48 protein-coding genes (1 of these 48 only partly in view) are annotated in these 56,369 nt (G+C 73.1%); 31 read left to right on the top strand and 17 right to left on the bottom strand.

Going from position 1 to position 56,369, the window contains the following annotated elements; all coding sequences use genetic code 11:
• Positions 1-663, top strand: the 3' portion of a protein-coding gene (locus Cba03nite_RS02050; RefSeq protein WP_203741043.1) for an SUKH-3 domain-containing protein. The gene continues 591 nt to the left of window position 1, outside the view; 663 of the gene's 1,254 nt are visible here — the last part of the coding sequence; the start codon falls outside the window, past its left edge; the stop codon is at positions 661-663.
• A gap of 95 nt (positions 664-758) precedes the next feature.
• Here the strand turns inward: Cba03nite_RS02050 and Cba03nite_RS02055 are convergent, their stop codons facing one another.
• Positions 759-2,090: an SUKH-4 family immunity protein gene (locus Cba03nite_RS02055; protein WP_203741045.1), complete on the bottom strand. Its 1,332-nt coding sequence runs from the start codon at positions 2,088-2,090 to the stop codon at positions 759-761.
• 122 nt (positions 2,091-2,212) lie between these two features.
• Between Cba03nite_RS02055 and Cba03nite_RS02060 the strand changes: the two genes are divergently transcribed.
• Positions 2,213-2,893 carry a DUF2567 domain-containing protein gene (locus Cba03nite_RS02060; protein WP_203741047.1) on the top strand — a complete coding sequence of 227 codons (681 nt, stop codon included), beginning with the start codon at positions 2,213-2,215 and terminating at the stop codon, positions 2,891-2,893.
• Between the two features lie 5 nt (positions 2,894-2,898).
• Here the strand turns inward: Cba03nite_RS02060 and Cba03nite_RS02065 are convergent, their stop codons facing one another.
• Entirely contained in the window at positions 2,899-3,582 is a 684-nt protein-coding gene (locus Cba03nite_RS02065; RefSeq protein ID WP_203741049.1) for an LON peptidase substrate-binding domain-containing protein, read from the bottom strand.
• 143 nt (positions 3,583-3,725) lie between these two features.
• On the opposite strand from Cba03nite_RS02065, the gene hisD reads away from it, so the two are divergent.
• From hisD to priA, 6 genes are all read left to right on the top strand, one after another.
• The gene (hisD, locus tag Cba03nite_RS02070; protein WP_203741051.1) at positions 3,726-5,066 is read left to right on the top strand and encodes a histidinol dehydrogenase; all 1,341 of its coding nucleotides are present in this window, start codon (positions 3,726-3,728) and stop codon (positions 5,064-5,066) included.
• On the top strand, positions 5,063-6,145 hold the full coding sequence (locus tag Cba03nite_RS02075; protein ID WP_203741053.1) for a histidinol-phosphate transaminase: 1,083 nt from the start codon (positions 5,063-5,065) through the stop codon (positions 6,143-6,145). The genes hisD and Cba03nite_RS02075 overlap by 4 nt, the downstream gene beginning before the upstream one ends.
• Positions 6,142-6,756 carry an imidazoleglycerol-phosphate dehydratase HisB gene (gene hisB, locus Cba03nite_RS02080; RefSeq protein ID WP_203741055.1) on the top strand — a complete coding sequence of 205 codons (615 nt, stop codon included), beginning with the start codon at positions 6,142-6,144 and terminating at the stop codon, positions 6,754-6,756. Before Cba03nite_RS02075 ends, hisB begins: the two co-directional genes overlap by 4 nt.
• Positions 6,753-7,382 carry an imidazole glycerol phosphate synthase subunit HisH gene (gene hisH / locus Cba03nite_RS02085; protein WP_203741057.1) on the top strand — a complete coding sequence of 210 codons (630 nt, stop codon included), beginning with the start codon at positions 6,753-6,755 and terminating at the stop codon, positions 7,380-7,382. The genes hisB and hisH overlap by 4 nt, the downstream gene beginning before the upstream one ends.
• 78 nt (positions 7,383-7,460) lie before the next feature.
• Positions 7,461-7,793, top strand: a complete 333-nt coding sequence (locus Cba03nite_RS02090; protein ID WP_203741059.1) for a hypothetical protein — start codon at positions 7,461-7,463, stop codon at positions 7,791-7,793.
• A complete protein-coding gene (gene priA / locus Cba03nite_RS02095; RefSeq protein WP_203741061.1) occupies positions 7,793-8,512 on the top strand; it encodes a bifunctional 1-(5-phosphoribosyl)-5-((5-phosphoribosylamino)methylideneamino)imidazole-4-carboxamide isomerase/phosphoribosylanthranilate isomerase PriA in 720 nt (239 codons plus the stop codon). The genes Cba03nite_RS02090 and priA overlap by 1 nt, the downstream gene beginning before the upstream one ends.
• A 50-nt stretch (positions 8,513-8,562) precedes the next feature.
• On the opposite strand, the gene Cba03nite_RS02100 is transcribed toward priA, so the two are convergent.
• Positions 8,563-9,510, bottom strand: coding sequence for a LysR family transcriptional regulator (locus tag Cba03nite_RS02100; protein WP_203741063.1), 948 nt, complete (start codon positions 9,508-9,510; stop codon positions 8,563-8,565).
• 71 nt (positions 9,511-9,581) lie between these two features.
• Here Cba03nite_RS02100 and Cba03nite_RS02105 point away from each other — a divergent pair, with 71 nt between their 5' ends.
• Both Cba03nite_RS02105 and hisF read left to right on the top strand, forming a co-directional pair.
• Positions 9,582-10,553 (top strand): EamA family transporter, encoded by a 972-nt coding sequence (locus Cba03nite_RS02105; protein WP_203741065.1) that lies wholly within the window; start codon positions 9,582-9,584, stop codon positions 10,551-10,553.
• Positions 10,550-11,308 carry an imidazole glycerol phosphate synthase subunit HisF gene (gene hisF / locus Cba03nite_RS02110; RefSeq protein ID WP_203741067.1) on the top strand — a complete coding sequence of 253 codons (759 nt, stop codon included), beginning with the start codon at positions 10,550-10,552 and terminating at the stop codon, positions 11,306-11,308. Before Cba03nite_RS02105 ends, hisF begins: the two co-directional genes overlap by 4 nt.
• Positions 11,309-11,548: 240 nt before the next feature.
• On the opposite strand, the gene Cba03nite_RS02115 is transcribed toward hisF, so the two are convergent.
• Entirely contained in the window at positions 11,549-12,271 is a 723-nt protein-coding gene (locus tag Cba03nite_RS02115; RefSeq protein WP_203741376.1) for a Bax inhibitor-1/YccA family protein, read from the bottom strand.
• Positions 12,272-12,480: 209 nt separating this feature from the next.
• Between Cba03nite_RS02115 and Cba03nite_RS02120 the strand changes: the two genes are divergently transcribed.
• From Cba03nite_RS02120 to Cba03nite_RS02135, 4 genes are all read left to right on the top strand, one after another.
• Complete coding sequence (locus tag Cba03nite_RS02120) at positions 12,481-15,675, top strand: efflux RND transporter permease subunit (RefSeq protein ID WP_203741068.1); 3,195 nt, start codon at positions 12,481-12,483, stop codon at positions 15,673-15,675.
• A 7-nt stretch (positions 15,676-15,682) separates the two neighbouring features.
• Positions 15,683-16,144, top strand: a complete 462-nt coding sequence (locus Cba03nite_RS02125) for an efflux RND transporter periplasmic adaptor subunit (protein WP_203741070.1) — start codon at positions 15,683-15,685, stop codon at positions 16,142-16,144.
• A 9-nt stretch (positions 16,145-16,153) separates the two neighbouring features.
• Positions 16,154-19,420 (top strand): efflux RND transporter permease subunit, encoded by a 3,267-nt coding sequence (locus Cba03nite_RS02130; protein ID WP_203741072.1) that lies wholly within the window; start codon positions 16,154-16,156, stop codon positions 19,418-19,420.
• A gap of 276 nt (positions 19,421-19,696) precedes the next feature.
• Positions 19,697-20,983 (top strand): alpha/beta hydrolase family protein, encoded by a 1,287-nt coding sequence (locus Cba03nite_RS02135; protein ID WP_203741074.1) that lies wholly within the window; start codon positions 19,697-19,699, stop codon positions 20,981-20,983.
• A gap of 59 nt (positions 20,984-21,042) precedes the next feature.
• On the opposite strand, the gene Cba03nite_RS02140 is transcribed toward Cba03nite_RS02135, so the two are convergent.
• From Cba03nite_RS02140 to Cba03nite_RS02155, 4 genes are all read right to left on the bottom strand, one after another.
• On the bottom strand, positions 21,043-22,986 hold the full coding sequence (locus tag Cba03nite_RS02140) for a multicopper oxidase family protein (RefSeq protein WP_203741082.1): 1,944 nt from the start codon (positions 22,984-22,986) through the stop codon (positions 21,043-21,045).
• Positions 22,987-23,237: 251 nt separating this feature from the next.
• Positions 23,238-24,458: a ketosynthase chain-length factor gene (locus Cba03nite_RS02145; RefSeq protein WP_203741084.1), complete on the bottom strand. Its 1,221-nt coding sequence runs from the start codon at positions 24,456-24,458 to the stop codon at positions 23,238-23,240.
• Positions 24,455-25,723, bottom strand: coding sequence for a beta-ketoacyl-[acyl-carrier-protein] synthase family protein (locus Cba03nite_RS02150; RefSeq protein ID WP_203741086.1), 1,269 nt, complete (start codon positions 25,721-25,723; stop codon positions 24,455-24,457). Before Cba03nite_RS02150 ends, Cba03nite_RS02145 begins: the two co-directional genes overlap by 4 nt.
• A gap of 188 nt (positions 25,724-25,911) precedes the next feature.
• Positions 25,912-26,748, bottom strand: coding sequence for an AfsR/SARP family transcriptional regulator (locus Cba03nite_RS02155; protein WP_239125396.1), 837 nt, complete (start codon positions 26,746-26,748; stop codon positions 25,912-25,914).
• A 275-nt stretch (positions 26,749-27,023) separates the two neighbouring features.
• Here Cba03nite_RS02155 and Cba03nite_RS02160 point away from each other — a divergent pair, with 275 nt between their 5' ends.
• The 9 genes from Cba03nite_RS02160 to Cba03nite_RS02200 all read left to right on the top strand — a co-directional run bounded on the left by Cba03nite_RS02160 (position 27,024) and on the right by Cba03nite_RS02200 (position 36,600).
• The gene (locus Cba03nite_RS02160) at positions 27,024-27,953 is read left to right on the top strand and encodes an SRPBCC family protein (protein WP_203741088.1); all 930 of its coding nucleotides are present in this window, start codon (positions 27,024-27,026) and stop codon (positions 27,951-27,953) included.
• Entirely contained in the window at positions 27,946-29,865 is a 1,920-nt protein-coding gene (locus Cba03nite_RS02165) for an AMP-binding protein (RefSeq protein ID WP_203741095.1), read from the top strand. The genes Cba03nite_RS02160 and Cba03nite_RS02165 overlap by 8 nt, the downstream gene beginning before the upstream one ends.
• Before the next feature lie 36 nt (positions 29,866-29,901).
• Entirely contained in the window at positions 29,902-30,162 is a 261-nt protein-coding gene (locus Cba03nite_RS02170; protein WP_203741097.1) for an acyl carrier protein, read from the top strand.
• Complete coding sequence (gene accA, locus Cba03nite_RS02175) at positions 30,159-31,895, top strand: acetyl-CoA carboxylase carboxyl transferase subunit alpha (protein ID WP_346110803.1); 1,737 nt, start codon at positions 30,159-30,161, stop codon at positions 31,893-31,895. Before Cba03nite_RS02170 ends, accA begins: the two co-directional genes overlap by 4 nt.
• Positions 31,892-32,527, top strand: coding sequence for an acetyl-CoA carboxylase biotin carboxyl carrier protein (locus tag Cba03nite_RS02180; protein ID WP_239125397.1), 636 nt, complete (start codon positions 31,892-31,894; stop codon positions 32,525-32,527). The genes accA and Cba03nite_RS02180 overlap by 4 nt, the downstream gene beginning before the upstream one ends.
• 10 nt (positions 32,528-32,537) lie before the next feature.
• Entirely contained in the window at positions 32,538-33,926 is a 1,389-nt protein-coding gene (locus tag Cba03nite_RS02185) for an acetyl-CoA carboxylase biotin carboxylase subunit (protein ID WP_203741099.1), read from the top strand.
• Positions 33,919-35,187: an FAD-dependent oxidoreductase gene (locus tag Cba03nite_RS02190; RefSeq protein ID WP_203741101.1), complete on the top strand. Its 1,269-nt coding sequence runs from the start codon at positions 33,919-33,921 to the stop codon at positions 35,185-35,187. The genes Cba03nite_RS02185 and Cba03nite_RS02190 overlap by 8 nt, the downstream gene beginning before the upstream one ends.
• Before the next feature lie 92 nt (positions 35,188-35,279).
• Positions 35,280-36,110: a cyclase family protein gene (locus tag Cba03nite_RS02195; RefSeq protein ID WP_203741103.1), complete on the top strand. Its 831-nt coding sequence runs from the start codon at positions 35,280-35,282 to the stop codon at positions 36,108-36,110.
• Between the two features lie 31 nt (positions 36,111-36,141).
• Positions 36,142-36,600 carry a nuclear transport factor 2 family protein gene (locus tag Cba03nite_RS02200; RefSeq protein WP_203741105.1) on the top strand — a complete coding sequence of 153 codons (459 nt, stop codon included), beginning with the start codon at positions 36,142-36,144 and terminating at the stop codon, positions 36,598-36,600.
• 114 nt (positions 36,601-36,714) lie between these two features.
• On the opposite strand, the gene Cba03nite_RS02205 is transcribed toward Cba03nite_RS02200, so the two are convergent.
• Positions 36,715-37,824 (bottom strand): ScyD/ScyE family protein, encoded by a 1,110-nt coding sequence (locus Cba03nite_RS02205; protein WP_203741107.1) that lies wholly within the window; start codon positions 37,822-37,824, stop codon positions 36,715-36,717.
• Positions 37,825-38,038: 214 nt separating this feature from the next.
• Positions 38,039-38,728 (bottom strand): membrane protein YczE, encoded by a 690-nt coding sequence (yczE, locus tag Cba03nite_RS02210; protein WP_373315713.1) that lies wholly within the window; start codon positions 38,726-38,728, stop codon positions 38,039-38,041.
• Positions 38,729-38,843: 115 nt separating this feature from the next.
• On the opposite strand from yczE, the gene yczR reads away from it, so the two are divergent.
• Positions 38,844-40,295 carry a MocR-like transcription factor YczR gene (gene yczR / locus Cba03nite_RS02215; protein ID WP_203741109.1) on the top strand — a complete coding sequence of 484 codons (1,452 nt, stop codon included), beginning with the start codon at positions 38,844-38,846 and terminating at the stop codon, positions 40,293-40,295.
• A gap of 75 nt (positions 40,296-40,370) precedes the next feature.
• Here the strand turns inward: yczR and Cba03nite_RS02220 are convergent, their stop codons facing one another.
• Both Cba03nite_RS02220 and Cba03nite_RS02225 read right to left on the bottom strand, forming a co-directional pair.
• Positions 40,371-42,194: an AMP-dependent synthetase/ligase gene (locus Cba03nite_RS02220; RefSeq protein WP_203741117.1), complete on the bottom strand. Its 1,824-nt coding sequence runs from the start codon at positions 42,192-42,194 to the stop codon at positions 40,371-40,373.
• 147 nt (positions 42,195-42,341) lie between these two features.
• Complete coding sequence (locus Cba03nite_RS02225) at positions 42,342-42,974, bottom strand: TIGR03085 family metal-binding protein (RefSeq protein WP_203741119.1); 633 nt, start codon at positions 42,972-42,974, stop codon at positions 42,342-42,344.
• Between the two features lie 205 nt (positions 42,975-43,179).
• On the opposite strand from Cba03nite_RS02225, the gene Cba03nite_RS02230 reads away from it, so the two are divergent.
• Both Cba03nite_RS02230 and Cba03nite_RS02235 read left to right on the top strand, forming a co-directional pair.
• Positions 43,180-44,973 carry an ABC transporter ATP-binding protein gene (locus tag Cba03nite_RS02230; protein WP_203741385.1) on the top strand — a complete coding sequence of 598 codons (1,794 nt, stop codon included), beginning with the start codon at positions 43,180-43,182 and terminating at the stop codon, positions 44,971-44,973.
• Positions 44,974-45,038: 65 nt separating this feature from the next.
• Positions 45,039-46,769 carry an ABC transporter ATP-binding protein gene (locus Cba03nite_RS02235; protein ID WP_203741392.1) on the top strand — a complete coding sequence of 577 codons (1,731 nt, stop codon included), beginning with the start codon at positions 45,039-45,041 and terminating at the stop codon, positions 46,767-46,769.
• Positions 46,770-46,915: 146 nt separating this feature from the next.
• Here the strand turns inward: Cba03nite_RS02235 and rpsD are convergent, their stop codons facing one another.
• Positions 46,916-47,524: a 30S ribosomal protein S4 gene (gene rpsD / locus Cba03nite_RS02240; RefSeq protein ID WP_203741128.1), complete on the bottom strand. Its 609-nt coding sequence runs from the start codon at positions 47,522-47,524 to the stop codon at positions 46,916-46,918.
• A 79-nt stretch (positions 47,525-47,603) separates the two neighbouring features.
• On the opposite strand from rpsD, the gene Cba03nite_RS02245 reads away from it, so the two are divergent.
• Positions 47,604-48,068, top strand: a complete 465-nt coding sequence (locus Cba03nite_RS02245) for a hypothetical protein (protein WP_203741130.1) — start codon at positions 47,604-47,606, stop codon at positions 48,066-48,068.
• Here Cba03nite_RS02245 and Cba03nite_RS02250 read toward each other — a convergent pair.
• From Cba03nite_RS02250 to Cba03nite_RS02265, 4 genes are all read right to left on the bottom strand, one after another.
• Positions 48,023-48,640 carry a TetR/AcrR family transcriptional regulator gene (locus Cba03nite_RS02250; RefSeq protein WP_203741132.1) on the bottom strand — a complete coding sequence of 206 codons (618 nt, stop codon included), beginning with the start codon at positions 48,638-48,640 and terminating at the stop codon, positions 48,023-48,025. The genes Cba03nite_RS02245 and Cba03nite_RS02250 overlap by 46 nt on opposite strands.
• A 107-nt stretch (positions 48,641-48,747) precedes the next feature.
• Positions 48,748-49,476, bottom strand: coding sequence for an ABC transporter permease (locus Cba03nite_RS02255; protein ID WP_203741134.1), 729 nt, complete (start codon positions 49,474-49,476; stop codon positions 48,748-48,750).
• The gene (locus Cba03nite_RS02260; RefSeq protein WP_203741135.1) at positions 49,473-50,234 is read right to left on the bottom strand and encodes an ABC transporter ATP-binding protein; all 762 of its coding nucleotides are present in this window, start codon (positions 50,232-50,234) and stop codon (positions 49,473-49,475) included. The genes Cba03nite_RS02255 and Cba03nite_RS02260 overlap by 4 nt, the downstream gene beginning before the upstream one ends.
• Positions 50,235-50,762: 528 nt before the next feature.
• A complete protein-coding gene (locus Cba03nite_RS02265) occupies positions 50,763-52,964 on the bottom strand; it encodes a hypothetical protein (RefSeq protein WP_203741136.1) in 2,202 nt (733 codons plus the stop codon).
• A gap of 266 nt (positions 52,965-53,230) precedes the next feature.
• Here Cba03nite_RS02265 and hisI point away from each other — a divergent pair, with 266 nt between their 5' ends.
• Genes hisI through Cba03nite_RS02285 form a run of 4 tightly spaced genes read left to right on the top strand, consistent with a single transcriptional unit; the run spans position 53,231 to position 56,340 of the window.
• Positions 53,231-53,614: a phosphoribosyl-AMP cyclohydrolase gene (gene hisI / locus Cba03nite_RS02270; protein ID WP_203741393.1), complete on the top strand. Its 384-nt coding sequence runs from the start codon at positions 53,231-53,233 to the stop codon at positions 53,612-53,614.
• A complete protein-coding gene (locus Cba03nite_RS02275) occupies positions 53,611-55,164 on the top strand; it encodes an anthranilate synthase component I (RefSeq protein WP_203741137.1) in 1,554 nt (517 codons plus the stop codon). The genes hisI and Cba03nite_RS02275 overlap by 4 nt, the downstream gene beginning before the upstream one ends.
• Positions 55,161-55,559: a Trp biosynthesis-associated membrane protein gene (locus Cba03nite_RS02280; protein WP_203741138.1), complete on the top strand. Its 399-nt coding sequence runs from the start codon at positions 55,161-55,163 to the stop codon at positions 55,557-55,559. Before Cba03nite_RS02275 ends, Cba03nite_RS02280 begins: the two co-directional genes overlap by 4 nt.
• Positions 55,543-56,340 carry a spermidine synthase gene (locus tag Cba03nite_RS02285; protein WP_203741139.1) on the top strand — a complete coding sequence of 266 codons (798 nt, stop codon included), beginning with the start codon at positions 55,543-55,545 and terminating at the stop codon, positions 56,338-56,340. Before Cba03nite_RS02280 ends, Cba03nite_RS02285 begins: the two co-directional genes overlap by 17 nt.
• The last annotated feature ends 29 nt before the right edge of the window (positions 56,341-56,369 follow it).

Below are 56,369 nucleotides of genomic sequence, written 5' to 3' on the forward strand. Positions count from 1 at the left end.
CTGCGGGCGACGCTGGTGCGCGACCCGGGCGACCCGCTCGCGGGCACGGCGGCCGGGCCGTGCGACACCTGCCTGGCCGCGTGGATCCACTTCGGGCTCGCACCGCAGACGGTCGCCCCGGCCGTGATCGAGCCGGTGGCCCCGGCCACAGGCATCCCGGCCGCGCTGGCGCACCTGGCCCCGGACATCGCGGCGACGCTCGCCGCGGGCGGCTGGGACGTGCCGCTGACGCTCGGCGGGCGGCAGGTGTCCGCGCAGGAGTGGGCGGATCTCGCCATGGCCGCGCTGGCCGAGTACGGTCACCCGCCGCTGGACACGGCGCGCGCGGCCGTCGAGAAGTTCCCGTACCTGGTGTCGGTGCGGCGTGGGCCGGGGGTGGCGCACCGGATCCGGCCGTTCGAGTTCGGCGGTGACCTGGTCGGCGCGACGGCGGCGTCGCTGGCCGCGTTCGCGGGGGTGATCGGCTGCCCGCTGGCGCCGGTCGGCGCGGAGCAGGCCGGTGACGCGATCATCGCGGTGGACGAGCTGGGCCGGGTGTGGGTGCTCGACCAGGCCGGCGAGTGGTACGCCGGGCCGGAGCTGGACACCGCGTTCGTGGTGCTGCTGCAGGGCCACCCGATGCCGCGCGTCCGCGACGACGGCACCCTCGAACTGCCGAGCTGAGCGGCACTGCCTTCCAGCGGCCACAACTTCTGGGATGTGGGTACAACCCAGAAGTTGTGGCCTGTGGTGTCACTGGCCCTGCGGGCGGCGCTGCGTCACCAGGTGCCGTCGGCCCGTACCCGAGGGGTGGGCCCGCCGGTGAGCAGGGTCTGCACGGCGGCGGGGAGGTCCGCGCCGAGGAACCAGACCCCGGCGTGGTCGACGGCGAAGACCCGCCGGTGCTCGTCGACGGCGATGATCGAGTGGTATCCGGCGGGCTCCCCGCCGACGGGGTAGAGCTGCGCGCCGACCCGGGCGGCGGCGTCGCCGAGCGTGTCGGCGGTGCGTTCGCGCACCCAGACGTCGATGGTGAACGACTCGGCCCGCTGCGCCGCGCCGGGACGGCTCTGCAGCACCGGATAGAACGGCGCGTACGGCGCGAGCAGGTCCACCACGAACGGCAGCACGGGCAGCCGGTGGCGCAGGCCGGGTGCGGCCACGGTGGCGGCGACCGCCTCGGCGGTGATCACCCGGGTCGCGGCGGCGTCGGCGGGCGGCGTCGGCGGCTGCTCGGGCGTCTCCAGGTCGCGCGGCAGCTCGCCGCGCATGCCGAGGCTGACCAGGACGGTGCCGCAGGTGTGGCAGGACGCGGCCGGGGTGGCGGCGGCCGGATCGGCGCCCTCACGCAGCAGCGTCAGCCGCAGCGTGGCACCGGCCAGCAGCTGCGCGACCAGGTCGGGCCGGGCCGCGCCGTCGGCCAGCGCGTAGAGGGCGCGCGACAGCGCGAGCAGCTCCGGGTGCCGGTGCGCGCCCCGGTTGCGGTTGCCCGTGGCGAGCGCGGACAGGGCCTGCCGTACGGCCGGGTGGTGGTCGGGTTCGGTGTCGCCGGTGTGGCCGAGCGCGGTGAAGACCTGGCCGCCGACCTCCAGCGCCGCCGCGACCTGGGGCAGTGCCGCGCCACCGCCGAGGCGGTCCAGCTCGGCCGCGAGCGCCTCGGCGCGCCGGGCCAGCTCGGCGGGCTCCACCGGCGGCGGCCCGAACGGGGACACCGGGGAGACGGGGGGCGGCGGCAGCGGCTGATCGCCGAACGAGGGCGGGGTCACCGTGCCGTCGAACGACGGCGGGACGGGCGGCATCGGCGGGACGGTCGGCATCCCGCCGAACTGCGTGGCGCCCGCCGTGACGCGGTGCTCGCCTCCGGCGTACCGGCTCATGGCCACCTGCGGGGGCAGGCCGGGCACGACGGTCAGCTCGCCGGTCTCCCGATCGATGATCACAGTCTCGCCGCTGCCCGGCTCGGGGACCGGCCCGCCGGACGGCGCGGGCGCCCAGACGACCCAGCCCGCCTCGAACTCGGTGAGCCTCGGTTCGCACGGGTAGCCGCGGCGCAGCGTCTCGGTGACGGCCCAGTGCCGGACGATCTCCTCCAGCCGTTCCTGTGAAATCATTGCGGCTCCCGCGTTCGGCGATCGGTCTGGACAACCTATCGCAGCACGGCACGAAGGGTCGCATCACGCCCAGCAGCGCCCCGCGCGGGCACGGGCCAGTCTGAGGGGAATACGGTTCGAGCATGCTTTCCGACGACACACCCGGCTACGGCGAACCCGTCAACCCGGTGCAGGAGCCGGCGCCCGCGCGTCGCGGCTACGGCGGCGACGTGCTGTGGGCCCTGGTCACCGCCGCCGTGATCGGCGTGCTGGGGATCGGGCTCGGGCTGCTGTGGCACAGGTTCGCGCCGACGCTGCCGCTGCGCATGGCCGACCTGGGGACCGAGCAGGGCCTGGTCTACACGTCGCCGGAGCCGGAGGAGCTGGCCGCGGCAGAGGGCTGGTTCGTGCTGCTCGGGCTCGGGTTCGGGGTGCTCGTCGCGGTGCTGTCCTGGGTGCTGCTGCCGAGCCGGCGCGGCCCGATCCAGCTGGCCGGGGTGCTGCTGGGGTCGGTCGTCGCGGGCTGGGTCGCCTGGTGGGTGGGCCACCACATCGGCCTGGCCGAGTACGAGCAGCTGAAGACCAGCGCGCCGGTGGACACCATCGTGCACCGGCCGCCGGACCTGCGTGCGGTCAAGGAGCTCGGGTTCTTCCCGTACGCGATCGGCGGCTCGCTGCTCATCCCCGCGTTCGGCGCGGTGGTCAGCTACGCGCTGATGGCGGCCTGGTCGCGGTGGCCGTCGCTGCGCCGGGGCGAGGACGAGGACGTCTACACCGACGAGTACGGCGGGTACGGCGACCAGCCGCTGGACCCGGCGCGCTGAGGCGATCAGTTCATCGCGGGGGTGGGGCCGAGCTGGGCGAGCTGCGCCGGCACGGCCCGCACCTCGCGCAGCAGCGCCGTCTCCCGGGCCAGCAGCTTCAGCTCCTGCCGCAGCCGGGTCGCCGGGTCCGGGGCGCTGAGCAGCGCCTGGCGGTCGCCCACGGTGAGCGAGGCACTCGCCGCGACCAGGTTCGACAGCACCACCGGGTCGTCGGGCAGCTGGTCGTCGGGGCCGCCGCGCAGCACGCCGAGATACTCCCGGAAGGCGGCCAGCACGCGTGGGGCGAGGCCCTCGGCGTTCTCGTCGGCGGCGGGCTCGGGCAGCCACTCGACGCCCACCACGGGGTAGGGGTGCGGGCTCGGCACGAAACCGGTGATGCGGAAGCGCCGCTGGCCGACCGTGACGATGTCGAACCGGCCGTCCGGCAGCTCGGTGATCTTGCGGAGCTGCGCCACGCAGCCGACCTCGTGCACCACCACCTCGGAGGTGGCGACGCCGTCGTGGGGCGGGGGCATGACCTCCAGGCCGCGCTCGATGGCGACGACGCCGAACTCGCGCGGCGTGCCGTCGGGCAGCTCCATCAGGTTGCGCACCAGGGTGCGCCAGCGCTCCTCGAAGATGTGCAGCGGTAGCACCAGGCCCGGGAAGAGCACCGTGCCCAGCGGGAACAGCGGCAGCGTCCCGGTCATTGGGTGAGCCTAACGCCGGGATGTGTCAACGGCGCTCCCGTGTTCCGCCCACCGGCAATGTCGTGGCGGCGTGGCCCGGGTCACTGTCCCAGTGCCTGGGCGGCGGGTCCGGGGCGAAGAGGCACGCCAGTAGACTTTTGGGGGTGTTGACCCGTATCGACCTGCGTGGACGCGACATCGATCCACGTAACCTGCTGCCCCGTGCCCAAATCGACGTCAGCCAGGCGGTGGAGCAGATCCGCCCGCTGGTCGACGGGGTGCGCGAGCATGGTGTCGAGGCGGTCAAGGCGGCCACCCATCGGCTCGACGGGGTGGACCTGGCCGCGTTGCGGGTGCCGGCGGAAGCGATCAAGGAAGCCGAGCAGGCGCTGGAGCCCGAGGTCCGGGCCGCGCTGCTGGAGGCGATCGAGCGCACCCGCAAGGTCCACGCCGACCAGCGCCGCACCGACCACACCACGCAGGTGGTGCCCGGCGGCACGGTGACCGAGCGCTGGCTGCCGGTGTCCCGGGTGGGCCTCTACGTGCCCGGCGGGCTGGCCGTCTACCCGTCGACCGTGGTCATGAACGTGGTGCCCGCCCAGGCCGCGGGCGTGCCCAGCCTGGTGATCGTCAGCCCGCCGCAGAAGGCGACCGGCCTGCCCGACGCGCGGGTGCTGGCCGCCTGCGCGCTGCTGGGCGTCGACGAGGTGTACGCCGTGGGCGGCGCGCAGGCCGTGGCGATGCTCGCCTACGGCACCCGCGGCACGGCCGACCCGGAGCGCGAGCTGCCCGCCGCCGACGACTGCCCGCCGGTCGACCTGATCACCGGTCCGGGCAACCTGTGGGTGACCGCCGCCAAGCGCCTGGTGCGCGGCGTGGTGGGCATCGACGCCGAGGCCGGGCCGACCGAGATCGCGATCCTGGCCGACGACACCGCCGACCCGGCGCACGTCGCCGCCGACCTGATCAGCCAGGCCGAGCACGACCCGATGGCGGCCAGCGTGCTGGTCACCGATTCGGTCGCGCTGGCCGACGCGGTCGACGCCGAGCTGGCGGTGCGGGTGGCCCGCACGAAGCACAGCGAGCGCGTGGCCACCGCGCTGAGCGGCCCGCAGTCCGGCGTGGTGCTGGTCGGGGACCTGGCGCAGGGGCTGCGGGTGGTGGACGCGTACGCGGCCGAGCACCTGGAGATCCAGACGCGCGACGCCCGGGAGTGGGCGATGCGGGTGCGCAACGCCGGGGCGATCTTCGTGGGGGCGTACGCGCCGGTGTCGCTGGGCGACTACTGCGCCGGCTCCAACCACGTGCTGCCTACGGCGGGCTGCGCGCGCCACTCGTCGGGCCTGTCGGTGCAGTCGTTCCTGCGCGGCATCCACGTCGTGGAGTACACCCAGGACGCGCTGCGCGACGTGGCGCACCACGTGGTGGCGCTGGCCAACGCCGAGGACCTGCCCGCGCACGGCGAGGCCGTGACCGCGCGCTTCGAGAGGGAGAACGCGGCATGAGCGACCACGAGTGGGTGCAGGGGCTGCTGCGCGAGGAGCTGCGCGGGCGCACCGCGTACGGCGCGCCGCAGCTCGACGTGCCGGTGCGGCTGAACACCAACGAGAACTCGTACCCGTTGCCCGACGAGGTGGTGCGGGCGGTCAGCCGGGCGATCACCGGGGAGATCGCGGACCTGAACCGCTATCCCGACCGGGACGCCGTGAAGCTGCGCGCCGACCTGGCCGCGTACTGCGGGCACGGGCTGACCGCCGAGCAGCTGTGGGCCGCCAACGGCTCCAACGAGATCCAGCAGCAGCTGTTCCAGGCGTTCGCCGGGCCGGGGCGGGTGGCGCTGGGCTTCGGCCCGGCGTACTCGATGCATCCGCTGCTGGCCGCCGGGACCGCCACCACCTGGGTGGACGGCGGCCGCGGCGACGACTTCGGGCTGACCGCCGAGCACGCGGTGGCGCAGGTGCGCCGCCACCGCCCGGCGCTGACGCTGCTGTGCTCGCCGAACAACCCGACCGGCACCGCGCTGGACTTCTCGATCATCGAGGCGGTGCTGGCCGAGACCGAGGGCCTGGTGCTGATCGACGAGGCGTATGCCGAGTTCCGCCGCCCCGGCACGCCCAGCGCGCTGGAGCTGCTGGACAAGCACCCGCGCCTGGTGGTCAGCCGGACCATGAGCAAGGCGTTCGCCTTCGCCGGGGCCCGCGTCGGCTACCTGGCCGCGCACCCGGCGATCGTGGAGGCGGTGCAGCTGGTGCGCCTGCCGTATCACCTCTCCGCGCTCACCCAGGCCGCCGCCCGCGCCGCGCTCGCGCACGCGGACGTGCTGCTGGGCACCGTGGAGGCGATCAAGGCCGAGCGCGACCGGATCGTGTCCGAGCTGCGGCTGGGCGGCTGGGCCGTGGCCGACTCGGACGCGAACTTCGTCCTGTTCGGACGCTTCGACGACCAGCAGGCCGCCTGGCGGACCCTGCTCGACCAGGGCGTGCTGGTGCGCGACGTGGGCCTGCCCGGCTGGCTGCGGGTCACCGCGGGCACCCACGCCGAGACCACCGCCTTCCTGAACGCCATGAAGGAGCTGCAAGCATGAGCCGGACCGGACGCGTCGAGCGGGTCACCAAGGAGACCAAGGTCCTCGTCGAGATCGACCTCGACGGCACGGGCCGCGGCGAGATCAGCACCGGGGTCGGCTTCTTCGACCACATGCTCAACCAGATCGCCCGGCACGGCGGCTTCGACCTGACCGTGCGCACCGAGGGCGACCTGGAGATCGACGCGCACCACACCATGGAGGACACGGCCCTCGCGCTCGGCGAGGCGTTCGCCATCGCGCTGGGCGACAAGGCCGGCATCCGGCGGTACGGCGACGCCGTCGTCCCCATGGACGAGGTGCTGGTGCAGGCCGCCGTGGACCTGTCCGGCCGCCCGTACGTGGTGCACGACGAGCCGATGGACATCGCGCCGTACATCGGGCCGGTCTACCCGACCTCGATGACGCGGCACATCTTCGAGTCCTTCGGGCAGACCGCCAAGGTCACCCTGCACGTGTCGGTGCTGCGCGCCGCCCGGCCGGGGACCAAGCCGGACGCGCACCACGTGGTCGAGGGCCAGTTCAAGGCGCTGGCCCGCGCCCTGCGCACCGCCGTCGAGATCGACCCGCGCAGCGCGGGCGCGGTCCCCAGCACCAAGGGGGTCCTGTGACGGCCAAACCGAAGGTGACGGTGCTCGACTACGGGTCGGGCAACCTGCGCTCGGCGCAGCGCGCGCTGGAGGCGGCCGGGGCCGACGTGCTCGTCACGCCCGACCTGGCCGCCGCCGAGCGGGCCGACGGCCTCGTGGTGCCCGGCGTCGGCGCGTTCGCGGCCTGCATGGCCGGGATCGAGGCCGCCCAGGCCGGGCCGGTCATCACCGACCGGGTCATGGCCGGGCGGCCGGTGCTCGGCATCTGCGTCGGCGCTCAGGTCATGTTCGACTCCGGCGACGAGCACGGCGTGGTCACCAAGGGGCTGGGCCTGCTGCCCGGCACGGTGACCCGGCTGGCCGCGCGGCGCGTGCCGCACATGGGCTGGAACCTGCTCGACGCCCCCGCCGGCTCGACGCTGTTCTCCGGCGTCGACGCCGACGCGCGCTGCTACTTCGTGCACTCGTACGCCGCCCTGCCCAGCGCCGAGCTCGACGGGGTCGCCCTGGTCACCACGTCGACCCACGAGCACGCGACGTTCGTCGCCGCCGCGGAGCGGGGACCGCTGGCGGTCACCCAGTTCCACCCGGAGAAGTCCGGCGCGGTCGGCGCGAGCGTCCTGCGCAACTGGATCGCCACGCTGTGAACCGGCTCGCTAGGCTCGCCTCGCCGTGCGGGGTTCCGTACGGCGAGGCGAGCAGCGGGCCGGGAGCGGAGCAGTGGCATGAGTAAAGAGCGGAAGCTGCGGCGGGAGGCGCGGGAGGCGGCCGCGCGGGCTGCCGTGGCCGCCGAGGAGCGGCGTGCCGGGCGGCGGATGGCGCGCCGAGCCGTGTGGCGCCGCGTGAGCCTGTACGAGCTGCGTAAGCGCCGCACCGGCCGCCTGTCGGCGCGGCGCACCGCCACCGAGCGCGCGGTGATCGCGGTCGTCGCCGCGCTGGTGCTGTTCGTGATCTGGAAGCTGGTGCCCTCGACGGCGCTCGCGGTGGCGCTGTCGCTGCTGCTGGTGCTGGCCCTGCCCGTGTTCGTGATCGTCGCGTTCGACCGAAGGAGTTCCTGATGGCCCTGGATCTGCTGCCCGCCGTGGACGTCGTCGACGGGCAGGCGGTGCGCCTGGTCCAGGGCGCCGCCGGCAGCGAGACGTCCTACGGCGACCCGCTCACCGCGGCGCTGTCCTTCCAGGCGGCCGGGGCGCAGTGGATCCACATGGTCGACCTCGACGCGGCGTTCGGCCGGGGCTCGAACGCGGCGCAGCTCGCCGACGCGATCAAGCGCCTGGACATCAAGGTCGAGCTGACCGGCGGCATCCGCGACGACGAGTCCCTGCGCGCCGCCCTCGCCACCGGCGCCGCCCGCGTCAACATCGGCACCGCCGCCCTGGAGGACCCGGAGTGGTGTGACCGCGTCGTCGGCGAGTACGGCGACCGGATCGCGGTCGGCCTCGACGTGCGCGGCCGCACCGTCTCCGTACGCGGCTGGACCAAGGACGCCGGTGACCTCTACGAAGTCCTGGAGCGCCTCGACAAGGCCGGCTGCGCCCGCTACGTCGTCACCGACATCCTCAAGGACGGCATGCTCCAGGGCCCCAACCTCCAGCTGCTGCGCGACGTCTGCGCCGCCACCGCGGCCCCCGTCATCGCCTCCGGCGGCATCTCCACCCTCGACGACCTGCGCGCCCTGGCCACCCTCGAACCCCTCGGCGTTGAGGGCGTCATCACCGGCAAAGCCGTCTACTCCGGCGCCTTCACCATCGAGGAAGCCCTCACCGCCCTGTCCTGACCGCCCCAAGTGCGTCGATCTTGCGCGTACTGTGGGTGCGACACGCCCATTTAGGACAAAAGAGCAACACTTCGCGCAAGATCGACGTGATCTTGGCCGGTGCGGGCCGTGGTGCGGGTGGACCAGGCCTGGGTTATGGCGGTTATGACGGCCTTGACGGCGGGGCGGGTGTAGTTGGGGGTGCGCCAGGTGACGCTGACGCGCCGGGTCGGGACCGGGTCGACGGGGACGACGACGGTGCCGGGGGCCGTGGTGAGGCGGGCCAGGCGGGGGAGCAGGGCGACGCCCAGGCCCGCGGCGACGAGGGCCTGCTGGGTCTCGAACTCGCCGACCAGGTAGGCGGGACGCAGGCCGGGCAGGGCGCGGATCAGCCAGTCGTGGCAGATGGTGCCCTCGGGGGAGGCGATCCAGCGCTCGTGCGCGGCGCGGTCGAGGGGGCCCGGACCGGCGGTGGCCAGCGGGTGGCCGGCGGGCACGACCAGGTCGGCGGTGTCCTCGCCGAGCACGGTGGAGGAGACGCCGGCCGGCAGGTGCAGGCGGACCTCGCGCCAGTCGTCGATGACGGCGACGTCGACCCGGCCGCGGTCCAGGTCGCGCAGCGCCTCGTACGGGTTGGTCTCGATGACGCGCGGGCGCAGGCGCGGGTACGCCGAGGTCAGCGCGGACAGGGCGGGCGGGAGCAGGCCGCGGCAGGCGGTGGCGAAGCAGGCGACGGTCACCTCGCCGGCCACCTCGCCCCGGTAGGCGTCGAGCGCGGCGGCGGCGGTGTCGGCGGCGGCGAGCACCAGCGCGGCGTGCTCGGCCAGCAGCCGCCCGGCGTCGGACAGGCGCAGCCCGCGCCCGTCCTTGTGGCAGAGCACCGTGCCGGCCTCCCGCTCCAGCTTCGCGAGCTGCTGCGATACCGCCGACGGGGTGCAGTGCAGGGCCGCCGCTGCGGCGTGCACGGTGCCGTGCCGGGCGAGGGCGTCGATGGCGCGCAGGCGTCCGAGATCGAGCATGTAGCGATTCTAAACGGATCGCTTAGAACTATTCGATGGTGCTTCACGATTCTGCGGGCGATGCTCGGGTCATGAGACCGAGGGACATGATGCTGGCCGTGGCCGTCGCCGCCGCGTGGGGCTGCAACTTCGTGGCGATCGAGGTGGGCCTGGACCGGATGCCGCCGCTGCTGTTCGGCGCGCTGCGCTTCGGCCTGGCGGCGCTGCCCGCGGTGCTGTTCGTGGGACGGCCGCGCACGCCTTGGCGCTGGGTCCTCGGCATCGGGCTGGTGCTGGGGGTGGTCAAGTTCTCGCTGCTGTTCGGGGGGATGGCCGCCGGGCTGCCGGCCGGGCTGTCGTCGCTGCTGCTGCAGAGCCAGGCCGTGTTCACCACGGTGTTCGCGGTGGGGCTGCTGGGCGAGCGGCCGGCCGCGCGGCAGTGGGCCGGGCTGGGCGTCGCGGTGCTGGGCGTGCTGCTGGTCGCCTCGCGGCTGGGCGCCGACCGGCCGGTCGAGGGGTTCCTGCTGGTGCTGGCGGCGGCGGTGGCCTGGGGGCTGTCCAACATCATGATGCGCCGGGCCGCGCCGCCGGACATGCTGCGCTTCATGGTCTGGGTGTCGGCGGTGGCGACGCTGCCCCTGCTCGGGCTCTCCCTGCTGGTCGAGGGACCGGCCCGGGTAAGTGAGGCGGTGGCCGCGCTGGACGGGGCCGGGCTGGGCGCGCTGGCGTACATCGCGTGGATCTCGACGCTGGCCGGGTTCGCCGGATGGGGCCTGCTGATCCGGCGGTACGGCGCGGCGACGGTGGCGCCGTTCTCGATGCTGGTGCCGTTCTTCGGGATGGGGTCGGCGGCGCTGGTGCTGCACGAGCCGCTGGGCGCGACGGACCTGATGGCGGGAGCGCTGGTGGTGGGCGGAGTGCTGCTCAGCGCGGCGGGCGCGCGGGCGGGGGCCGCCGCGGCAGCCGAGCGGGAGGACACGCCGGGGACCCCGTCGCGGCACATGTCTCAGGAACCGGACCAAAGCGTCACCCCGGCGGGGTGCCGGGTAGTTTCGACGGCATGAGTGTCGCGGTGCGGGTCATCCCATGTCTGGACGTGGACGCCGGGCGGGTGGTCAAGGGTGTGAACTTCGTGGACCTGCGCGACGCGGGCGACCCGGTGGAGCTGGCGGCGGCGTACGACGCGGCGGGCGCCGACGAGATCACCTTCCTGGACGTGTCCGCCTCCGTCGAGGGCCGGGGCACCATGCTGGAGGTGGTGCGGCGCACCGCGGAGACGGTCTTCATCCCGCTGACCGTCGGCGGCGGCGTGCGCTCGGTCGACGATGTGGACGTGCTGCTGCGCGCCGGGGCGGACAAGGTCGGCGTGAACACCGCGGCGATCCACCGGCCCGAGCTGATCACCGAGATCGCGCGCCGGTTCGGCAGCCAGGTGCTGGTGCTCTCGCTGGACGTACGCCGCCTCACGGAGGGCCGCGGCTTCGAGGTGACCACGCACGGCGGGCGCAAGTCGGCCGGGCTGGACGCGATCGAGTGGGCGCGGCGGGTGGCCGAGCTGGGCGCGGGGGAGATCCTGCTGAACTCCATGGACGCCGACGGCACCAAGGAGGGCTTCGACCTGGAGCTGATCAAGGAGGTGCGCGCCGTGGTCGACATCCCGGTGATCGCCTCCGGGGGCGCCGGCAGGGCCGCCGACTTCCCGCCTGCCGTCGAGGCCGGTGCCGACGCCGTGCTCGCCGCGAGCGTCTTCCACTTCGGCGAGGTCTCCATCGGCGAGGTCAAGACCGCCCTCCGCACCGCCGGCCACCCCATCCGCTGAAAGGAAGGGCACCTTCTTAACGCATTGCGTTATAGAAGGTGCCCTTATTAACGGGGTCCGGTTCGGTGGGGTCCCCGGGCAGGTGGAGATGATCGCGAGTTCGTGTCTGAATGTGCAGCTGGACCACAGGTTCCGACACGAGATCGCGATCAACACACGCGTGCCGAGCACCGCAGCCCGGCGAGGGGTTAAGAAGGTGCCCTTCCTCTACGGATAGCGTTAAGAAGGTGCCCTTCCTTCCTAGCGGCGGAGGTAGCTGAGGAGGCGGATGATCTGCCAGTACAGGAAGATCAGGCCGACCAGCATGCCGAAGGCCAGATACCAGCCGTAGCGGGGTGGCAGGCCGCCGGCCACGGCGCGTTCGACCTGGTCGAAGTCGAGCACGAAGGTGAGCGCGCCGACGATCACGCAGATCACCGCGAACACCACGCCCAGCGTCCCGGCCCGGTAGATGGGCAGGCTGCCGCCGAAGAAGCGCAGTACCAGGTCGAGCAGGCTGAGCAGCAGGATGCCGAGCAGGGCGCCGGTGATCACCTGGGCGAAGCGGCGACTGGCGCGCAGGATCCGGGCCCGGTACAGCGCGGCCATGGCCAGGAACACGCCGAACGTGCCGATCACGGCCTGGATCACGATGCCGGGGAACTGCTGTTCCAGCTCCCGGCTCACCACGCCCAGGAACACGCCCTGCAGTACGGCGTACCCACTGATGATCAGCGGGTTGGTGATCTGCTTGATGGTGATCACCAGCACCAGCACCAGCGTGGCCAGAGTGGAGCCGAGCGCGGCCAGGCCGGTCCAGGCCGGGGTCCGCAGCAGGTTCCACGACACGGCCGCGGCCAGCACGGTGACCGCGATGAGGGCGAGCGTGCGCCCGGCCACTCCGTCCAGTGTCACCCGGGCGCGGGGGTCGAGCACGACGGGGGCGTCCAGGCGGCGGGTCAGCACCGGGTTGGAGCTCTGCATCACCACGGACGGCCTCCGCTGACGACGGCGCGAAACGCATTCTCAACCGGACATTAGCCGCAGCAGGTGCGTGAGACTGTGCGTTTTCTGGGATATATCTGAAATCGGAATAATCCGCACGTATCGCGAAGTGCGGGTTTACGTTTCCCTTATGCGCACTGTGCGATCCGCCGCCACGGCGACCCGGCCCGTCCGAAGGGATCATGACCATGATCCGCTGGCTGGTTAGTACCGCTCTCCGATTCCGCCTGCTCATCCTGCCGCTCGCCGCGGCGCTGCTGGTGCTGGGAGCGGTGCGGCTGAACAGCGCCCCCGTCGACGTGCTGCCCGAGTTCAGCGCCCCGCGGGTCGAGGTGCAGACGGAGGCGCTCGGACTGTCCGCCGAGGAGGTCGAGCAGCTCATCACCGTGCCTCTGGAGTCGGACCTGCTCAACGGGGTGGCCTGGCTCGACCACATCAATTCCGAATCGGTCCCCGGTCTGTCCTCCGTGGAACTGATCTTCGAAGAGGGCACCGACGTGTACCGGGCGCGCCAGATGGTCCAGGAGCGGCTGACGCAGGCAGGCGCCCTGCCGAACGTGTCCAGCCCGCCGGTCATGCTGCAGCCGCTGTCGTCCACGAACCGGGTGATGATGGTCGGCCTGACCTCCAAGGACGTCTCGCTCACCGAGATGTCGGTGCTCGCGCGCTGGGTCGTCAAGCCGCGCCTGATCGGCGTGCCGGGCGTGGCGAACGTCGCCGTGTGGGGCCACCGCGAGCAGCAGCTGCAGGTGCAGGTCGATCCCGCCAAGCTGCGCCAGAACAACGTCACCCTCAACCAGATCATCGCGACCACCGGCAACGCGCTGTGGGTGTCGCCGCTGACCTTCCTCGAGGCGTCGACGCCGGGCACCGGCGGCTTCATCGACACGCCCAACCAGCGGCTCGGCATCCAGCACATCCTGCCCATCAGGACGCCGGAGGACCTCGCCCAGGTGACCATCGAGGGCCAGGAGACCCCCGAGGCGCAGGCGGGTCAGCCGGGGCAGCAGGCGCAGCCGGGCCAGCAGGCTCAGCGCCGGCTGCGGCTGGGCGACGTGGCGACCGTGGTCGAGGATCACCAGCCGCTGATCGGCGACGCGCTCGTCGAGAGCGGGCCCGGCCTGATGCTCGTGATCGAGAAGTTCCCCGGTGCGAACACGCTCCAGGTGACCAAGGACGTCGAGGCCGCGCTGAACTCGATGAAGCCCGGTCTGACCGGCATCGAGATGAACACGAAGGTCTACCAGCCGGCCGCCTTCATCGACCGGGCCATGGGCTCCGTCGCGCTGGTCGGGCTGATCGGCCTGCTGCTGCTGGCGATCGTGCTGGCGCTGTCGTTCTGGGAGTGGCGCACCGCGCTCACCGCGTTCCTCGCCGTGCTGGTGTCGCTGGCGCTGGCGTGGGTGGTGCTCAGCTTCGCCGGCTACGGCCTGAACCTCATGCTGCTGGCGGGCATCGTGCTCGGCGCCGTGTTCGCGGTGGCCGACGCCGTGTCGGACGTATCGCACCACGCGACACGGCTGCGCGAGCGGCGGCTGTCGGGCAGCGAGCTGTCCGCGGGCCGGACCATCCTCGACGCGTCGCTGGAGGTGCGCCGGCCGATGGCGTACGCGACCGTCATCGCGCTGGTCGCCGCGGCGCCGGTGCTGCTGCTGCCGGAGCTGACCGGCGCCTTCTTCCGGCCGATGGCCCTCGGGTTCGTCGCGACGGTGCTGGCCTCGACCATCGTGGCGCTGACCTTCATCCCGGCGATGTCGCTGGTGCTGCTGCGCAACACCGCCCTGGAGCGGCGGGTCTCGCCGGTCCGGCGGCTGGTGCAGGGGTGGTACCCGAAGACGCTGGCGCCGGTGCTGCGTACCCCGGCGATCGCGTACGGCCTCGCCGGGCTCGTCGCGATCGGCGGCTGCCTGGCGCTGCTGCAGCCGGTGGCGCAGCACGTCATCCCGGCGCTGCAGGAGCGCAGCCTGCTGGTGCACTGGGACACCAAACCGGGCACCTCCGGCATCGAGATGACCCGGATCACCGAGAAGGTGAGCAAGGACCTGCAGGCGCTGCCCGGCGTCGCGGCGGTCGGCGCGCACCTGGGCCGCGCCATCACGTCCGACCAGGTCGTCAACGTCAACTCCGGCGAGCTGTGGGTGTCGATCGACCCGAAGGCGGACTACGGCGCCACCCGCGACTCGATCGCCGCGCTCGTACGCAGCTACCCGGGGCTGGACACGGACGTGCAGACCTACCCCGAGGAGCGGATCACGCAGCTGCTCGGCGGGGACGAGGACGCCGTGGTCGTGCGGGTGTACGGCCAGGACCTCGACGTGCTGCGGAGCAAGGCGGGCGAGGTCCAGCAGATGCTGGGCGGCGTCAAGGGCGTCGTGGACCCCGTCGCGGACCTGCCGCTGGAGGAGCCCACGGTGCGGGTCAAGGTGGACCTGGCCAAGGCGCAGCAGGCGGGCATCAAGCCCGGTGACGTACGCCGGGCCGCGGCCGCCATGCTCTCCGGCATCCAGGTCGGCAACCTGTTCGAGGACCAGAAGGTCTTCGAGGTCGTGGTCTGGGGCGCGCCCGCGGTGCGCAACAGCCTGACCAGCATCCAGGACCTGGCCGTCACCACGCCCTCCGGGCAGCCCGTGCGCCTGGGCGACGTCGCCGAGGTGACCGTCGCGCCCAGCCCGACCGTCATCGAGCGCGACTCGGTCTTCCGGTACGTCGACGTGACCGCGGGCATCAAGGGCCGCGACTACCGCGCCGTGGTCGACGACATCGGCGACAGGCTGGGCGGCATCTCCTTCCCGCTGGAGCACCACGCGGAGCTGCTCGGCAGCTACGAGCACCAGCAGGAGAACCAGAACCGGCTGCTGCTGGTCGGGCTGGCCGCGCTGATCGGGATCTTCCTGCTGATGCAGGCCGCGATCGGCAGCTGGAAGCTGACCGCGCTGCTGTTCCTGGCGCTGCCCGTGGCGATGGCCGGCGGCCTGGTCGCCGGGCTGCTGACCGGCATCTCCGCGATCAGCACGGTGGCCGCGCTGGTGGCGGTCGCGGCGCTCACCGCACGGTTCGTGCTGCAGGTGGTGGGCCATGCCCAGGAGCTGGAGCAGCGTCAGGCGGAGCCGTTCGGGCCCGACCTGGTCACCCGGGCGGCCCGGGAGCAGGCCGGCTCCATCCTGGTCACCACCGTGGGCGCGTTCGCGCTGCTGCTGCCGTTGCTGCTGCTCGGCGGCCGGGCGGGCATGGAGGTGCTGCGCCCCATCGTCCTGGTCGTCCTGGGCGGCCTGGCGGTGGCGGCGCTGCTCAGCCTCTTCGCGGTGCCCGCGCTGTACCTGAGATTCGGGGCCGGTTCCCGGCGCGACGACCTGTCGCTCGACGCAGAACCACGGGTGGGGTGACTCGATCATGAAGCTGAACGTGCGGGAGAAGGTTGACCGGTGGACGGTCGGCGGGCTGCTGGTCGGCCTGCTGGTGGTGGGCGCGCTGTCGATGGCGGCGGCGAAGGGCCTGCCGCCGGCCGGGCCGAGCGCGGCCAAGCCGGCCAAGGTGGAGGCGATCGAAGGCAGCAAGATCAAGAAGGTGACGCTGACCGAGGAAGGGGTGGGCCGGCTCGGCCTGCAGACGGTGCCGGTCACCGAGGCGGCGGGTGTCAAGACCATCCCGTACTCGGCGCTGATCTACATGCCTGACGGCACCACCTGGACCTATACGGAGCAGGCGCCGCTCAGCTTCGTGCGCCAGCCGGTCACCGTGACCCGGATCGAGGGCCCGCAGGTGCGGCTGTCGCAGGGTCCGGCGGCCGGGACGAAGGTGGTCTCCGTGGGCGCCGCCGAGCTGTACGGCGCCGAGACCGGCATCGGGAAGTGACGGCCGCTCATGATGCGTTGGATCGTCGGCTCCAGCCTCAGGTTCCGCGCCCTGGTGGTGGCGATGGCCTGCGGGTTGATGTTCTTCGGCGTCGGGCAGCTGCGCGACATGCCGGTGGATGTGTTCCCCGAGTTCGCCCCGCCCCGGGTGGAGGTGCAGACGCCCAGCCTCGGCCTGTCCGCGGCCGAGGTGGAGGCGCTCGTGACGGTGCCGCTGGAGCAGGCGCTCAACGGCATCGAGGGGCTGGCCGACATCCGGTCCAAGTCCGTCTCCCAGCTGTCGTCGATCGTGCTCATCTTCAAGCCGGGCACCGACCTGCTCAAGGCACGGCAGCTGGTCTCCGAGCGGCTCAACGAGGCGTCGGCGATGCTGCCCACCTGGGCGAGCCCGCCCGTCATGCTGCAGCCGCTGTCCTCGACCAGCCGCGTCATGAAGATCGGCCTCTCCTCGGACACCCGCTCCGTCATGGAGATGTCGATGGTCTCGTACTGGACCATCCGCAACCGGCTGCTGCGGGTGCCCGGCGTGGCCAACGTCGCCATCTGGGGTGAGCGGCTGCAGATGCTGCAGGTGCAGGCCGATCCCGCGCGGATGGCCACGCACAAGGTCAGCCTGGACGAGGTCATGCAGGTCACCGCGGACGCGCTGGACGCCGGCCTGCTGCGCTACTCCGACGGCGCGGTGATCGGCACCGGCGGCTTCCTGGAGACGCCCAACCAGCGCATGGCGATCCAGCACGTGCTGCCGATCGTGACGCCGGAGGACCTGGCCAAGGTCCCGGTGGCCGAGCGCGACGGCAGGACGGTGGCGCTGGCCGACGTCGCCACGGTGAAGGAGGACCACCAGCCGCTCATCGGCGACGCGGTGATCAACGGCGGCCCCGGCATCATGCTGATCGTCGAGAAGCTGCCCTGGGGCAACACCCTGGAGGTCACCAAGGGCGTCGAGGAGGCGATGAAGGAGCTGCAGCCGGGCCTGACCGGCATCGCGGTGGACACCGCGATCTTCCGGCCGGCCACCTTCGTCGAGACCGCCATCCACAACCTGGGCCGGGCCCTGCTGCTCGGCTGCCTGCTGGTGGTGCTGGTGCTGGCGCTGTTCCTGTTCGAGTGGCGCACGGCGCTGATCAGCGTGGTGGCCATCCCGCTGTCGCTGGTCGGCGCGGGCCTGGTGCTGCAGGCCTTCGGGTACGGCATCAACACCATGATCCTGGCCGGGCTGGTGATCGCCGTCGGCGTGGTGGTGGACGACGCCATCATCGACATTGAGAACATAGTCAGACGGCTGCGCCAGGCGCGCCGGGCCGGGGCCGACGACTCGCTGCGCACCACCGCGAAGATCGTGCTGGACGCCTCGCTGGAGGTGCGCGGGCCGATCGTGTACGCGACGCTGATCATCATCACGTCGGCGGTGCCGATCTTCTTCCTGGAAGGGCTCACCGGCGCGTTCTTCCGGCCGCTGGCGCTGGCGTACATGCTCGCGGTGCTGGTGTCCATGGTGGTGGCGCTGACGGTCACCCCGGCGCTGGCGCTGATCCTGCTGCGCAAGGCCCCGCTGGAGCGGCGGGAGTCGCCGCTGGTGCGCTGGCTGCAACGCGGCTACCAGGCGGCGCTGTCCCGCATCACGCAGCGCCCGGTGCGGGCGTACGCCCTGGTCGCGGTCATGTCCCTGGCCGGGCTCGCGGTGCTGCCGGGCCTCGGGCAGGCGCTGCTGCCGTCGTTCAAGGAACGCGACTTCCTGATGCACTGGGTCACCGAGCCCGGCGCCTCGCACCCGGAGGAGGTGCGCATCACCGAGCAGGCCAGCAGGGACCTGATGGCCATCCCGGGGGTACGCAACTTCGGCGCGCACATCGGGCAGGCGCTCATCGCGGACGAGGTGGTCGGCGTCAACTTCGGCGAGAACTGGATCAGCATCGATCCCGGCGCCGACTACGACGAGACGCACAAGAAGATCGAAGCCGTGGTCAACAGCTATCCCGGCCTGGTCCGCGACGTGCAGACGTACCTGAAGGAGCGCATCCGGGAGGTGCTCACCGGCTCCGGCAACGCGATCGTGGTGCGCATCTACGGCCAGGACCTGGAGGTCATGCACGAGCAGGCCGACAAGGTGCTGGCCGCGATGGGCGGCATCGACGGCGTGATCGACGAGCACATCTCGCTGCAGAAGCAGGTGCCGCAGGTAGAGGTCGAGGTGGACCTGGCCAAGGCGCAGGCGCTGGGCGTCAAGCCCGGTGACGTACGCCGGGCCGCCGCCACGCTGATGGCCGGCGAGGAGGTCGGCGACGTCTTCCGCGGCGGTAAGGCGTACGACGTCCAGGTGTGGAGCACGCCCGAGACGCGCTCCAGCATCACCGCGATCCAGCAGCTGCCGATCGACGTGCCCGGCGGCGGCACCGTGCCGCTGAGCGCGGTGGCCGACGTGCGCGTCGCCTCGACGCCGAACCAGGTCGAGCACGACGCGACGCTCCGCAAGATCGACGTCACGGCCAACGTCAAGGACCGCGACCTCGGCTCGGTCGTCGGCGACCTGGAAGAGCAGATGCAGACGATCGAGTTCCCGCGCGGCTACTACGCCGAGGTGCTGGGGGAGTACGCCGAGCGCAAGGCCGCCGACCAGCGCCTGCTGCTCTACGCGGTGATCGCGGGCGTGGTCATCTTCTTCCTGCTCCAGGCGTCGTACAGCAGCTGGCGGCTGGCCCTGCTGTCCTTCCTGACGCTGCCGTCGGCGCTGGTCGGCGGGGTGCTCGCGGCGTTCCTGACCGGGCGCACCATCTCGCTGGGCTCGCTGGTGGGCTTCTTCACCGTGCTCGGCATCGCCGCCCGCAACGGCATCCTGATGATCAACCACTACCAGCACCTGGAACGGGAGGAGGGCGAGCCGTTCGGGCTGGAGCTGGTGCTGCGCGGCTCGCGGGAGCGGCTCTCGCCGATCCTGATGACCACGCTGGCCACCGCGCTCGCGCTGGTGCCGCTGGTGGTGCTGGGCAACCTGCCCGGCCACGAGATCGAGTACCCGATGGCCGTGGTCATCCTCGGCGGGCTGGTCACCTCGACCCTGCTCAACCTGTTCGTGCTGCCCGCGCTGTACCTGCGGTTCGGCCGCCGCCGCGGCGAGGACGTGCTGGCCGGCGACCCGCCGGACAAGCCGTCCGGCCCGCGCCACAGCGCATCCGGCCCGTCGCCCGAGCCCGGACCCGCGCCGGGCGGGATGACCCCGAACCTCGGCGGCGTCAGCCGGAACCGGACGGTGCACGGCAGATTACGCCCGGCCTGACGGCCGCCCCTCCATGATCGACGCTCCGCCCGTGGCTGTGACGACAGCCCGGCGGAGCGTCGATCGTGCTGTGACGACACCCTGTGACGCGTCGCCTGGCGGCGACAGCACGCTCGGGCACGGGCGGCGTGCGCTCGGTCATGACGAACGGTCGTGAGCGGATGCGGGCTCGCCGGGGCGGCCCTCGCAGCCCTTCCGAGCTGGGCGGATTCGGTCTCACGGCAGGCCGCGGTGTGCCAGGGTGCAAGGTAGCGCAACCTGGCGAAGGAGACCGAAATGGACATGTCGCATCCCGACGCGGGGCCCGCCGTGGCGGTGGCCGCGCCGCCCGGCCCACAGGCGCCGCCCGCGCCGTCGACACGGCGCTGGACCGCCGAGCGGGACCGGCTGGAGGCGGCGATCGCCGAGACGGGGGTCGACTTCGACCAGCCCCGGTCCATCTACTGGAACGCCGCCTGCGGGGTCGAGGCCGGTGCGGACTTCGCCGCGATCCGGGCGCGGGTACGCCGATACGCCGACTTCGCGCCCACCTTCGAGGCCGTGGCGCGCCGCCGCGAGGCCCGCGCCGAGGCCGCCGCCGCCGACGGGCACCAGGTCACCGCGCGCGACAACTACTTCATGGCCGCCGTGCACTGGGGCGCGGCGCAGTGGCCCATCCACACCGACGACGAGGTCAACCGCTTCTACCACCGGCGCAAGCGGGCCTGCTACGCCCGCTACGCCGAACTGGCCGACCACCGCATCGAGGCGGTGAGCATCCCGTTCGCGGGCGGCGCGCTGCCCGCCTGGTTCCACCTGCCGCCCGGCTACCACGGCGGCCGGCTGCCCACGGTGATCGCGGTGCCGGGCATGGACAGCTTCAAGGAGGCGACCGTCGCGCTGTACGCCGACCGCTTCCTGTCCCGGGGCTTCGCGGTGCTCGCGGTGGAGGGCCCCGGCCAGTACGAGGCCGCGATGACGGGCCTGCACATGACCGTGCCCGCCTGGGCGCGCACCGGCACCGCCTGCGTCGACTGGCTGGTGCGGCGCGAGGAGGTGGACGCGCAGCGGATCGGGCTGAGCGGCATCAGCTTCGGCTCGTTCGCGGGCACGATCGCCGCGGCGCACGAGCCCCGGCTGCGCGCCTGCGCCGTGATGAACACCTGCCACCAGCCCGGCTGGACGGCGGCGTTCGAGCAGGCGTGGCCGACGTACAAGATGCGCTTCATGTACATGTCGGGGCACACCGACGAGGACGCGTTCGACGCGTTCGCCCGTACGCTGACCTGGGAGGGGCACGCCGAGCGGCTGTCCATGCCGTACCTGGTGCTGGCCGGCGACCGCGACGAGCTGAGCCCGCTGGAGTGCACCGAGGCCCTGCTGGCGGCGGTGCCGGGCCCGAAGCAACTGGTGGTGTATCAGGACTCGCGGCACTCCATCGGCGGCGTGCCCGCGGCCAACCTGGGCCCGTTCGCGCCCACGCTGGCCGCCGACTGGCTCGCCGACCGCCTGCGCGGCGCGCCGATGACCAGCGAGAAGTGGTACGTCGACGCCTCGGGCAAGGTCACCAAGACGCCCCTGTGAGGGAGAGCGTTAGGAAGGGCACCTTCTTCTACGCATAGCGTTAAGAAGGTGCCCTTCCTTTACGCGACGAGGATGGGGCGCATCATCTCGTTGTCTTCGTGTTCGAGCATGTGGCAATGCCAGACGAAGCGGCCGGGGAGGTCGAAGACCGCTTTGACGCGGGTCACCTCGCCGGAGTGGGCCAGCACGGTGTCCTTGCGGCCGGATTCCCAGGCCTCGGCGGGGCGGGGTTTGGGCGGGATGCCGAAGGGCTGGCGGCTGATCACCTCGAACTGCACCTGGTGCAGGTGGACCGTGTGCGAGTGGTCGGTGAAGTTGAGGATCTCCCAGGTCTCGCTGCGGCCGGGCACCGGCTTCTCGGTCGGGGCGTCGTGCCAGCGCAGGTGGGTCTGGGTGCGGTCGGGGGCCACGGTGCCGAGCATCGCGACCCGGTGGTTGACGCCGGTCAGGGCGGCCGAGGGCAGCTCGTCCAGCAGGACGCGCCAGCTCGCGGCGGAGTCGGGCAGCGGGGTTGCGGCAGGCAGGGTCAGGTGCTCCGGGGGCACGCTGGTGTCCCTGCCGCGCAGGCCGACGACGAGCAGCTTCATGACCTGGCCGGTGGTGGCCGGGTTCGCCGCCTGGTAGTCGGTGCCGAGCGTCCCGGCGGCGTACGGCACGTCCGGCGCCTCGTTGATCATGTAGAGGGCCGTGTCCTCCTTCAGGCCGGTGAAGTCGACGATCACGTCGGCCCGCTCGCCCGGCCCGAGCAGCAGCTGGTCCAGGCGCACCGGGGTGCGCAGCCAGCCGCCGTCCGAGCCGATCTGCCAGAACGGCACCGCCGCCGTGGCCGGGCGGGGCGCCGTCGCGCCGGCGGCGATCTTCAGGATGAAGCTGCGCGAGTTGCTGCCGTTGAGCACGCGGAACCGGTAGCGGCGCGGCTCCACCGTCAGCTGCGGCCAGGTGCGGCCGTTCACCACCACCGTGTCGGCCAGGTACGCCGGGTTCCAGACCGGGGCGATGTCGCTGACCGGCGCGTACGGCCCGGCGAAGGCGTCGTGGAACTGGCTGCGGCTGTCCGGGTAGTACAGCGAGCCGTCCCTGCGGAACGAGCGGTCCTGGATGACCAGCGGGATCTCGTAGTAGCGGGTGCCGTCCGGGTCGTCGGGGCGGGGCGCCGGACCGGGCAGGGTGCCCTCGGGCAGGTCGCCGTCGCCGCCGCGCAGCAGGTAGAAGCCGACCGGACCGGCGTACACGTTGAGCCGGGTCAGGCCGAGCGTGTGGTCGTGGTACCACAGCGTGCCCGGGGCCTGGTCGTTGTCGTAGCGGAACACGGCCTCGCCCGGCCGCCAGCGCGCGCCGTAGCTCTCCGCCTTCTCCCGCATCGCCGCGTAGTCGGAACCGGCCGCGGCGAACCCGCGCGGCAGGTCGGCGTGCGGCAGGTACCAGGCCGTCGGGTAGCCGTCGGCCTCCTCCGTGGCGTGCGCCCCGTGCACGTGCGTCACGATCGGCACGGGGCCGGTGTACTGCCGCGGCGTGCTGGTGAGGTGGGCGGGCAGGTCCTGGTGGCCCGCGCCGCCGGCCGGGTTGGCCCAGTGCAGCGTCTGGTCCACCGGCAGCAGGTGCGGGCGCGCCCGGCCCTTGCCGTCGACCAGGCCGTTGATCCAGGTCACCTCGACCGGGCGGTCCACCCGCGCCTCGATGGTGCGGGCCGGGTAGCCGAACGTGCCGCCGTGGGCGGCCGAGCCGTACCCCCAGACCGTGGTCTTCGGCAGGCCCGGCGGGAGGATCTGCTGGCGGAACTGCCGCACCGCCACCGCGTAGTGGTCGGTCCCGCCCTTGCGGGAGACCGCCGGCATGGCCGCCGGGATCGGCAGGCGGGTCTTGTACTTGTGGATCTTCGTGGCGTCGAGCTTCTGCGCCGCGACCGCCGCGGCGGCCGCGCGGGCGGCGCTCGCCGGGGACGGGATCAGCAGCGCCGCGCCCGAGAGCACGCCGGTGGTCAGTAGTTGTCGTCGGGAAGGCATGGCACGCCCTTCGGTCACCGGTGTCGGAGGACCTGGCGTGCGGCGCAGAAAGCCTGGAAGGACAATTTGTCCGATTTGCCAGGAACTCCGTCACCCTACCGACCGACCACCACCAGGACACTTAGGCGCACCGACCGACCCGCCCGCGAAGATCGCCGTCTCCCCGCCGGACCGCGCAAGATCGCCGTCCCGTGTCGAAAAGTGCGGCTGGGCCACAGGTTTCGACACGAGACGGCGATCTTCGCTCGGTGCTAGGGGGCGGTGAGGAGGACGGCGGCGTTGAAGCCGCCGATGCCGCGGGCGACGACCAGGGCGCGGTGGAGCGGGGCGGGGCGGGGCGCGTCCAGGACCAGGTCCAGGTCCGCGCAGGCGGGGGCGACCGTGGTCACGTTGATCGTCGGCGGGATGACCTGGTCGCGCAGGGACAGCAGGGCGGTGGCCAGGTCGAGCCCGCCCGCCCCGGCCGCCAGCCGCCCGGTCGCCGTCTTCGGCGCGGTGACCGGCACGCGGCGCGCCCCGAACACCTCCGTCAGCGCCCGCGCCTCGGCCGCGTCCAGCTCCGGCACCCCGGCCGCGTCGGCGAACACCACGTCCACCTCGGACGGCGCGCATCCGGCGTCGGCCAGCGCCAGCTCGATCGCGCGCCGCAGACCCGGCGGCCGCCCGCTGCCCGGCGCCGGGTCGAAGGTCGCGGCGTAGCCGCTGATCTCGCCGTACACCGTGGCCGCCCCGCGCCGGGCGGCGGCCTCGGGCTGCTCGACGATGAGGATCGCGCCGCCCTCGCCGGGGATCCAGCCGTTCGCGTCGGCGTCGAACGGCAGGTACGCCCGCGCCGGATCCTCCCGCTCGCTGATCTGCCCCGTCGCGAGCTGCCCGATCCAGCCCCACGGGCACAGCGAGCCGTCGACGCCGCCGGTGACCGCGAGCGGCGTGCCCGCGCGCAGGTGGCGGCGCGCCTGCCCGACCGCGTCGAGCCCGCCCGCATGGTCGGTGACGACGACGCCGCTGGGCCCGCGCATGCCGTGCCGGATCGAGATCTGCCCCGTGTTGACGGCGTAGAACCAGGCGAACGACTGGTACGCGCTGACGTGGTCGCCGCCCTTGGCCCAGAGCTTCTCCAGCTCCTTCTGGCCGAACTCGAAGCCCCCGGCGGAGCTGGCGGTGACCACGCTCATGTCGTACTCGCCGAGCGCGGCCGGGTCGACGCCCGCGTCGGTCAGGGCCGCCGCGGCGGCGGTGAGCGAGAACCGGGTGACGTGGTCGGTCTGCGCGAGCAGCCGGTCGGGCAGGTACGCGGCCGGGTCGAAGTCACGGATCTCACCGGCCAGCCGGGAGGCGTACGACGCCGGGTCGAAGCGCTCGATGCGGCCGATGCCGCAGCGCCCGTCGAGCAGGTTCTTCCAGTACGTCGCGGTGTCCAGGCCGGTCGCGGCGATGACGCCGAGGCCGGTGACGACGGGTGCGCCGCTCATCGGGCGCCTCCTTCCGGGCGGGCCAGCAGCATCGCGCTCTGGAAGCCGCCGAAGCCGCTGCCGACCGACAGCACCGCGTCGAGGTGCCGGTCGCGCGCTTCCAGCGGCACGTAGTCCAGATCGCACTCGGGGTCGGGCTCGTGCAGGTTGGCGGTGGGCGGCACCACGCCGTTCACGATGGCCAGCGCGCAGGCGGCCACCTCGATCGCGCCGATGGCGCCGAGCGAGTGCCCGACCATCGACTTGATCGAGCTCATCGGGGTGGCGTACGCGTGGTCCTTGAGCGCTAGCTTCACCGCGGCGGTCTCGTGCCGGTCGTTCTGCTTGGTGCCCGAGCCGTGCGCGTTGACGTAGCCGATGCGCTCCGGGTTGAGCTGCGCGAAGTCGAGCGCGCTGCGGATCGCCTCGGCCATCTCGCGGCCGTCGGGGCGCAGCCCGGTCATGTGGAACGCGTTGCAGCGCGAGGCGAACCCGACGATCTCGGCGTACACCGGGGCGCCCCGGCGGCGGGCCCGCTCGAAGTCCTCCAGCACGAACATGGCCGAGCCCTCGCCCAGCACGAACCCGTTGCGGCTGTTGTCGAACGGCCGCGAGGCGTGCGCCGGGTCGTCGTTGCGCGGCGTCGTCGCCTTGATGGCGTCGAAGCAGGCCACGGTGATGGGGGAGATGGGCGCGTCGGTCGCCCCGCCGACCACCACGTCGGCGCTGCCCTCGCGGATCAGCTCGGCGGCGTACGCGACCGCGTCCAGCCCCGACGTGCAGCCGGTGGACACGACCGCGGCCGGCCCCTCGGCGCCCACGGACCAGGCCACCTCGGCCGCGAACGAGCCCGGCACGTAGTAGTCGTACAGGTGGGGTGAGGTGTGCGTGTTGTCGACCAGCCAGCGCGCGCCCTTCTGCGACGCGATGACGTACTCGCGCTCCAGGCTCATGGTCGCGCCGACCGCGCTGCCCACGACGGTGCCCAGCCGGTAGGGGTCCAGCTCGGCGAGTTCGAGGCCGGCGTCGGCGACGGCCTCGGCGGCGGCGACCACCGCGAACTGCGCCGCCCGGTCCATCCGGGCGGTCTGGACGGGGGTGAGTCCGCACGCGGCGGGGTCGAAGTCGCACTCGGCGGCGACCTGGGACCGGAACGGCGAGGGGTCGAAGAAGCTGATGGTGCGGGTCGCGGTGCGACCGGAGGTGAGCAGCTCCCAGAACGCCTTGGCGCCGACGCCCCCCGGCGCCACCACGCCCATCCCGGTAATCACGACACGTCGATGCATGGACGCCTCCTACGGGCTCGACGGACCTCCCCTGAGCGTCCCCCGCCCCCACTTGAGCCCCACTTGAGAAATCCCGGACGAGCGAGCCGTCGGCAGCGGCCGCACACGCGCTTTGCTCTGCACACAAATACGCGACCGTTGCGTATTTGTGTGCAGAGCAAAGCGGCCGGGTCGAGGGGTGGGGACGCTCAGGCGGCGGAGACGAGTTCCGCGGCGGGCTCGTAGGTCCAGGCGGTCTCCAGGGCGGAGGCGGTGTCGAGGACGGGGTCGCCGGTGAGGATGGCGTGCTGGACGCGCTGGATGCGGCGGGCGGGTTCGAGGCCCAGTTCGCTGATGAGGACGTCGCGCAGGCGGCGGTAGGCGTCCAGGGCGTCGGTGCGGCGGCCGGCCCGGTAGAGGGCGATCATGTACTGGGCCTGCAGGTCCTCGTGCAGGGGGTGGCGGGCGGCGAGGCAGCCCAGCTCGCCCAGGATCTCGCGGTGGCGGCCCAGGCCCAGGTCGGCGTCGATGCGCTGCTTCCAGGTGGCCAGACGGGCTTCTTCGAGCCGGGCCGCCTCGACCCGCAGCACGGGACCGAGGCGCACGTCGACCAGCGCGGAGCCCTGCCACACGTCGAGGGCGGCGGTGAGCAGGCGCGAGGCGTGCGCGTGGTCGCCGCAGAGCAGGGCCAGCCGGCCCTGGTCGGCGAGGCGCTCGTACTCGTGCAGGTCGAGCCGGGCGCCGTCGAGCCGCAGCTGGTAGCCGTCGGCGTGGGTGACCAGCAGCTCGCGGGCGACCTGGGCGGGGTCCAGGCCGCAGACCCGGGCGAGGCTGCGCCGGATCTGCAGGATGTACGTCTGCAACGTGGTCAGCGCGCTGATCGGGGGCTCGTCGTCCCACAGCTCGGTGACCAGCGAGTCGACCGGCACCACCCGGTTGGCGTGGACCAGCAGCAGGGCCAGCACCTTACGCGGCTTGGGCGCGGTGAGGTCGCCGCGCAGGCCGCCGCAGCGCACGTCCAGCGGGCCGAGTACCCGACATTCCATGTCCTACCCCCGAGTGGCCGTCGCGCCCGCCGTGTGCGAATGCCGCCTCCACCACTATTAGTGCTGGCGAGGGCACATCTGACCCATTCGCCGGAATTGGCGATGATCTCCCGTAACTCGTGCGCTGATCCACCTCTACCGCCTTGACCTGGGCATTCAAGTCGTCTTCGACCGGTTCTCAAGTGGCCGGCTGCGACGGTTCTTGGCAGACGGCTCGCCGCGGAGGACCGCGTGCGGCCGAAATCCCAGCATCCCGGCTCGCTTGAGGAGCGCCGATGTCCAAGAACAAGGTGTACACCGAGACGCAGCGCGCGGAGGTGGCCGCGCCCGCCGCGGTGGCCTTCGAGATCGTCAACGACCTGCGGCACTGGCCGCAGTTCTTCCCCGACGGCGTGCACGCCGAGCCGGACCCCGACGGCGGCCAGGTGCGCTGGTGGGCGCTGGAGGGCGAGGGGGTCCGGCAGTGGACCACCCGGCGCACCGTGGACAAGCAGCACCTGCGGGTGGTCACCGAGCAGACCGACTGCGCCGCGCCGCTGCAGTCGATCCGGACCGAGTGGACGTTCACGCCGCAGGGCGAGAAGTCGTGCGAGGCGGAGCTGACGATCACGGTCACCGCGGCGCCGGGCGCCGAGGGCGCGGACGCCGCCGCCGCGCAGCTCGACGGGGCCGCCGCGCTCGTCGCGAAGGTGGGCGGGCTGGCCGAGCGGTGGGGCGAGCTGGAGCAGCTGGTCATCGAGTTCGAGGACCCGCTGTTCATCGCCGGGCAGCCGCAGCAGGTGTACGAGTTCCTCTACGCGGCCGACAAGTGGCCCGAGCGGGTGCCGCACGTGACCGCGCTGAACATGACCGAGGACCAGCCGGGCGTGCAGTTCTTCGACATGGACACGGTCACCCCGGAGGGCCGCGCGCACACCACCCGCTCGGTGCGCATCTGCCTGCCGCACAAAATCATCTACAAGCAGATCGGCCTGCCGAAGCTGCTGGACGCGCACACCGGCCACTGGCACTTCCAGCACACGCCCGAGGGCGTCACGGTGACCGCGCGGCACACCGCCACCATCAAGCCGTCCGCGCTGGACCTGCTCGGCGACGGCACCACGGTCGCCGACGCGCGCCGCTACCTGCGCCGGGTGCTCAGCACCAACTCGCTGCAGACGCTGCGCCACGCGCAGGCGTACGCCGAGGAGCCGGCTCGTGCCTAGGGCCGCCACCGGCTCGCTGGCGGCGCAGGAGCGGGAGCTGGAAGGGGTGCTCGCCCGCGCGGGCGGCACCCTGGACGGGCTGCTGCGCCGGGCCGCGGCGGTCGCGCCGCACCGCAGCGCGATCCAGACCGGCTCCCGTGCCCTCACCTTCGGTGAGCTGGACGCGGCCGCCGACGCGTTCGCCGCGAAGCTGTCCGCGCTGCTGCCCCCGGGCGGCGGCGCGGGCGGCCTGCCGGGCGCCGTGGTCGGTGTCGCGGCGGCGCTGCACCCGTCGTTCGCGATCGCCTACTACGGCACGGTGCGCGCGGGCCACGTGTGCGCCGTGATCAACCCGCTGCAGGGCGCGGAGGAGCTGGCGTACGCGCTGGAGCTGGCCCGGGTGCGGGTGCTGATCGGGGTGGCCGACATGGCCGACCGGCTGGAGCGCATCCGGCTGGACCTGCCGGACCTGGCCCACGTGTACTACCTGGACCGGCCCGGCGAGCACTGCGTGCCGGCGGGCGGCCGGGCCGGGCAGGCCGCGCGCTTCCCGGCCGTGCCGCACGACCCGGACGACGTGGCGGTGCTGCAGTTCACCAGCGGCACCACCGGGCGCCCCAAGGCCGTGCTGCTCACCCACCGCAACCTCGTCTACAACGCGGCGCAGGTGGCGCAGGTGCACGGGCTCGGGCCGGAGTCGGTCACGCTCAACCACCTGCCGACATACCACCCGATGCACCTGAACTCCGCGGTCCATGCCGCGGCGACCCAGGTGCTGTGCCCGGACGCGGACCCGGCGCAGGCCGTCGCGACGGCCGCCCGGTCCGGTGCGACGCACTTCTACAGCCTGCCGGTGCGGCTGGCCCGGATGGCCGCGGACCCGCGCCTGCCCACCTGGCGCATGCCGGGGGTACGGGCGGTGCTGTCCGGCGGCTCGGCCCTGGCCCCGGCCGCGGCGGCCCGGCTCTGCGCCGGGCTCGGCGTGCCGGTCATCCAGGGGTACGGCCTGGCCGAGACCGCGCCGCTGACCCACTGTGACCGGATCGACCGGCCGTCGGCGGGTTCGGTGGGCGGGCCGGTCGCCGCCACCGAGTGCCGGGTCGTCGACCTGGACTCCCGGCAGCCGCTGCCCGCGGGCACCCCCGGCGAGGTGCAGGTGCGCGGCCCGCAGCTGATGGCGGGCTACCTGACGCCGGACGGGATCGGGCGCCCGTTCGACGCCGAGGGCTGGTTCGACACCGGGGACGTGGGCCGCCTCGACGACGAGGGCACCCTGTTCCTGGTCGACCGGCTCAAGGACGTCTTCAAGTGCGACAACTGGCTGGTGTCGCCGGTCGAGCTGGAGCGCGTCATCATGCGCCACCCGGCGGTCACCGACTGCATGGTCGTCGACATGCCGCACGAGTACCGCGGCGCGGTCGCCTACGCCCTGGTCGTCACCGACGACGAGGACGTCGCCGCCGAGCAGATCACCGCGTTCGTCAACGCCGGCCTGCCCGAGTACCAGCACCTGCACGGCATCGAGCTGGTCCGGGAGATCCCGCGCTCGCCCAACGGCAAAGCCCGCCGCCGGGACGTGCGCACCCACGTACACGAGCGGCACCGCGCCGCGTCCGAGAGGAGCGACCACATGGTCACGTTCATCAACAAGATCACCGTCAACGGCGACGTCGCCCGGTTCGAGCAGGTGCTCGACGAGATCTCCGCGTACATGCAGGCCCAGCCGGGCTTCATCGGCCGCCAGCTCTACCGCTCGCGCCGCCAGCCGGAGGTCTTCATCGAGACCGCGCAGTGGGCCGACGCGGCCGCGCACGCCAAGGCCGTGCAGACGCCGGGCTTCCGGGAGCAGGTCATGAAGCTGGCCGGGCTGGCCGTGCCGGAGCACGACCTGTACGACGCGGTGGGCGAGCACGCCCCCGTCGCCGTGCGCTGACCGACATGTCCGATCCGAAGTGGAAGGGAGCGCGTCATGACCGACTTCACCATCGAGGACGTGCGGCGCATCCTGCGGGATGTCGCCGGGGCGGACGAGAGAGTGGACCTGGACGGGGACATCGCCGCCACCAGCTTCGCCGACCTGGGGTATGACTCCCTGGCGCTGCTGGAGGCGACCGCACGGCTGCAGCGTGAGCTGAGCATCCGCCTGCCCGACGACGCGGTGCTGGCGGTGAGCACACCCGGACAGCTGATCGACCTGGTCAGCTCCACCCGGGCCGGGGCACTGTCGTGACCGGGGATCTGGCCGGACCGGGCGCGCTGCCCGGTCCGGCCGGGCCGGAGGCGCCGTGGGTGTCCTGCGCGGGGTGCCAGGCGGTGGTGTACGGCAAGCGGCTGGCCCGCAGCCACGGCATCTGCCCGCAGTGCGGGCACTGCCGGCCGCTGTCCGCGTACGACCGGCTGGCGCTGCTCGCCGACCCGGGCTCGGTGGAGCTGCTCGACCTCGGCACCGACGCCGCGGACCCGCTGCGCTTCGTCGACGACAAGCCCTACCCGCAGCGCATCGCCGACGCCCGGCACGCCACCGGGCTGCCCGAGGCGGTGGTCTGCTGCCGCCTGCGGATGACCGGCACCCCCGCGATCGCGGCGGTGATGGACTTCCGGTTCATGGGCGGCAGCCTGTCCGGCGCGGTCGGCGAGCTGATCACGGTCGCGGCGGAGACGGCGCTGGCCCAGCGGCTGCCGCTGCTGCTGGTCACCGCGTCGGGCGGGGTGCGCATGCAGGAGGGCGTCATCGGCCTGATGCAGATGGCCAAGACCGCCCAGGCGCTGCACCAGCTCGACGAGGCGGGGCTGCCCACGGTGTGCCTGGTCACCGACCCCACGTACGGCGGGGTGGCGGCCTCGTTCGCGATGCTCGGCGACGTCGTGGTCGCCGAACCCGGCGCACGGCTCGGCTTCGCCGGGCCCCGGGTGATCAAGCAGACCATCCGCCAGGAGCTGCCCGCCGGCTTCCAGACCGCCGAGTTCCTGCTGGAACGCGGCTTCCTCGACCTGATCTGCCCGCGCCCGGCGCTGCGCCACCGCATCGGCCGCCTGCTGGCGATCGGCGCCCGGCGCGACGCCCTGCCGCCCGCCCCGCCGCAGCCGCCCGCCGCGGTGATCCGCGACCCGGCGCTGCTGCCGGAGCGGCCCGCCTGGGAGGCGGTGCGCCGGGCCCGCAACGTGAACCGGCCCACCACCTCGGACTACCTGAGCATGATCCTCGACGACTTCGAGGAGCTGCGCGGCGACCGGGTCGGCGGCGACTGCCCGGCGATCATCGGCGGGGTCGGCCGGCTGGGCGGCACACCGCTGGTCGTGATCGGCCACGAGAAGGGCCACACCACGCGCGACCTGGCCGCGCACAACTACGGCATGCCCGGCCCGGCCGGCTACCGCAAGGCCGCGCGGCTGCTGCGGCTGGCCGCCAAGTGGGGGCTGCCGGTGCTGACGCTGGTGGACACGCCGGGGGCGTACCCGGGCGTGGACGCCGAGGAGCAGGGCCAGGCCACCGCGATCGCGGAGAACCTGCGCCTGATGGGCGGCCTGCCCGTCCCGGTGGTCACCGTGATCACCGGCGAGGGGTGCAGCGGCGGAGCGCTCGGCATCGCCGTCGCCGACCGCGTACTGATCATGGAGAACGGCGTCTACACCGTCATCAGCCCCGAGGGCTGCGCGGCGATCCTGTGGCGCGACGCCGCCGCGGCGCCCGCCGCCGCCCAGGCGCTGCGCGTGGACGCCCGTTCCCTGCTGGAGCTGGGCGTGGTCGAGGCGGTGATCCCGGAGCCGCCGGGCGGCGCCGAGGCCGACCACGCCGCCGCGGCCGCCGCGCTGCGCGCAGCCGTACACGCCGAGCTGGCCGATCTCGCGGGGCTCGACCAGAGCCGCCTGGTCGCGCAGCGGCGTGCCCGCTTCCGCCGCTTCGGCAGCTCCCACCGGCCCGAACAGGCCGTTCTGATCCCGACCGAAGGAGGTTTCCGGTGACCGGTCTGCTGGATCCGTCTCTGCGCGTGCCACCGATCCCGGTGGACACCGCCGACGCCTGCCCGCTGCACGCCCCGCTCGCCGAGCCGGCCCGCACCGTCGCCGACGACCTCGACGACGTACGCCGCAGCGCCCAGCGCCTGCTGTCCGGGGTGGACAAGCCGCCCCGCGCGCTGCGCATCCGGGCCGGTGAGGTGGTCGTCGAGCTGGAGTGGCCCGACGAGCACCCCGCGCCGCCCGCGGCCGACGCGGTCCAGGCGGCCGCGGCCGCGCTGGCAGCCGTCGCCCAGCCGCCCGCGGCGGCACTGCCCGCCGCGCCGGGCGGCGCGACGGTGACCACGGCCGCCGCGGCGGTGGTCACCACCGAGACCGCCGCACCGGCCGGGATCGACGTCTGCGCGACCACCGTGGGCACCTTCTACCGCGCGGCGGAGCCGGGCACGCCCCCGTTCGTGGCCGAGGGCGACCACGTCCGGCGCGGCCAGCAGGTCGCGATCATCGAGGTGATGAAGCTGATGATCCCCGTCGAGGCCGAGCACGACGGGCAGGTCGTCGCGGTGCACGTGGCCGACGGCACGTCCGTGGAGTACGGCGACCGCCTGCTCACCCTCGCCCCGGCGACCGGGCACTGAGGGGGCCGCCGTGTTCACCACCGTGCTGGTCGCCAACCGGGGCGAGATCGCGCTGCGCGTCGCCCGTACCTGCCGCGAGCTGGGGTTGCGCGTGGTGGCCGTCTACTCCACCGAGGACCGCGCCGCCCCGGTGGTGGGCATGGCGGACGAGGCCGTGTGCATCGGGCCCGGCCCGGCGCGCTCCAGCTACCTGAACATGTCCGCGATCCTGGAGGCGGCCCGGCGCACCGGCGCCGACGCGGTGCACCCCGGCTACGGCTTCCTGTCCGAGGTGCCCGACTTCGCCGAGGCGTGCGAGTCGCTCGGCATCACCTTCGTCGGCCCGCCCGCGCCGGTGATCGAGCGGCTGGGCGACAAGGCCGCCGCGCGCGCTGCGATGGCCGCCGCCGGGCTGCCCATGCTGCCCGGCAGCGACGGGCCGGTGGGCTGCCCGGACGTGGCGGCCCGGCTCGCCGGCGAGATCGGCTACCCCGTCATCGTCAAGGCGGTGGCGGGCGGTGGCGGCCGAGGTATGCAGGTCGTGCACGAACCCGGGGACCTGGTCGGGCGGTTCCGCGAGGTCCGGGCCGCGGCCCAGTCGCTGTTCGGCGACGACCGGCTCTACCTGGAGCGCTACCTGCCCGCCGCGCGCCACGTCGAGGTGCAGATCCTCTGCGACCAGTACGGCGACGGCGTGTACCTGGGCCTGCGCGACTGCTCCGCCCAGCGCCGCCGCCAGAAGATCATCGAGGAGACGCCCGCCCCGGGGCTGCCGGACGACCTGGTCCGGCGGATGGGCGAGGCGGCCCTGCGCGGCGCGCTCGCCGCCGGCTACGTCGGTGCGGGCACGTTCGAGTTCCTGGTCGACGGCGACGGCGGCTTCCACTTCATGGAGGTCAACTGCCGGATCCAGGTCGAGCACCCGGTGACCGAGCTGACCCACGGCGTCGACCTGGTCCGCGAGCAGCTGCTGGTCGCCGCGGGGGAGCGGCTCACGCTGCGCCAGGACGAGCTGGCGGCGCGCGGCGCGGCGATCGAGTGCCGGGTCAACGCCGAGGACCCGGCGCGCGGCTTCGTGCCGGCGCCGGGCCGGATCACCGAGCTGCGGCTGCCCGGCGGGCCGTTCGTCCGCGTGGACACCGACGCCTACCAGGGCGGGCGGGTGTCTCCGGCGTACGACCCGCTGCTGGCCAAGGTCGTGGTCTGGGCCCCGGACCGGCCGCAGGCGCTGGAGCGCATGCGGCGGGCGCTGGGCGAGTTCCACGCCGCCGGGCCGGGCCTGGCCACCAACCGCGACTTCCTGCTCGCGGTGCTCGACCACCCGCGGTTCATCGCGGGCACCCATGACACCTCGCTGGTCACCGGCATCACCGAGCACGACCGGGCGCGAGGTCCGATCGAGGAGGCATCCGTTGGCTGACAGGGACAGCGACGTCCTCACCGACGTCTGCGTCATCGGCGGGGGGCCGGCCGGGCTGGCGCTCGCGCTGCTGCTCGCCCGCTCCGGCGTGGACGTGACGGTGGTGGAGAAGTCGTCGAGCTTCGAGCGCGCGTTCCGCGGCGAGATCCTGCAACCGGGCGGGCTCGCGGTGCTGGAGGAGCTGGGCGTGCTCCAGGCCGCCCGCAACCGGGGCAGCCACGTGCACGACCGGTTCCAGCTGCTCAGCGGCGGCAAGGCGATCCTGGGCGTGGACTACAAGGCGATGCCGGGGCCGTACAACTACATGCTCAGTGTGCCGCAGCAGAACATCCTGGAGGAGCTGCTGGCCGCGTGCCGGCGGGAGCCCGCGTTCCGCTATCTGGCCGGCACCCGCGTCACCGACCTGGTGCGCGACGGCGGCGCGGTGCGCGGGGCGGTCGTGTCCGGCCCGCGCGGCACCCGCAACGTCCGGGCGCGCTGCGTGGTCGGTGCGGACGGGCGCTACTCCAAGACCCGCCAGCTGTCCGGCATCCCGTACGACCGGCGCGACGTGTTCACCTTCGACCTGCTCTGGTTCAAGCTGCCCGCGACCGGCGAGCCGCTGCGCGACGTGACCATCCGGGGCGGGGGCGGCCGCATGCTGCTCAGCTACAGCTCGTACCCGGAGGGCGTGCAGCTGGGCTGGGCGCTGCCGCACGGCGGCTACCGGGCGTTCGCGGCCCGGCCGTTCACCGAGTTCCGCGACCAGCTCTGCCAGGCCGCCCCGGAGTACGCCGGGCGCATCTACGAGCGCGTGCGCGGCCTGACCGACCTGAGCCTGCTGGACGTGTTCGCGGGCACCGCCCGGGAGTGGGCGCGCGACGGCCTGCTGCTCATCGGCGACGCCGCGCACACGCACAGCCCGCTGGGCGCGCAGGGCCTGAACCTGGCCCTGCAGGACGCGGTGCTGGCGCACCCGGTGCTGCTGAAGGCGCTGCGCCGCAGCGGTCCCGTGGACGCGGCGGCGCTGGCCGACTACACCGCGCCGCGCACCGCCGACATCCGCAAGGTGCTGAAGTTCCAGCACATCCAGGCCAAGGGCATGCTCGGCAGCCGGAGCAAGGCGGTCGAGGCGGGCCGCCACCTGATGGCCTCGATCGTGCACCGCACGCCCATCGGCCACAAGCTCACCAAGATGGTCGCCTTCGGCAACCCGGCCTGCCGGGTGCGCACGGACCTCTACGCCTCCGCGGGCGCCGCGCGCCCGGCCCCGCCCGCCTGACCGCGTCATCCGCACACCTGCGCCACCCGGCCGCACCTTCGTGCCCGGCCCATGCCGGTCACCGACGATTCCGATCCTGACGGGAGCACCACATGTCACAGCAGACAGCCACGGCCCGGCGCGCCCGCGCCACGGCCCACAAACCGGCCCCGGCCAGCCGCTTCATCGACCTGTCCACGCCCGTGGACGCCGCCGCCTGGGAGCCGGAGCCGGTGCTCCACGAGATCATGACCCCGGCCCAGGGTGCGGTGCACATGGCCGAGGAGATGAAGCACCACTTCGGCGTGGACTTCGACCCGGCCGTGCTGCCCGACGGCGAGCTGCTGTCGGTCGACACGCTCAAGCTCACCACGCACACCGGCACCCACATCGACGCGCCGTCGCACTACGGCAGCAAGGCGAGCTACGGCACGCCCCGGCACATCGACGAGATGCCGCTGGACTGGTTCCACCGCCCCGCGGTCTGCCTCGACCTGCGCTCGGCGACCGGCCCGACGGTCGACGCGGACTTCCTCGCCGCGGAGCTGGCCCGCATCGGTTACCAGCTCCAGCCGCTGGACATCGTCCTGCTGCACACCGGCGCCTCGGCCTGGGCGGGCACTCCCCGCTACTTCACCGAGTTCATCGGCCTCGACGCGAGCGCCACGAACTTCCTGCTGGACAAGGGCGTCCGGGTGATCGGCACGGACGCGTTCAGCCTGGACGCCCCGTTCGGCGCGATGCTCGCCAGGTTCAAGGAGACCGGCGACAAGGGCGTGCTCTGGCCGGCCCACTTCACCGGCCGCGACCGCGAGTTCTGCCAGATCGAGCGGCTGGCCAACCTGGACGCGCTGCCGCAGCCGTACGGCTTCACCGTGTCCTGCCTGCCCATCAAGATCAAGGGTGCCGGAGCGGGCTGGACCCGCGCCGTGGCCATCCTCTGACCGCACCGACCACCATCTCAAGGAGACCGACATGGCCACGACCGTCCTGCCCGACCTCACCGACACGTCCGCCCTCTACCTGTCCGTCCAGCAGTTCTACGCCCGCCACATGCACCTGCTCGACTCCGGCCGCGCCCGGGAGTGGGCCGGCACCTTCACCCCCGACGGCACCTTCACCGCCCCCGGCCTCGACGCGCCCGTCCGCGGCCGCGCCGCCCTCGCCGCCGCCGTCGAGCAGACCCACGCCCGCCTCGCCGCCTCCGGCGAGACCCACCGCCACTGGCACGGCATGGTCTGGGTGACCCCCGGCCCCGACGGCACCGCCCACGTCAAGTGCTACGGCATGGTCATCGCCGTGGACCCCGCCGGCACCCCCCGCCTCCACCGCCACTGCCTCTGCGAAGACGTCCTCACCCCCGCCCCCGCCGAGCCCGAAGGCTGGCTCGTCGCCTCCCGCCACGTCACCCCCGACGCGGCCCCGACCCCCTAAACGGCGACGATCTTGCGTGAACTGTGGGGACGACACGCCCCTTCCGGGCATATCCCTAACAGTTCACGCAAGATCGTCGCGATCTTGGAGCGGCCCGCGCGGGGCCGGGGTGGGTCAGGCGGGGAGGCGGAGCTTGATGACGGCGCCGTCGGTGGGGCGGACCGAGCCCGTCGTGAGGTAGGCGTTGCGGCCGCGGATCGCGATGCCGCCGGGGTGGTCCACCTTGTCGAGGATCAGCTCAGGTGCGCCGCCGCCCTTCTTGATGCGCATCAGGGCGCCGACGCCGCGGCTCGGGCCGAACATCGAGGTGTGCGTGAACTCCAGCGCGTACAGGTCGCCGTTGGGGGCGAACGCGATGTCCACGACGGTGGTCAGGCCCTCGGCGTACACCGTGGGCTCCTGGCCGGGCACGACCTTGAAGATGCGGGCGCTGCCCTGCGTGAACGGGCGGCCGGTCAGCTCGGCGACGTAGAACGCGCCGTCGCGGTAAGCCACGCCCATCGGCACCGACTGCATCGGCAGCATGGTCCCGGCCGGCATGTTGAACGCGGGAGGCGCGGGCATCTGCCGGTCACCGAACGCGGCCAGCGTGCTGACCTGGCCCTGCGGGGTGACGAACAGCAGCGAGTTGCCGCCCGCGTCGGCCACGGCCGCGCCGCCGCGCCCGAAGGCGACCGACTGCGCGTTGGAGTCCAGCTCGCCGCCGTCGGGATTGTGCGCCGCCTCCCAGCCCGCGATGTCGGCGATGCGCTCGGTCTTGAGCTTGAGCGTGTACCAGTCGCCGCTGAAGTCCCGGCGCACCGACAGCAGGCGGCCCATCTCCCGGCCGGGGTCGGGCAGCGTGTCACGGTTGGCGGGGGCCTCGCTCAGGCCGATGGTGAGCAGGCTGCGGCCGTGGCGGTTGAACGCGATGTCGTTCGGGCCGATCGCCTCGGTGCCGTCGGGGCCGGCCAGCGAGGGCAGGCCGGTGAGCACGCGGGTGAGCGAGCCGTCGCGGTCGAGGCGGGCCAGCGCGCCGGTCGCCCCGAGGCAGCCGATGCCCTGCGGGCGTGGCAGGCACACCGGGTTCGGCGCGCCGTCGGCGCCGCGGCCGGCCTCGGTGACGTACAGCACGCCGTCGTTGTCGAAGGCGAGGCCGCGCGGGTTGCTCAAGCCCGTGTAGAGAACGGTCACGTCAGGGGCGGCCGCCCCCGGCGTGCCCTGGGCGAGCGTGGAGAGAATCACGGCAGACGCTACGGCCAGCCGTTTCATGGTCACGAACACGGTTGCCTCCGGCAGGCAGGGTCAAGTGTCCGTACCAATAAAACCCATTTAGCCACATTTGCCCTGCTCGACGCGCCCGGCGTCCCATGGTGATCGTCCGACTTGCCAGGCAGACGGGCGAAAGGCGGGCCAAGATACGCCCAAGTGCCCGGCAAGTCGGACGATCAAGGCGCGGTCACGCCGGGGCGGGCTCGGCGACGGCGGCGGGGGTACGCGGGGCGCGGGGCGCGACGGTGAGCATGGGCAGGAAGAACTGCGCCAGCGGGCCGATGGCCAGCGCGTAGAGGACGGTGCCGATGCCGACGGTGCCGCCGAGCAGTGCGCCGGTGGCCACGACGCCGACCTCCAGCACGGTGCGCCAGCCGCGCAGCGACCAGGTGCGGGCGGCGAGCCCGGTCATCAGCCCGTCGCGCGGGCCGGGGCCGAGATTGGCTCCAATGTAGAGGCCACTGGCGAAGCCGCAGAGCACGATGCCGCCGATCATGAAGGCCCACCGGGTCACGATGTGCGAGGGCTGCGGCAGCACCTGGTTGGCCGCGTCCACGACCAGGCCGATCACCACGATGTTGGAGACGGTGCCCAGGCCCGGCCGCTGGCGCAGCGGGATCCAGCACAGCAGCACCAGCGCGCCGACGATGATCAGCACGGTGCCCACGCTGAGGCCGGTCCGGTGCGCCAGGCCCTGGTGCAGCACGTCCCAGGGTTGGTTGCCGAGGTGCGCGGCCAGCATCAGGCTGATGCTCAGGCCGTAGCCGGCCAGGCCGGCGTAGAGCTGGAACAGGCGTCGGGGGAGCCGCTCGCGCAGCGGCATCGGGGCGGGTCGGCGGCTCGGGGCGGCCCGGCGCTGGGTCGCATCGATTGGCATCGTCACTGGCTTGCTTGCGCCTGTCATGTCTGCCAGTCTGGAGGCCAATAGGAGTGCTTGAAAGGGCCAATCCCGGAGGAGTGGCCTTACCGGGCTCGGGGACCAGGAGGCCAGGATGTCCGTCTCGGTACGCGGCACGCAGCTCGCCCGGCTGCTCGGGCGCTGGCACGCGCTGCCCGCCCGCCGTCGCAGCCCCGACTACGCCGCCCTGGCCTCGGCCGTGCGCGGCCTGCTCGCCGACGGCCGGCTGGCGCTGGGTGTGCGGCTGCCCGCCGAGCGCGAGCTGGCCGAGGCGCTGGAGATCTCCCGGACCACGGTCAGCGCGGCGTACCGCGAGCTGCGCGAGACCGGCCACCTGACCAGCCGCCGCGGTGCCGGGAGCTGGACCACCCTGCCCAACGGGCACCGGGTGGCCAGCAGCGGCCTGTGGATGGCCGACGACGACCTGGACCTGATCGACCTGAGCTGCGCCGCGATGGGTGCGCCGGAGCCGATGCTGGCGGCGGCGCGGGAGGCGGTCGAGGATCTGCCGCGCCACCTGGCCGGGGCGGGTTACCACCCGAGCGGCATCACCGAGCTGCGCGAGGCCGTCGCCGACTACTACACCGAGCGCGGCCTGGCCACCAGCCCCGAGCAGATCATGATCACGAACGGCGTGCTGCACGCGCTGGACCTGATCCTGCGGCTGCAGGTGCCGGTCGGCGCGTCGGTGCTGGTCGAGTCGCCGACCTACCCGAACGCGCTGGCCGCGCTCGCCGGGCGGCGGGCCCGGATCAGCACGCACGGCCTGGACGAGGCGGGCTGGGACGCCGAGCTGCTGCTCGGCGCGCTGCGGCAGACCCGGCCGAGCCTGGCCTATCTGATCCCCGAGTTCCACAACCCGACCGGGCACCTGATGCCCCCGGCGCTGCGCGAGCAGCTCGTCGCCACCGCCCAGCGCACCGGCACCGACCTGGTCATCGACGAGTCGTTCGTGGACCTGGCGCTGGACGGCCAGCCGATGCCGCCCGCGGTGGCCTCGTTCGACCGGCACGGCCGGGTGCTGACCATCGGCGGCATGAGCAAGCCGTTCTGGGGCGGGCTGCGGGTCGGCTGGATCCGCGCCGCGGCGCCCATCGTGCAGCGGCTGGCCGCGGTCCGGGTCGGCGTCGACACCGCGGGCCCGGTGCTGGACCAGCTCGTCGCGGTCCGGCTGCTGGCCCGCTCCGGCGAGGTGATCCCGGCCCGCCGCGCCCAGCTCGCCGCGCAGCGCGACGCGCTGGTCGAGGCCGTACGCGAACACCTGCCGAGCTGGCGGATCACCGTGCCGTCGGGCGGCGTGACGCTGTGGGCCGAGCTGGACGGCCCGGTGTCCAGCGCGCTGGCGCGCGCGGTGGAGCCGCTGGGCGTGCGCCTGGCGCCCGGTCCCCGCTTCGGCGTGGACGGCACCCTGGAGCGCTTCATCCGGCTGCCGTTCACCCAGCCCGTCCCCGAGCTGGTGGAGGGCGTCCGCCGCATCGCCGCCGCCCGCTACGACCTGGACCGCACCGGCCGCCCGCAGTGGAGCGAGCCCGCCCTCATCGCCTGAGCGCACAAAAACGCAGGGGCGGCTTGTGGCCGCCCCTGCGTACCTCACTCGTGGGAACGAGCAGCCCCCGCCGGGTCAGATTTCGACGAGGGAACCCTCGTACATTCTCTCGATTTCCGACGAGAAATTGGTCTCCACCGTGCGTCGCTTCAGCTTCATCGAGGGGGTGATCTCCCCGTGCTCGATGGTCAGGTCGCGCGGCAGAATGGTGAACTTCTTGATGGTCTCCCAGCGGTTGAGCTTCGCGTTCAGCTCGTCCACGTGCCCCTGCACCATGGCGGCGGCCTCGGCCGAGCCGACGATCTCGTCGTACGGGCGGCCCTCCACCGAGGTGCCCGCGGCCCAGCCGGTGATCGCCTCGGGGTCGAGGGTCACCAGCATCGTGCAGTAGTTGCGGGCGTTGCCGATGACCAGCACCTGCGAGGTGTACGGGCACAGCGCCTTGAACAGCCCCTCGATGTGGCTCGGCGCGATGTACTTGCCGCCGGACGTCTTGACCAGGTCCTTCTTGCGGTCCGTGATCTTGAGGAAGCCGTCGGCGTCCAGCTCGCCGATGTCCCCGGTGCGGAAGAAGCCGTCCTCGGTGAACACGCTCGCCGTCTCGCCCGGCAGGTTGTGGTAGCCGCGCATCACCGGCGCGCCGCGCAGCAGCACCTCGCCGTCGGTGTCGATGCGCACCTCCAGGTCGCCCAGCGGCTGGCCGACGGTGCCGATCTTCAGCTGGCCGGGCCGGTTGACGAAGTTGCCGGCGCTGGACTCGGTCAGGCCGTAGCCCTCGGAGATGGGCAGGCCCGCCGCCGCGAAGAACTCCGCGATCGGCACGGACAGCGCGGCCGAGCCGGACACCATGTAGCGGATGTTGCCGCCCAGACGCGCGTGCAGCTTGCTGAACACCAGCTTGTGCGCGATGCCGTACTTGCGCATCAGCCCGCCGGGGACCGGCTTGCCGGCCTGCTCCAGGGCGACCTTCGCGCGGCCGGTGCGCAGCGCCCAGGCGAAGATCTTCGCCTTGAGCCCGCCGGCCGAGGTGGCCTGGGTGACGACCTTGTTGTAGACCTTCTCGAAGATGCGCGGCGCGGCGCACATCAGCGTCGGCCGGATCAGGCTCAGGTTGTCGATGATCTTCTCGACCCGGCCGTCGACGTACGTCGGCACGCCCACGTGGATGATGCCGCAGATCAGCGTCTTGCCGAACGAGTGCGACAGTGGCAGCCAGAGGAACTGCAGGTCGCTGGGGAGCAGCACGCCCACGTCGGACTGCGCCACGCCCTCCCAGCACCAGCCGCGGTGCAGCAGCTCTACGCCCTTCGGGCGGCCCGTGGTGCCGGAGGTGTAGATCAGGGTGGCCAGGCCGTCCGGCTCGATGGCGGCGACCAGGTCGTCGACCAGGCTCGGCTGCCCGGCCAGCACCTCGGCGCCCCGCCGCTCCAGCTCGGCGAGGGTGAGCTGGGGGATCGCCGCGGCGGGGTCGGCCGCGCCGTCGATCAGGATGACGTGGGTCAGCGACGGCACCGCGGCCGGGTTCATCTTCGCGGCCTGGGCCGGGTTCTCGGCGATCAGCACCTTGGAGCCGGAGTCGGCCACGATGAAGCAGGCGTCCTCGGGCTCGGTGGTCGGGTAGACCGTGGTGGTGGCCGCGCCCGAGCACATGATGCCCAGGTCCGCGACGATCCAGTCGAGGCGGGTGTTCGCCAGGATGGCGACGCGCTCCTCGCGGCCGACGCCGAGGGTGGTCAGGGCGGCGGCGATCGCCTTGGCTCGGTCGGCGATCTGGGCCCAGGTGTACCAGACCGGCGCGTCGTTCGCGTCGGGGGCGCCGAAGGCGCGCGCGTCGGGGGAGGCGGCGACGCGCTGCAGGAACATGTCCGGGATGGACCGGTAAGGCACGTTGATGGTCATAAGTCAGGCCGCCTTGGGGGTAGGCAAGAGTGACGGGGGACACGTTTAACTTGGGTGTTACCGAAGGGTAATGCTGCTGACGGGTAGTGGGAACCCCTCGGGAAGATCTTTCTGCCCTGGCCGGGTGGGCTTTCGCTGACCGGAGGCTCAGGCGCCCAGCCGCGCGGCGCGCAGCCGGGCGGTGTGCGCGGCGGGCCCGTCCACGCTGGCCCGCGCGTGCCCCTGCCGGCCGAACAGGAACATGAGCAGCTCGCCCGGCTCGCCGGTGAGGTTGACCGGCTGGGTGCCGGGCCGTCCGGTGACCATCGTGCCGTGGCCCGGCGCGATCACCCGCACCTGCACGGGATAGCGCCGCAGCACCAGCGCCGCCCGGCGGCGGGCCTGCGTCCACAGTGCCGCCGAGAGCCCCGGATCGAGCTTGCGCGGCAGCCACCCCGGCACCGCCCGGCGTACGTCCTCGTGGTGCACGAACATCTCGGACAGGTTCACCAGCTCGTCCAGCGGCGCCAGCCCCGCCGGGCTCCACCGGGGCGGGGTGCGCAGCTTGTCCAGCAGGGCGCCGAAGTCCTCGGCCGCGATCTCGCGCTGCACCCGCTCGGTGCGCCCGGCCAGCCGCTTGATCAGGATGCCGGCCGCCGCGTCCAGCCGCCGCTCGCGCAGCACCAGGTGGGCCAGCAGATCGCGCACGGTCCAGTCGCCGCACAGCGTGGGCGCGTCGGGTCCGGCCTCCGCCATCAGGTCGGCCAGCGCTAGCCTTTCGGCGAAGGCGTACCGGGTCATGTCGGCGATCCTACGTATCCGCCCGGAGGTGTGACGCCCCGCACAGGGCATACCCGCTCGCCTGCGGTAGTTCCTTTCGGTAAGGATAGGAAGCCAAGCTAATTACTTACCGAGCCGAGCAACGGGGATGACATTGGCAGGGGAAGAGGCCGGGGCCAAACCCGAGATCACCGGGCGTGACGTGCTGGCCCGCGGCGCGCGGGTGATGTGGCGCGGGATCCGCGACGAGCCGCGCCGGTTCACACTGGCCGTCACGGGCAGCTGCCTGTTCGGCGCGCTGGTCATCGGCCAGGCGCTGGTCGTCGGCTGGGTGGTGGACACGCTGGTCGCGCCGGCGACCACCGGCGGCGACGTCGCCACCGGCGCGATCGCGCTGTGCGCGACGGTGCTGATCGCCATGGGCGTGGGCCGGGTGTTCGGCATCTTCGGCCGACGACTGGGCGCGGGCTTCATGCAGTTCGCGCTGCAGGCCCGCTACCGCCACGAGGTGACCCGCCGCTACCTGCAGCTGCCGCTGTCCTGGCACCAGCGCCACCCCACCGGCACCCTGCTGTCCAACGCGAACTCCGACGTCGAGGCCGCCTGGTTCCCGGTGGCGCCGCTGCCGTTCGCGGTGGGCACCGTCTTCATGCTGTTCGTCGCGGTGACCGTGCTGTTCGCCATCGACTGGGCGCTGGCCCTGGTCGGCCTGGTCGTCTTCCCGGTGCTGTTCGTGATGAACGTGATCTTCTCCCGCCGGATGGCCCCCCGCCAGGCCCGCGCCCAGCACATGCGGGCCGAGGTCGCGGCGATCGCGCACGAGAGCTTCGACGGCGCGCTGGTGGTCAAGACCATGGGCCGCGAGGACCTGGAGACGCAGCGCTTCGCACGCCGCGCGGGCGAGCTGCGCGACGCCCTGATCAGCGTCGGGCGGCTGCGTGGCCTGTTCGACCCGCTGATGGAGTCGCTGCCGTTCCTGGGCACGCTGCTGGCGCTGCTGGTCGGCGCGTGGCGGCTCGACGCGGGCGCGATCGACCTGCAGCAGCTGGTCCAGGTGACGTTCCTGTTCACCGTGCTGGCGTTCCCGGTGCGGGCCATCGGCTGGGTGCTGGGCGACCTGCCCCGCTCGGTGGCCGGCTGGGACCGCGTCGAGCAGGTGCTGCGCTCCACCGGGCAGATGCCGTACGGCGCCGAGGCGCTCACCGGCGCGGGCGCCGCCCAGCTGCGCTTCGAGCACGTCGACTTCGCGTACGAGCCCGGCCAGCCGGTGCTGCGCGACGTCACCTTCACCGTGCCGGCCGGCAAGACGGTCGCGCTGGTCGGGCCGACCGGCTCCGGCAAGTCCACCATCGCCACCCTCGCCGCGCGGCTGCTCGACCCGGACGGCGGGCAGGTGAGCCTCGACGCCGCCGACGCGCGCACGCTGACCGCGGCCTCGCTGGCCGACACCGTCGCGCTCGTGCCGCAGATCGCGTTCGTCTTCGACGACACCGTGCGCGGCAACGTCGCGCTGGACCGGCCCGGCGTGGACGAGGACCGGGTGCGCCACGCGCTGGCCACCGCGCAGGCCGACACGTTCGTCGCGCGGCTGCCCGAGGAGCTGGACACCCAGCTCGGCGAGCGGGGCACCTCGCTGTCGGGCGGCCAGCGCCAGCGGCTCACGCTGGCCCGCGCGCTGGCCGGGCAGCCCCGGCTGCTGGTGCTCGACGACGCGACCAGCGCCGTCGACCCCCGGGTGGAGGCCCGCATCCTCGCCTCCCTGCGCGGCGCGGCGCAGGCGACGACCATCCTGGTGGTGGCGTACCGCCGGGCCACCATCGCGCTGGCCGACGAGGTCGTCTACATCGAGTCCGGTCGCGTGGTCGCGTCCGGCACGCACGAGCAGCTGCTGGCGAGCGTGCCCGGCTACATCGAGCTGGTCACGGCGTACGAGAAGGCCGAGGAGGAACGCGAGCGGGAGCACGTCTACGACGCCGACGGCGACGCGGAGACCTCTGTAGAGGGAGGAGTGGCAGCGTGACCGCGGGGGCCATCTCGGAGGGCAGGCACGAGTCGGCGTGGGCGACGTTCCGGCGCGGGTTCGCGATGTCGCCGGAGCTGAAGGCGGGCCTGGCGGGCACGCTGGGCCTGGCGCTGATCGCGATGATCGGGCGGGCGGCGGTGCCGGTCGCCGTGCAGCAGGGCATCGACAAGGGCCTGGGCGTGCAGACCGGCCACCTGGACATGGGCGTCGTGGCCACCGTCGTCGCGATCACCGCGGCGATCCTGGTGATCACCACGACCTGCGGCTACCTCATGATGCGGCGGCTGTTCACGGTCAGCGAGACCGCGCTGGCCAACATCCGGGTGCGCACCTTCCGCCACATCCACGACCTGTCGATGCTGCACCAGCAGTCGGAGCGGCGCGGCACCATGGTGTCCCGGGTGACCAGCGACGTCGACTCGATCACGCAGTTCATCCAGTGGGGTGGCGTGATCCTCATGGTCAACGGCGGCCAGCTGGTGGTCACCACCATCGTCATGGCCGTCTACTCGTGGCAGCTCACGCTGGTGGTGCTGGCCGCGTTCGTGCCCGCGGTGATCGTGATCAAGGCGTTCCAGAAGCGGCTCGCCGAGGCGTACCAGGTGAGCCGCCGGCGCATCGGCGTCATGCTGGGCGCCATCTCGGAGTCCGTGGTCGGCGCCCCGGTGATCCGGGCGTACGGCATCTCGGCGCGCAGCGGCGCGAAGCTGTCCGAGACCATCGACGACTACCAGCGGGCCCAGCGCCGCGCCCTGAGCATCAGCGTGACCAGCTTCTCCACCGGCGAGATCGCGGCGGCGGTGGCGCTGGCCGCGGTGGTGGTCGTCGGGGTCAAGCTCGGCGTGGCCGGGCAGATCACGCTCGGCGAGATGACGGCGTACCTGTTCCTGGTCACCCTGTTCATCCAGCCCGTGCAGATCGCCACCGAGGTGCTCAACGAGGCGCAGAACGCCGTCGCGGGCTGGCGGCGGCTGCTCGACGTGGCCGACCTTCAGCCCGACGTGGCCGACCCGGCCGAGCACGGCGTCGACCTCCCGCCCGGCCCGCTGGACGTCAGCTTCGATCACGTCAGCTTCAGCTACCCGGTGGACGGCGCGCCCGGCCCACGGGTGCTGCACGACGTGCATCTCGACATCGCGGCCAAGACCAAGGTCGCCGTGGTCGGCGAGACCGGCAGCGGCAAGACCACGTTCGCCAAGCTGCTGACCCGCCTGATGGACCCGTCCGAGGGCCGGGTGCTGCTGTCCGGCACCCCGCTCACCGACGTGCGCTTCAGCTCACTGCGCAGCCGCGTGGTGATGGTCCCGCAGGACGGCTTCCTCTTCGACGCGACCATCGCCGAGAACGTCCGCTTCGCCAAGCCCGACCTGTCCGACGAGGACCTGGCCCGCGCCTTCACCGACCTGGGCCTGCACGACTGGGTCCAGGGCCTGGCCCACGGCCTCGAAACCCCCGTCGGCGAACGCGGCGAGGCCCTCAGCGTCGGCGAGCGCCAGCTCGTCGCCCTGGTCCGCGCCTACGTAGCCGACCCCGACCTGCTCGTCCTCGACGAGGCCACCAGCGCCGTGGACCCCGCCACCGAGGTCCGCCTCCAGCGCACCCTCGACGCGGTCACCCGCGGCCGCACCACGGTCGCCATCGCCCACCGCCTCTCCACCGCCCAGTCCGCCGACGAGGTCCTCGTCGTAGACAAGGGCGTCGTAGTCCAACGCGGCCCCCACGAAACCCTCCTGACCCAGGAAAACTCCATCTACGCCAAGCTCTACGCCAGCTGGCTGGAACAAACCCGCTGACCCCGCCCCGCCCGCCCCCCTCCCGCGTCGATCTTGCATGAACTGTGGGTGCGACACGCCCATATAGGACATATCATTAACACTTCGCGCAAGATCGACGCGATCTTGGCCGGCGGCGCGGCGGGGTGGCGGGCCGGCGGGGCGGGTTAGCGGGAGTAGAACTCGACGACGAGTTGCTCGTCGCAGATGACGGGGATTTCGGCGCGGAGGGGCTCGCGGGTGAGGACGGCGCGGAGGTCCGACAGGCTGACCTCTAGGTAGGGGGCCGTCGGGCCGTCGATGTGCGCGCCGGCGGCGGCGATCTGGAACGGCGGCTTGGTGCGGCTGCGGTCGCGGACCGTGATGGCCTGCCAGGGCTTCACGCGGTACGACGGGCGGTCGACCTTCTGGCCGTCGACGGCGATGTGGCCGTGCGCGACGGCCTGGCGGGCCTGGTAGATCGTGCGGGCGAAGCCGGCGCGCAGCACGAGCGCGTCGAGGCGGCACTCCAGGGCGATGAGCAGGCTCTCCCCGGTCTTGCCCGCGCCGCGGGCCGCCTTGTCGAACTGGTTGCGCAGCTGGGTCTCGCTGATGAAGTACTGGTGGCGCAGGCGCTGCTTCTCCAGCAGCCGGACCTGGTAGTCGGAGGGCTTTTTGCGGGCGCGGCCGTGCACGCCCGGCGGGAAGGGCCGGCGCTCGAAGTACTTGACGCACTTGCGGGTCAGCGGGATGCCGAGCGCCCGGGACAGCTTCGCCTTGGGCCGCGCTTGGTTCACGAGGGTGCCTCCAACGTCCAACGGTTATAGGTTAGGCTCACCTAACGAAGGTAAGCCTAACCGACGTTGGAGGTATGCCGTGCCGCACCCCGCCCAGATCGCCCGGACCCTTGCCGCGGGCCGCCTGCCCGGTGTCGCGCAGGTCCCGTACCACTCCAGCCCGTACCGGGTGCGCCACGCGACCGACCAGGCAGGACGGCCGCTGCTGCTGTGCCGCGAAGGCGGCCGGCTGGACGGCGCGCTGACCCCGCGCGAGGGCGACGACACCGCGGTGGTGCTCGCCGTGGGCGAGGTGCGCGATGCCCGGGTGTGGATCTCCGGCTGGGCCACCGCGCTGGAGGACATCGAGGCCAGGGCGGCGGCGCTGGAGTTCGCCGCGGTCAACCCGGTCAGCGACCTGCTCGACGTGGGCCGCGGCTTCCGGCTCTACCGCATGGACGTGGCCGAGGTGCGGCTGGAGTGCCCCGCCGGGCACCTGACCGAGGTCGACGCGGACGACTACGCGGCCGCGGAGCCGGAGCCGTCCAGCTCGCCGGTGAGGTAGCGCTGCAGGGTGGGGCCGACCGCGGCGACCACCTGCTCGGGCGGCAGCGAGGCCAGCGGCTCGAGCTTCATGAGGTAGCGCATCATGGCCAGCCCGGCGATCTGGCTGGCCACCAGCGACGCGCGCAGCGGCGCCTGCGCCGGGTCGAGCCCCAGGTCGGCGACCACCCGGCGCAGCACCTGCGTGGTCAGGAACTCGCGCAGCAGCTTCATGCTGAGGTCGTTGCTCATCGCGGTGCGGATCACGGAGACCCCGATGGCGCCCACCGGCGAGTCCCAGATCGTCACGAACAGCCGTACCAGCCGCATCCCGGCCTGTTCGGCCCCGCCCGCGGTGACCTCGCCGATCATCTCGGACGGTGCCATCGGGAACTGCATCACCGTGACGAAGAGCTGCTCCTTCGTCCCGAAGTAGTGGTGCACCAGGGCCGGATCGACCTGCGCCTCGGCCGCGATGGCACGCATCGTCGCCGCGTCGAAGCCCTTCTCCACGAACAGCCGCCGCGCCGCGGCCACGATGGCCTCGCGGGTGTCGGGATTGCCCGGCCGGCGCCCGGTGCGGATGCGCTTCATCTGGTCCTTCCCCACGGCTCGTGCGCCGGCGGGCCACTGGCGTGGCCGCGCCGGCGCACGGACAGGTCCGTCCCGGTGATTCTCCCGGACCGGACCGTCTCAGCCGATCAGGGGGTACGCCGCCGGAGCGTGCCCGCCGCGGCGGCCAGCGAGACCACCACCGCCCCGGCCACGATCGCGAAGTCGCGCCACATGGTGCCGGTCGGCTCGGCGTGCGCGCCGACCTCCTGCAGCGCCTCGACGGCATACGTCAGCGGCATGACGTCGCTGAGCGCCTGCAGCCAGCCCGCCATCTGGTCACGCTGCACGAACAGCCCGCACAGCAGCAGCTGCGGCACCGCGAGCACCGGCATGAACTGCACCGCCTGGAACTCCGTCTTGGCGAACGCGCTGGCCAGCAGGCCCAGCGCCATGCCCAGCACGGCGTTCGCCACGGCGATCATGATGACGTAACCCGCACCACCCTGCGTGTCCAGATCGAGCAGCAGGTACGCCAGCGCGGCGGCCAGCGACGCCTGCACCGCGGCGGCCACCCCGAACGCCAGGCCGTACCCGAACAGCAGGTCGGTCTTGCGCAGCGGCGTGGTCAGCAGGCGCTCCAGCGTGCCGGTGGTGCGCTCGCGCTGCATCGCGATGCTGGTGATCAGGAACATGATGATGAACGGGAAGACGCCCAGCATGATCAGGGCGATCCGGTCGAAGACGAACTCCTGCTCCTGGTACATAAAGTAGAGCAGGGTGAGCAGCAGCGTCGGCACCGCCACCAGCATCGCCACGGTGCGCCGGTCGTGGCGCAGCTGGCGCAGGATGCGGCCCGTGGTGTGCAGCAGGATCATGCCGGGACCTCGCTCGCGGACTCGCCGGCGCGCGGGCCGGGCACGGCCGGCTCCTGGCGCCGGATCAGGGTGAGGAAGGCCTGGTCCAGGTCGTCCGTGCCGGCGGCGGCCTTGACCGCGGCGGGGGTGTCGTCGGCGATCAGCGCGCCCTCGCGGATCAGCAGCAGCCGGTCGCACCGGTTCGCCTCGTCCATCACGTGGCTCGACACCACCAGCGTCGAACCGGCCTGCGCCATGTCGCGGAACTGCGCCCACAGCTCGTCGCGCAGCACCGGGTCCTGCCCGACCGTGGGCTCGTCCAGGATCAGCACCTTCGGCCGCCCGACGACCGCGCACGCCAGCGAGGCCCGGCTGCGCTGCCCGCCGGACAGGTTCCCGACCAGCTGCCCCGCGGCCGCGGCCAGGCCCACGTCGCGCACGGCCGCGTCGGCCTCGGATGCGCTCAGCCCGTAGAGCGCGGCGAAGTAGCGGGCGTTCTCGCGGACGGTCAGGTCGGCGTACACGCTGGGGGCCTGGGTGAGGTAGCCGATCTGCTTGCGCAGCTGCGCGTCGCCGGCCGGGCGGCCGAGCACGGTCACCGTGCCCGACTTCACCACCTGCACGCCGACGATCGCGCGCATCAGCGTCGTCTTGCCGCTGCCCGACGGCCCGAGCAGGCCGGTCACGCTGCCCTCCGGGATCGTGCAGCTCAGGCCGTGCAGCACCGGCCTGGCCCCCCGGTGTACGACGAGGTCGGCGACCTCGATCGCGGATGCCATGGGCGTCCTCCCTGTAATTCAACACTGATGAAATACAAGCTAAGGGCGGCTCCGGCGGTGGTCAAGTGGCGTTTGTCCGCGGGCAAGATCGCCATCTCGTGTCGAAACCTGCGGTCTGGCCAAGGGTTCGGACACGAACTCGCGATCATCGCGTGGCCGACGCGGCCGCCGCGCCGGGAAGGTCCGGATTGCACCGGCCGCCGGTCGGCTCCAGCAGCGGTCAAGTGGTGTTGTCCGGGGCAAGATCGCGGGTTCGTGTCGAAAGGCGCGGTCTGGCTGAGGAATTGGACACGAACTCGCGATCATCGCCCGGCTGACCCGGCTGACCCGGCTGACCCGGCTGACCTGGCTGCCGCGCCGGGAAGGTCCGGAATGCGCCGCCCGGTTCCGGTGGAGATCCGTTTTTGTGGACGCTAGGCGTCGCCAGGGCAACGCTGGGCGTCCACAAAACGGATCTTCGCGCGCGACGGGCCCGGAGACGGCGCCGCCGCGCGCCCCGGCAGCGGGACGCGCGGCGGGCATCGTGTTTCAGAGAGCCAGTACGCGGTCGAGGAAGTTCTTGTAGCCGCGCATGGCGATCCGCATCGCCTCGGTGTCCGGCGTCGCCGTGCCCCGGCGCGGGTCGACGTCGCCCTGCTCGGCCAGCAGTGACGCGGCCAGCGCCGCCACCGCCTCGTTGACCAGCTCGTGCGCGTCGTTCAGCGCCGCCTCCGGCTCGTCGACGAACCGGGACTGCACCTCGCGCCACGCCTCGCGGAACCGCTGCGCCTGCGCGGGCTCCCATACCGCGATGGGGTTCTCGGCCACGTCCCCCGGCCGCAGCGCGGTCGCGGTCGGCGCGACCAGCGCCAGCTCCCGCTCCTCTGCGGGCTCCCCGGCCGCGGCCGCCACCGGCAGCACGTCCACGCCCGGCCCCCCGGCCGGCGCGTCCAGCTCCATCTCCGCGTCCACCACCTCGTCGTCGGCCTCGGCCGGCTCCTCGGCCGCTGGGCCGCTCGCCGCGACGGCGACCTGCTCGGCCTCCGCCTCCGACTCGGGAGTCTCCGCGGCGGCGGTGTCCTCCACAGCCGCCTCCGCCTCGGGGGCGTCCAGTTCTACAGCCTCGGCGTCGGGTGCGTCTGCTTCGGCCTCGGCGTCCGCCGCTGCCTCGACCATGGCCTCGCCGTAGCTCACCACTTCCGGCACCTCGTCGCCGTCCGCTTCGGCCTCGGGCGCGTACGCGCTTCCGGTCGCCGCCTCCGGCGCGTCCTCCTCGGCCTCAGCCTGCGTCGCCACTTCGCCGTAGGACTCCTCGGCCGCGTCGGTCACCGCTTCGGCGATGACCTCGTCATCGGCCTCCCCATCCAGCTCGTCCGCGGCCTCGGGGCCCTCCGTGGCGTCGGTCGTTGCTTCAGGAGCGTCGGTCTCGTCGCTCACGGCCTCGGGTGCCTCGTCAGCGTCAGCGTCAGCGGCGGCCTCGGCGTCCGGTGCTTCGTCCGCCTCCGCCTCGTACACGTCCTCGCCGTCCGCCTCTGCCTCCGGGGATTCGCCCGCCTCGGCGTCGCTCACGGCCTCGGGCGCGTGGTCGGCGTCGCCCTCCGAGTCCAGGCCGTCTTCGTCCGCTTCAGCGCTGTCCCCGGCTTCCGCCTCGACATCGGCCGAGGTCTCGGCCTCAGGGGCGTCCTCGTCGTCGGCCTCCCCGTCCACGTCGGCCTCCGCAGCGACCTCCCCGTCGGCTTCGGCCGCGGCCTCTACCGCCTCGTCGCTGTCGGCTTCGGCGTCTACGTCGGCTGAGGTGTCAGCCTCCGGCGCGTCGCCGGCCACGGTCTCCACCACCACGTAGTGCTCGGCCGCTGCCGCGTCGTGGCTGTCGGCTTCCGCGTTCACGTCGGCCGAGGTGTCAGCCTCCGGCGCGTCGCCGGCCCCCGCCTCCTCCACCGCCACGTCGTGCTCGGCCCCCGCCGGGTCGTCACCGTCGGCCTCTGCGTCCACCTCGGTCGCGGCCTCCGCCTCCGCCACGTCGCTGTCGGCCTCAGCCTCCACCGCGTCGTCGCTGTCCGCCTCCGCCACGACGTCGGCCTCCGCCATGACGTCGGCCTCCGCCTCGGGCGCGTCATCGCCGTCAGCCTCCGCGTCGCCGTCAGCCTCCGCGTGGAGGGCTTCATCCGCCTCGGACTCAAGCGGCGCGTCCCATCCCGGCTCCGCGTCGAGGCTCTCCGCCGACTCCGCCACGGGCTGCACGGACTCGTCGCCTTCCGCGTCGGCGGCTTCGTCCGACTCGGCAACAGGCTCCGCGGCGTCGTCGTTCTCCGGGTCGGCGGCCTCGTCCGCCTCGGCCTCGACCTGCGCGGTGTCGTCGGTCTCCGCGTACGGGCCGTCCTCGGCCGCCGCGTCGAGCGCCTCGACGGTCTCCGCCTCAGCCGGGTCCCCGGCCTGCGCGTCGGGCACCTGCTCGGTATCGGCCGCGACGACGGCGTCCCCGGCCTCGCTCGCTTCGCCGGACATCGCGTCGTCCGCCTGCGCGTCGGGGGTGTCGTCGGTCTCGGCCTGGGGCTCGTCGGTGCCGGCCGGTGGGGCGACGGTCGGCAGCTCGCTGGTGGTCTCCAGCAGGGCGGCCCGCTCCTGCGGGCTCAGCTGGAGAGTGGGCTCCTGCTCCTCCTCCGCCTCCGCCTGCGGCGCGGGCTGCGGGGGTACGGGCGGGATGAAGGCGGGGATGCGTGGCGGCAGCGGGGCGAAGTGGGGGTTGGTCATGCGAACCTCGGCTCTCGCGCGGTGGGGTACAGCGCCACGACGGGCGCTCGCGGGGATGCGGGCAACCTACCGCCGGGCACCCCGGCCGCGCGTCATCCCAGCGGCCGAAACTGTGACCGGGGCCACCTCGATCACTCGACTTGCCTGGCAATCGGCGGTATGCGCGGCCAAGATACGCCGATGTGCCAGGCAAGTCGGGCGATCATGAGGCAACAGGTGAGACGCCCGCCGCACCGGCGTGTCGATGTGATCAGCGGTGGGGGAGAATTCGCGGTGTGTCAGGGACCGAGCAGCTGGATCCGCGCATCGCGGCCCGTCTGAAGCGCGACCGCGACGGGCTCGTCGCGGCGGTGGTGCGCCAGTTCGACACCGGTGAGGTGCTGATGCTGGCCTGGATGGACGACGAGGCGCTGCGCCGCACGCTGTCCACGGGCCGGGCGACGTACTGGTCGCGCAGCCGGGGGGAGTACTGGGTGAAGGGCGCGACCTCGGGCCACCACCAGTTCGTGCGCTCGGTGGCGCTGGACTGCGACGGGGACGCGCTGCTGGTGAGCGTGGACCAGGTCGGCCCGGCGTGCCACACCGGCAGCCGGACCTGCTTCACCGACGAGCTGGAGATCACCGCGGAGCGCCAGGAGATGACGGCATGAGCAACGCCGCGAGCAGCGGGGCGGTCAGCCCGGACCTGGCCGGTTTCCGCGCGCGGGCGGCCCGCCGCCGGGTGGTGCCGGTGACCCGCCGGCTGCTGGCCGACGCGGAGACGCCGGTGGGGGTGTATCGCAAGCTGGCGGGCGGTCCGGGCACGTTCCTGCTGGAGTCGGCGGAGCAGGGCGCGGGCGCGGCCGGCACGGCCTGGTCGCGCTACTCGTTCATCGGGGTGCGCAGCCTGGCGACGCTGACCGAGCGGGACGGGCAGGCGCACTGGCTGGGCAGCCCGCCGGACGGCGTGCCGGTGACCGGCGACCCGGTGGCCGTGCTGCGGGACACCGTGGCCGCGCTGACCGGCGACGACGCGGGGGACGAGGACCTGCCGCCGCTGACCGGGGGACTGGTCGGCTTTCTGTCGTACGACCTGGTGCGCCGGTTCGAGCGGCTGCCCCGGCTGGCCGAGGACGACCTGCACGTGCCGGAGCTGGGGCTGTTCCTGGCCACGGATCTGGTGGTGCTGGACCACTTCCTGGGCCAGGCGATCGTGGTGGCCAACGCGGTGCTGCCCGAGCACGCCGACGCCGAGCAGGTCGCGGCGGCGTACCACCATGCCATCGGGCGGCTGGACGCGATGACGACCGCGCTGTCCCGGCCGACCCCGCCGATGATCTCGACGGTGCAGCGGGTGCGGCCCGCGGAGCTGGTGTCGCGCACCCCGGCGGGGGAGTTCGGCAAGGCCGTGGAGGTGGCCAAGGAGGCGATCCGGGCCGGGGACTGCTTCCAGATCGTGGTGTCGCAGCGCTTCGAGGCGAAGAACGACGCCGACCCGCTCGACATCTACCGGGTGCTGCGCGCGACCAACCCGAGCCCGTACATGTACCTGCTGCGCTTCGACGACTTCGACATCGTCGGCTCGTCCCCCGAGGCGCACGTGAAGATCACCAAGGGCGACGACGGGGTACGCCGGGGCCTGCTGCACCCGATCGCGGGCACCCGGCCCCGGGGCGAGTCGCCGGAGGCGGACGCCGCGCTGGCCGCGGAGCTGATCGCCGACCCGAAGGAGCGCTCCGAGCACGTCATGCTCGTCGACCTGGGCCGCAACGACCTGGGCCGGGTGTCGCGCGCGGGCACGATCGAGGTGCCGGAGTTCGCCATGGTGGAGCGCTACAGCCACGTGATGCACATCGTGTCGACGGTGGTCGGGGAGCTGCGCGCGGACTGCACGGCGCTGGACGCGCTGGCCGCGACGTTCCCGGCGGGCACGCTGTCGGGAGCGCCGAAGGTGCGCGCGATGGAGATCATCGAGGAGCTGGAGCCGACCCGGCGCGGCCTCTACGGCGGCACGGTCGGCTACTTCGGCTTCGGCGGCGACCTGGACATGGCGATCGCGATCCGGACCGCCCTGCTGCGCGGCGGCACGGCGTACGTGCAGGCGGGGGCGGGCGTGGTGGCCGACTCGGACCCGGCGTTCGAGGAGCAGGAGACCCGGAACAAGGCGATGGCGGTGCTCGCCGCGATCGCCACCGCGCAGACCCTCCAGGCGGCCCGATGAGCACCCCCGACACGGCTGCCCAGCCGCACGCCGCCGACGGCACATCCGTCGCGAACGGCCTGGCGGGGGCCGCGGACGTGGCGAACCTCGCGGAGGCGGGCGCTCCGGTGGACGCCGACGACGCGAAGCGCGCCGCGGTGCGGCGTACCCGCATGATCGTTCTTGCGGGCCTGGCCGTGCTGGTGCTGTTGTGGTTCGTGCCCGGGGGGTCGGTGTCGTGGGTGCGGCCCGCGGTGCTGGCGCTGGCCGCGGGCGTGGTCGCGGTCTGGTACTGGCGGCGCAGCGGCGATCACGCGCGCCGCACCGCCGCCGCGGAGCCGCGGGTCGAGGACACCCGGGACCTGTGGGACGCGCTGGACCGGGGCGAGGACCTCACCGATGATCCGCGGGTCTGACCGGGCGCTGATCGTCCGGGTCGACACGGGCACGGCCGAGCTGATCCCCGACCCCGACCTGCCCGACGCGTGGCTGCTGCGGCTCAACGGCACCGCCCAGTCGCACGTCAACCTGAACGATCCGACGCTGATCGCGTTCGACTACATCCGCCGCTTCGCCGACGTGATCGAGGCGGTGTGCCCGCCCGGCCCGCTGGACGTGCTGCACCTGGGCGGGGGAGCGATGACCCTGCCGCGCTGCCTGGCGGAGATGCGGCCGGGCAGCGCCCAGACGGTGGTGGAGCTGGACCGGGCGCTGTCCGAGCTGGTCGCCACCCGGCTGCCGGTGACGCAGGACGGCATCGAGCTGGTGACGGCCGACGCACGGGCGGCGCTGGAGCAGGCCGAGCCGGCCTCGGCGGACGTGATCGTGGCCGACATCTTCACCGGCGCGAAGGTGCCCCCGCACGTGACCACGGTCGAGTTCGCGCGGGCGGCGCGGCGGGCGCTGCGGCCGGGCGGCTGGTATCTGGCCAACGTCATGGACCTGGCCCCGCTGATGTTCGCCCGCCGCCAGGCCGCCACGCTGCGCGAGGTGTTCGGCGAGGTGGCGGTGGTGGCCGACGCCGCGCTCCTGCGCGGGCGCGGCACCGGCAACCTGCTGCTGGTCGCCGGGGACGATCCGGCGGGGGTACGCGCGCTGGTGCGGCGCATCGCCGCCGACCCCACCCGGGCCCGGGTCGAGCACGGCCCGCGCCTGGCGGAGTTCGTGCGGAGCGTGCGCCCGCGATGGGATGAATGAATGTCCCAGGTCCGGTGATCGGACGTCTG

This window comes from Catellatospora bangladeshensis, from assembly GCF_016862575.1.
Classification (GTDB): domain Bacteria; phylum Actinomycetota; class Actinomycetes; order Mycobacteriales; family Micromonosporaceae; genus Catellatospora; species Catellatospora bangladeshensis.

Excerpts from the sequence above, each read along its gene's own strand:
- Cba03nite_RS02055 (WP_203741045.1), bottom strand. The coding sequence starts at position 2,090 with ATGATTTCACAGGAACGGCTGGAGGAGATCGTCCGGCACTGGGCCGTC.
- Cba03nite_RS02060 (WP_203741047.1), top strand. The coding sequence starts at position 2,213 with ATGCTTTCCGACGACACACCCGGCTACGGCGAACCCGTCAACCCGGTG.
- Cba03nite_RS02065 (WP_203741049.1), bottom strand. The coding sequence starts at position 3,582 with ATGACCGGGACGCTGCCGCTGTTCCCGCTGGGCACGGTGCTCTTCCCG.
- Cba03nite_RS02075 (WP_203741053.1), top strand. The coding sequence starts at position 5,063 with ATGAGCGACCACGAGTGGGTGCAGGGGCTGCTGCGCGAGGAGCTGCGC.
- hisB (WP_203741055.1), top strand. The coding sequence starts at position 6,142 with ATGAGCCGGACCGGACGCGTCGAGCGGGTCACCAAGGAGACCAAGGTC.
- Cba03nite_RS02090 (WP_203741059.1), top strand. The coding sequence starts at position 7,461 with ATGAGTAAAGAGCGGAAGCTGCGGCGGGAGGCGCGGGAGGCGGCCGCG.
- priA (WP_203741061.1), top strand. The coding sequence starts at position 7,793 with ATGGCCCTGGATCTGCTGCCCGCCGTGGACGTCGTCGACGGGCAGGCG.
- Cba03nite_RS02100 (WP_203741063.1), bottom strand. The coding sequence starts at position 9,510 with ATGCTCGATCTCGGACGCCTGCGCGCCATCGACGCCCTCGCCCGGCAC.
- Cba03nite_RS02105 (WP_203741065.1), top strand. The coding sequence starts at position 9,582 with ATGAGACCGAGGGACATGATGCTGGCCGTGGCCGTCGCCGCCGCGTGG.
- hisF (WP_203741067.1), top strand. The coding sequence starts at position 10,550 with ATGAGTGTCGCGGTGCGGGTCATCCCATGTCTGGACGTGGACGCCGGG.
- Cba03nite_RS02115 (WP_203741376.1), bottom strand. The coding sequence starts at position 12,271 with ATGCAGAGCTCCAACCCGGTGCTGACCCGCCGCCTGGACGCCCCCGTC.
- Cba03nite_RS02120 (WP_203741068.1), top strand. The coding sequence starts at position 12,481 with ATGATCCGCTGGCTGGTTAGTACCGCTCTCCGATTCCGCCTGCTCATC.
- Cba03nite_RS02125 (WP_203741070.1), top strand. The coding sequence starts at position 15,683 with ATGAAGCTGAACGTGCGGGAGAAGGTTGACCGGTGGACGGTCGGCGGG.
- Cba03nite_RS02130 (WP_203741072.1), top strand. The coding sequence starts at position 16,154 with ATGATGCGTTGGATCGTCGGCTCCAGCCTCAGGTTCCGCGCCCTGGTG.
- Cba03nite_RS02135 (WP_203741074.1), top strand. The coding sequence starts at position 19,697 with ATGGACATGTCGCATCCCGACGCGGGGCCCGCCGTGGCGGTGGCCGCG.
- Cba03nite_RS02140 (WP_203741082.1), bottom strand. The coding sequence starts at position 22,986 with ATGCCTTCCCGACGACAACTACTGACCACCGGCGTGCTCTCGGGCGCG.
- Cba03nite_RS02145 (WP_203741084.1), bottom strand. The coding sequence starts at position 24,458 with ATGAGCGGCGCACCCGTCGTCACCGGCCTCGGCGTCATCGCCGCGACC.
- Cba03nite_RS02150 (WP_203741086.1), bottom strand. The coding sequence starts at position 25,723 with ATGCATCGACGTGTCGTGATTACCGGGATGGGCGTGGTGGCGCCGGGG.
- Cba03nite_RS02155 (WP_239125396.1), bottom strand. The coding sequence starts at position 26,748 with ATGGAATGTCGGGTACTCGGCCCGCTGGACGTGCGCTGCGGCGGCCTG.
- Cba03nite_RS02160 (WP_203741088.1), top strand. The coding sequence starts at position 27,024 with ATGTCCAAGAACAAGGTGTACACCGAGACGCAGCGCGCGGAGGTGGCC.
- Cba03nite_RS02170 (WP_203741097.1), top strand. The coding sequence starts at position 29,902 with ATGACCGACTTCACCATCGAGGACGTGCGGCGCATCCTGCGGGATGTC.
- Cba03nite_RS02195 (WP_203741103.1), top strand. The coding sequence starts at position 35,280 with ATGTCACAGCAGACAGCCACGGCCCGGCGCGCCCGCGCCACGGCCCAC.
- Cba03nite_RS02200 (WP_203741105.1), top strand. The coding sequence starts at position 36,142 with ATGGCCACGACCGTCCTGCCCGACCTCACCGACACGTCCGCCCTCTAC.
- yczE (WP_373315713.1), bottom strand. The coding sequence starts at position 38,728 with ATGCCAATCGATGCGACCCAGCGCCGGGCCGCCCCGAGCCGCCGACCC.
- yczR (WP_203741109.1), top strand. The coding sequence starts at position 38,844 with ATGTCCGTCTCGGTACGCGGCACGCAGCTCGCCCGGCTGCTCGGGCGC.
- Cba03nite_RS02220 (WP_203741117.1), bottom strand. The coding sequence starts at position 42,194 with ATGACCATCAACGTGCCTTACCGGTCCATCCCGGACATGTTCCTGCAG.
- Cba03nite_RS02225 (WP_203741119.1), bottom strand. The coding sequence starts at position 42,974 with ATGACCCGGTACGCCTTCGCCGAAAGGCTAGCGCTGGCCGACCTGATG.
- Cba03nite_RS02230 (WP_203741385.1), top strand. The coding sequence starts at position 43,180 with ATGTGGCGCGGGATCCGCGACGAGCCGCGCCGGTTCACACTGGCCGTC.
- Cba03nite_RS02235 (WP_203741392.1), top strand. The coding sequence starts at position 45,039 with ATGTCGCCGGAGCTGAAGGCGGGCCTGGCGGGCACGCTGGGCCTGGCG.
- Cba03nite_RS02250 (WP_203741132.1), bottom strand. The coding sequence starts at position 48,640 with ATGAAGCGCATCCGCACCGGGCGCCGGCCGGGCAATCCCGACACCCGC.
- Cba03nite_RS02255 (WP_203741134.1), bottom strand. The coding sequence starts at position 49,476 with ATGATCCTGCTGCACACCACGGGCCGCATCCTGCGCCAGCTGCGCCAC.
- Cba03nite_RS02260 (WP_203741135.1), bottom strand. The coding sequence starts at position 50,234 with ATGGCATCCGCGATCGAGGTCGCCGACCTCGTCGTACACCGGGGGGCC.
- Cba03nite_RS02265 (WP_203741136.1), bottom strand. The coding sequence starts at position 52,964 with ATGACCAACCCCCACTTCGCCCCGCTGCCGCCACGCATCCCCGCCTTC.
- Cba03nite_RS02275 (WP_203741137.1), top strand. The coding sequence starts at position 53,611 with ATGAGCAACGCCGCGAGCAGCGGGGCGGTCAGCCCGGACCTGGCCGGT.
- Cba03nite_RS02280 (WP_203741138.1), top strand. The coding sequence starts at position 55,161 with ATGAGCACCCCCGACACGGCTGCCCAGCCGCACGCCGCCGACGGCACA.
- Cba03nite_RS02285 (WP_203741139.1), top strand. The coding sequence starts at position 55,543 with ATGATCCGCGGGTCTGACCGGGCGCTGATCGTCCGGGTCGACACGGGC.